Origin of the sequence: Belliella kenyensis (genome assembly GCF_022549675.1) — a bacterium.
Classification (GTDB): domain Bacteria; phylum Bacteroidota; class Bacteroidia; order Cytophagales; family Cyclobacteriaceae; genus Belliella; species Belliella kenyensis.
In genome coordinates, this window is the sequence record NZ_JAKZGR010000018.1 from 1 (window position 1) to 57671 (window position 57671).

Annotated in this window: 54 protein-coding genes (1 of these 54 running past the window's edge); 23 read left to right on the plus strand and 31 right to left on the minus strand. The window is 38.0% G+C overall.

The features are described 5' to 3' along the window. Positions 1-209: 209 nt before the first annotated feature. Both amaB and MM214_RS16315 read right to left on the minus strand, forming a co-directional pair. On the minus strand, positions 210-1754 hold the full coding sequence (gene amaB, locus MM214_RS16310) for an L-piperidine-6-carboxylate dehydrogenase (protein ID WP_241297072.1): 1545 nt from the start codon (positions 1752-1754) through the stop codon (positions 210-212). Positions 1755-1843: 89 nt separating this feature from the next. Next, positions 1844-2863, minus strand: coding sequence for a DUF4421 domain-containing protein (locus MM214_RS16315; protein ID WP_241297074.1), 1020 nt, complete (start codon positions 2861-2863; stop codon positions 1844-1846). Positions 2864-3867: 1004 nt separating this feature from the next. On the opposite strand from MM214_RS16315, the gene MM214_RS16320 reads away from it, so the two are divergent. From MM214_RS16320 to MM214_RS16340, 5 genes are read left to right on the plus strand one after another with little or no spacing between them, the layout of a single operon-like run. Beyond that, positions 3868-4476 (plus strand): DUF4254 domain-containing protein, encoded by a 609-nt coding sequence (locus MM214_RS16320; RefSeq protein WP_241297076.1) that lies wholly within the window; start codon positions 3868-3870, stop codon positions 4474-4476. A 2-nt stretch (positions 4477-4478) separates the two neighbouring features. Beyond that, on the plus strand, positions 4479-5504 hold the full coding sequence (locus MM214_RS16325) for a glycosyltransferase family 9 protein (protein ID WP_241297080.1): 1026 nt from the start codon (positions 4479-4481) through the stop codon (positions 5502-5504). Positions 5505-5538: 34 nt separating this feature from the next. Beyond that, positions 5539-6780: a glycosyltransferase family 4 protein gene (locus tag MM214_RS16330; protein WP_241297082.1), complete on the plus strand. Its 1242-nt coding sequence runs from the start codon at positions 5539-5541 to the stop codon at positions 6778-6780. 6 nt (positions 6781-6786) lie between these two features. After that, on the plus strand, positions 6787-7599 hold the full coding sequence (locus tag MM214_RS16335; protein WP_241297084.1) for a glycosyltransferase family 2 protein: 813 nt from the start codon (positions 6787-6789) through the stop codon (positions 7597-7599). 1 nt (position 7600) lies between these two features. Further along, positions 7601-8407, plus strand: a complete 807-nt coding sequence (locus MM214_RS16340; protein WP_241297085.1) for a glycosyltransferase family 2 protein — start codon at positions 7601-7603, stop codon at positions 8405-8407. Between the two features lie 50 nt (positions 8408-8457). On the opposite strand, the gene MM214_RS16345 is transcribed toward MM214_RS16340, so the two are convergent. Beyond that, positions 8458-9660 carry a pyridoxal phosphate-dependent aminotransferase gene (locus MM214_RS16345; RefSeq protein ID WP_241297086.1) on the minus strand — a complete coding sequence of 401 codons (1203 nt, stop codon included), beginning with the start codon at positions 9658-9660 and terminating at the stop codon, positions 8458-8460. A 132-nt stretch (positions 9661-9792) separates the two neighbouring features. On the opposite strand from MM214_RS16345, the gene MM214_RS16350 reads away from it, so the two are divergent. The 4 genes from MM214_RS16350 to MM214_RS16365 all read left to right on the plus strand — a co-directional run bounded on the left by MM214_RS16350 (position 9793) and on the right by MM214_RS16365 (position 12613). Next, complete coding sequence (locus MM214_RS16350; protein WP_241297087.1) at positions 9793-10668, plus strand: toxin-antitoxin system YwqK family antitoxin; 876 nt, start codon at positions 9793-9795, stop codon at positions 10666-10668. Positions 10669-10744: 76 nt separating this feature from the next. Next, positions 10745-11197: a MarR family winged helix-turn-helix transcriptional regulator gene (locus MM214_RS16355; RefSeq protein WP_241297088.1), complete on the plus strand. Its 453-nt coding sequence runs from the start codon at positions 10745-10747 to the stop codon at positions 11195-11197. A gap of 75 nt (positions 11198-11272) precedes the next feature. After that, positions 11273-12277, plus strand: a complete 1005-nt coding sequence (locus tag MM214_RS16360) for an NAD(P)/FAD-dependent oxidoreductase (RefSeq protein WP_241297089.1) — start codon at positions 11273-11275, stop codon at positions 12275-12277. Positions 12278-12292: 15 nt separating this feature from the next. Then, the gene (locus tag MM214_RS16365; protein ID WP_241297090.1) at positions 12293-12613 is read left to right on the plus strand and encodes a 2Fe-2S iron-sulfur cluster-binding protein; all 321 of its coding nucleotides are present in this window, start codon (positions 12293-12295) and stop codon (positions 12611-12613) included. A 57-nt stretch (positions 12614-12670) separates the two neighbouring features. Here the strand turns inward: MM214_RS16365 and MM214_RS16370 are convergent, their stop codons facing one another. After that, positions 12671-14833, minus strand: a complete 2163-nt coding sequence (locus MM214_RS16370) for a cation:proton antiporter (RefSeq protein ID WP_241297091.1) — start codon at positions 14831-14833, stop codon at positions 12671-12673. A gap of 159 nt (positions 14834-14992) precedes the next feature. Here MM214_RS16370 and MM214_RS16375 point away from each other — a divergent pair, with 159 nt between their 5' ends. Beyond that, positions 14993-15385 carry a hypothetical protein gene (locus MM214_RS16375; protein ID WP_241297092.1) on the plus strand — a complete coding sequence of 131 codons (393 nt, stop codon included), beginning with the start codon at positions 14993-14995 and terminating at the stop codon, positions 15383-15385. An 84-nt stretch (positions 15386-15469) separates the two neighbouring features. Here the strand turns inward: MM214_RS16375 and MM214_RS16380 are convergent, their stop codons facing one another. From MM214_RS16380 to MM214_RS16390, 3 genes are read right to left on the minus strand one after another with little or no spacing between them, the layout of a single operon-like run. Continuing rightward, positions 15470-17362 carry a TIGR00341 family protein gene (locus tag MM214_RS16380; protein ID WP_241297094.1) on the minus strand — a complete coding sequence of 631 codons (1893 nt, stop codon included), beginning with the start codon at positions 17360-17362 and terminating at the stop codon, positions 15470-15472. A gap of 31 nt (positions 17363-17393) precedes the next feature. Then, a complete protein-coding gene (gene scpA / locus MM214_RS16385; RefSeq protein WP_241297095.1) occupies positions 17394-19520 on the minus strand; it encodes a methylmalonyl-CoA mutase in 2127 nt (708 codons plus the stop codon). Beyond that, positions 19517-20941 (minus strand): methylmalonyl-CoA mutase family protein, encoded by a 1425-nt coding sequence (locus tag MM214_RS16390; protein ID WP_241297097.1) that lies wholly within the window; start codon positions 20939-20941, stop codon positions 19517-19519. Before MM214_RS16390 ends, scpA begins: the two co-directional genes overlap by 4 nt. A gap of 263 nt (positions 20942-21204) precedes the next feature. Between MM214_RS16390 and MM214_RS16395 the strand changes: the two genes are divergently transcribed. From MM214_RS16395 to dnaA, 3 genes are all read left to right on the plus strand, one after another. Further along, positions 21205-21954 (plus strand): 5'-nucleotidase C-terminal domain-containing protein, encoded by a 750-nt coding sequence (locus MM214_RS16395; protein WP_241297099.1) that lies wholly within the window; start codon positions 21205-21207, stop codon positions 21952-21954. A 1-nt stretch (position 21955) separates the two neighbouring features. Next, positions 21956-22852 (plus strand): bifunctional metallophosphatase/5'-nucleotidase, encoded by an 897-nt coding sequence (locus MM214_RS16400; RefSeq protein WP_241297101.1) that lies wholly within the window; start codon positions 21956-21958, stop codon positions 22850-22852. A 118-nt stretch (positions 22853-22970) separates the two neighbouring features. Next, positions 22971-24398 carry a chromosomal replication initiator protein DnaA gene (dnaA, locus tag MM214_RS16405; RefSeq protein WP_241297103.1) on the plus strand — a complete coding sequence of 476 codons (1428 nt, stop codon included), beginning with the start codon at positions 22971-22973 and terminating at the stop codon, positions 24396-24398. 9 nt (positions 24399-24407) lie between these two features. Here the strand turns inward: dnaA and MM214_RS16410 are convergent, their stop codons facing one another. The 3 genes from MM214_RS16410 to MM214_RS16420 are packed head-to-tail and all read right to left on the minus strand — an operon-like array spanning position 24408 to position 26588. Beyond that, a complete protein-coding gene (locus MM214_RS16410) occupies positions 24408-25166 on the minus strand; it encodes an RsiV family protein (RefSeq protein WP_241297104.1) in 759 nt (252 codons plus the stop codon). Continuing rightward, positions 25156-26166: a methylmalonyl Co-A mutase-associated GTPase MeaB gene (meaB, locus tag MM214_RS16415; protein WP_241297107.1), complete on the minus strand. Its 1011-nt coding sequence runs from the start codon at positions 26164-26166 to the stop codon at positions 25156-25158. The genes MM214_RS16410 and meaB overlap by 11 nt, the downstream gene beginning before the upstream one ends. After that, positions 26163-26588, minus strand: coding sequence for a hypothetical protein (locus MM214_RS16420; RefSeq protein WP_241297109.1), 426 nt, complete (start codon positions 26586-26588; stop codon positions 26163-26165). Before MM214_RS16420 ends, meaB begins: the two co-directional genes overlap by 4 nt. A gap of 54 nt (positions 26589-26642) precedes the next feature. Between MM214_RS16420 and MM214_RS16425 the strand changes: the two genes are divergently transcribed. From MM214_RS16425 to MM214_RS16435, 3 genes are read left to right on the plus strand one after another with little or no spacing between them, the layout of a single operon-like run. Next, the gene (locus MM214_RS16425) at positions 26643-27185 is read left to right on the plus strand and encodes a CopD family protein (protein WP_241297110.1); all 543 of its coding nucleotides are present in this window, start codon (positions 26643-26645) and stop codon (positions 27183-27185) included. Next, the gene (locus MM214_RS16430) at positions 27175-27837 is read left to right on the plus strand and encodes an SCO family protein (protein WP_241297112.1); all 663 of its coding nucleotides are present in this window, start codon (positions 27175-27177) and stop codon (positions 27835-27837) included. Before MM214_RS16425 ends, MM214_RS16430 begins: the two co-directional genes overlap by 11 nt. After that, positions 27834-28274, plus strand: coding sequence for a c-type cytochrome (locus MM214_RS16435; RefSeq protein ID WP_241297113.1), 441 nt, complete (start codon positions 27834-27836; stop codon positions 28272-28274). Before MM214_RS16430 ends, MM214_RS16435 begins: the two co-directional genes overlap by 4 nt. Here the strand turns inward: MM214_RS16435 and MM214_RS16440 are convergent. Both MM214_RS16440 and MM214_RS16445 read right to left on the minus strand, forming a co-directional pair. After that, the gene (locus MM214_RS16440) at positions 28271-28699 is read right to left on the minus strand and encodes a hypothetical protein (RefSeq protein WP_241297115.1); all 429 of its coding nucleotides are present in this window, start codon (positions 28697-28699) and stop codon (positions 28271-28273) included. The two genes, MM214_RS16435 and MM214_RS16440, sit on opposite strands and share 4 nt — an antisense overlap. Before the next feature lie 54 nt (positions 28700-28753). Beyond that, complete coding sequence (locus MM214_RS16445) at positions 28754-29176, minus strand: MerC domain-containing protein (RefSeq protein ID WP_241297117.1); 423 nt, start codon at positions 29174-29176, stop codon at positions 28754-28756. A gap of 326 nt (positions 29177-29502) precedes the next feature. Between MM214_RS16445 and MM214_RS16450 the strand changes: the two genes are divergently transcribed. Continuing rightward, positions 29503-30327, plus strand: coding sequence for an aminotransferase class IV (locus MM214_RS16450; RefSeq protein ID WP_241297119.1), 825 nt, complete (start codon positions 29503-29505; stop codon positions 30325-30327). A gap of 168 nt (positions 30328-30495) precedes the next feature. Here MM214_RS16450 and MM214_RS16455 read toward each other — a convergent pair whose 3' ends face one another. The 5 genes from MM214_RS16455 to MM214_RS16475 form a co-directional block, all read right to left on the minus strand. After that, the gene (locus MM214_RS16455) at positions 30496-30933 is read right to left on the minus strand and encodes a hypothetical protein (RefSeq protein WP_241297121.1); all 438 of its coding nucleotides are present in this window, start codon (positions 30931-30933) and stop codon (positions 30496-30498) included. Between the two features lie 133 nt (positions 30934-31066). Next, positions 31067-32290: an ABC transporter permease gene (locus tag MM214_RS16460; protein WP_241297123.1), complete on the minus strand. Its 1224-nt coding sequence runs from the start codon at positions 32288-32290 to the stop codon at positions 31067-31069. Beyond that, positions 32287-32919: an ABC transporter ATP-binding protein gene (locus tag MM214_RS16465; protein WP_241297199.1), complete on the minus strand. Its 633-nt coding sequence runs from the start codon at positions 32917-32919 to the stop codon at positions 32287-32289. The genes MM214_RS16460 and MM214_RS16465 overlap by 4 nt, the downstream gene beginning before the upstream one ends. After that, entirely contained in the window at positions 32919-34100 is a 1182-nt protein-coding gene (locus MM214_RS16470) for a hybrid sensor histidine kinase/response regulator (protein ID WP_241297125.1), read from the minus strand. Before MM214_RS16470 ends, MM214_RS16465 begins: the two co-directional genes overlap by 1 nt. Before the next feature lie 52 nt (positions 34101-34152). Beyond that, complete coding sequence (locus MM214_RS16475) at positions 34153-37587, minus strand: ATP-binding protein (protein WP_241297126.1); 3435 nt, start codon at positions 37585-37587, stop codon at positions 34153-34155. 131 nt (positions 37588-37718) lie between these two features. Between MM214_RS16475 and sucD the strand changes: the two genes are divergently transcribed. Together sucD and nhaA are read left to right on the plus strand one after the other, a co-directional pair. Further along, positions 37719-38600, plus strand: a complete 882-nt coding sequence (gene sucD / locus MM214_RS16480; protein WP_241297128.1) for a succinate--CoA ligase subunit alpha — start codon at positions 37719-37721, stop codon at positions 38598-38600. A 487-nt stretch (positions 38601-39087) separates the two neighbouring features. Next, entirely contained in the window at positions 39088-40413 is a 1326-nt protein-coding gene (nhaA, locus tag MM214_RS16485) for a Na+/H+ antiporter NhaA (protein WP_241297130.1), read from the plus strand. Positions 40414-40763: 350 nt separating this feature from the next. Here nhaA and MM214_RS16490 read toward each other — a convergent pair whose 3' ends face one another. Next, positions 40764-41033 carry a hypothetical protein gene (locus tag MM214_RS16490; RefSeq protein ID WP_241297132.1) on the minus strand — a complete coding sequence of 90 codons (270 nt, stop codon included), beginning with the start codon at positions 41031-41033 and terminating at the stop codon, positions 40764-40766. Positions 41034-41338: 305 nt separating this feature from the next. Between MM214_RS16490 and MM214_RS16495 the strand changes: the two genes are divergently transcribed. The 3 genes from MM214_RS16495 (at position 41339) to MM214_RS16505 (ending at position 44563) form a co-directional block, all read left to right on the plus strand. Continuing rightward, on the plus strand, positions 41339-42406 hold the full coding sequence (locus MM214_RS16495) for a DUF4221 family protein (RefSeq protein WP_290295106.1): 1068 nt from the start codon (positions 41339-41341) through the stop codon (positions 42404-42406). 59 nt (positions 42407-42465) lie between these two features. Further along, the gene (locus MM214_RS16500) at positions 42466-42798 is read left to right on the plus strand and encodes a hypothetical protein (protein ID WP_241297136.1); all 333 of its coding nucleotides are present in this window, start codon (positions 42466-42468) and stop codon (positions 42796-42798) included. A gap of 130 nt (positions 42799-42928) precedes the next feature. Beyond that, the gene (locus tag MM214_RS16505) at positions 42929-44563 is read left to right on the plus strand and encodes an ABC-F family ATP-binding cassette domain-containing protein (protein WP_241297138.1); all 1635 of its coding nucleotides are present in this window, start codon (positions 42929-42931) and stop codon (positions 44561-44563) included. Positions 44564-45119: 556 nt separating this feature from the next. Here the strand turns inward: MM214_RS16505 and MM214_RS16510 are convergent. The 12 genes from MM214_RS16510 to rpsT all read right to left on the minus strand — a co-directional run bounded on the left by MM214_RS16510 (position 45120) and on the right by rpsT (position 55043). Next, positions 45120-45899 (minus strand): zinc-dependent peptidase, encoded by a 780-nt coding sequence (locus tag MM214_RS16510; RefSeq protein WP_241297140.1) that lies wholly within the window; start codon positions 45897-45899, stop codon positions 45120-45122. 344 nt (positions 45900-46243) lie between these two features. Next, on the minus strand, positions 46244-46573 hold the full coding sequence (locus MM214_RS16515; protein ID WP_241297142.1) for a hypothetical protein: 330 nt from the start codon (positions 46571-46573) through the stop codon (positions 46244-46246). A 16-nt stretch (positions 46574-46589) separates the two neighbouring features. Beyond that, positions 46590-46949: a hypothetical protein gene (locus tag MM214_RS16520; RefSeq protein ID WP_241297143.1), complete on the minus strand. Its 360-nt coding sequence runs from the start codon at positions 46947-46949 to the stop codon at positions 46590-46592. Between the two features lie 398 nt (positions 46950-47347). After that, positions 47348-47698: a helix-turn-helix domain-containing protein gene (locus MM214_RS16525; RefSeq protein ID WP_241297144.1), complete on the minus strand. Its 351-nt coding sequence runs from the start codon at positions 47696-47698 to the stop codon at positions 47348-47350. Between the two features lie 29 nt (positions 47699-47727). Next, positions 47728-48000, minus strand: a complete 273-nt coding sequence (locus MM214_RS16530; protein WP_241297145.1) for a type II toxin-antitoxin system HigB family toxin — start codon at positions 47998-48000, stop codon at positions 47728-47730. A gap of 606 nt (positions 48001-48606) precedes the next feature. Next, on the minus strand, positions 48607-50172 hold the full coding sequence (gene rny / locus MM214_RS16535; RefSeq protein ID WP_241297147.1) for a ribonuclease Y: 1566 nt from the start codon (positions 50170-50172) through the stop codon (positions 48607-48609). 63 nt (positions 50173-50235) lie between these two features. Further along, a complete protein-coding gene (locus MM214_RS16540) occupies positions 50236-50520 on the minus strand; it encodes a cell division protein ZapA (protein ID WP_241297149.1) in 285 nt (94 codons plus the stop codon). Between the two features lies 1 nt (position 50521). Further along, positions 50522-50806, minus strand: coding sequence for a hypothetical protein (locus MM214_RS16545; RefSeq protein ID WP_241297150.1), 285 nt, complete (start codon positions 50804-50806; stop codon positions 50522-50524). A 2-nt stretch (positions 50807-50808) separates the two neighbouring features. Beyond that, the gene (pheT, locus tag MM214_RS16550) at positions 50809-53220 is read right to left on the minus strand and encodes a phenylalanine--tRNA ligase subunit beta (RefSeq protein WP_241297152.1); all 2412 of its coding nucleotides are present in this window, start codon (positions 53218-53220) and stop codon (positions 50809-50811) included. 140 nt (positions 53221-53360) lie between these two features. Next, a complete protein-coding gene (locus MM214_RS16555; protein WP_241297154.1) occupies positions 53361-53978 on the minus strand; it encodes a DUF1684 domain-containing protein in 618 nt (205 codons plus the stop codon). A 3-nt stretch (positions 53979-53981) separates the two neighbouring features. After that, positions 53982-54677 (minus strand): RadC family protein, encoded by a 696-nt coding sequence (radC, locus tag MM214_RS16560; RefSeq protein ID WP_241297156.1) that lies wholly within the window; start codon positions 54675-54677, stop codon positions 53982-53984. Positions 54678-54788: 111 nt separating this feature from the next. Then, on the minus strand, positions 54789-55043 hold the full coding sequence (gene rpsT, locus MM214_RS16565) for a 30S ribosomal protein S20 (protein ID WP_241297158.1): 255 nt from the start codon (positions 55041-55043) through the stop codon (positions 54789-54791). A gap of 415 nt (positions 55044-55458) precedes the next feature. Here rpsT and MM214_RS16570 point away from each other — a divergent pair, with 415 nt between their 5' ends. Next, entirely contained in the window at positions 55459-56478 is a 1020-nt protein-coding gene (locus MM214_RS16570) for a zinc dependent phospholipase C family protein (RefSeq protein WP_241297160.1), read from the plus strand. A 30-nt stretch (positions 56479-56508) separates the two neighbouring features. Here the strand turns inward: MM214_RS16570 and MM214_RS16575 are convergent, their stop codons facing one another. Further along, positions 56509-57671, minus strand: partial view of a pyridoxal phosphate-dependent aminotransferase gene (locus MM214_RS16575; protein WP_241297162.1) — the 3' portion only. 142 nt of this gene lie beyond the right edge of the window; 1163 of the gene's 1305 nt are visible here — the last part of the coding sequence; the start codon falls outside the window, past its right edge; its stop codon occupies positions 56509-56511.

The window sequence follows — 57671 nt, forward strand, 5'->3', positions numbered from 1 at the left end:
CTTAAAATACAAAAAAGAAAACCCCGAAAAAAGCTGGGAACAGCCAAATTCGGGGTTTTTGTGTTATGTTTTTGTTAATTATTTTACTGATTATCAGTTAGTTAATAATTAAGCAAGAAGCCCTAAAAAATGAGTTAATTTACTGACTATTTGAATCTGTAAACAGTCTAGCAAATTAACTCACCTAATTTTTCAATAAATCTTATCGCTTATATATCAAATTTTATACCCTGAGCCAAAGGTAGCGCGCTTCCATAATTTATCGTATTGGTCTGTCTTCTCATATATGCTTTCCAAGAATCCGAGCCAGACTCTCTTCCACCCCCTGTTTCCTTTTCTCCTCCAAAAGCTCCTCCAATCTCTGCACCCGAAGTACCTATATTCACATTGGCAATACCACAATCTGATCCAGCTGCTGATAGAAAAAGCTCAGACTCTCTTATATTCAAGGTCATGATCGCAGACGACAAACCTTGAGGCACATCGTTTTGAATACCAATAGCCTCTTCCAAATCTTGGTAACGAATCAAATAAAGAATCGGTGCAAACGTCTCATGCTGAACCATCTCATAATGGTTTTCAGCTTCGATAATACAAGGCTTGACATAGCAACCAGACTCAAACCCTTCTCCCTTCAATACCCCTCCAGAAACCAATTCTTTCCCCCCTTCAGCTTTAACATTGTCGATCGCTGTCAAATACATGCTCACCGCGTCTTTATCAATCAAGGGACCAACGTGATTAGCTTCATCCAGAGGGTTACCCACTACTAATTTTTGATAAGCAGCCTTGAGCCTTTCTTTTACTTCATCATACACTGCATCATGGACTATCAGTCTTCGGGTAGTAGTGCAACGCTGTCCTGCTGTACCCACAGCTCCAAAGAGAGATGCTCTAATCGCAATGTCCAAATCAGCATGCTGTGATACAATCATTGCATTGTTACCCCCTAATTCTAGAAGTGATCTTCCCAATCGCCCTCCTACTTCCTGAGCTACTATCTTACCCATACGAGTAGATCCAGTCGCGGAAACAAGCGGAATCCTCTTATCTCTGGAAATATACTCGCCAACCTTAAAGTCTCCTATAACCAATGAAGAAATGCCTTCTGGCATATCATTGGCACTTAATACACTTGAAATGATATGTTGACATGCAATTGCGGAAAGCGGAGCCTTTTCTGAGGGTTTCCATATGCAAACATTTCCACATACCATAGCTATCATTGCGTTCCATGACCATACTGCTACTGGAAAATTAAATGCAGAGATCACACCCACTACACCGAGAGGATGCCACTGCTCGTACATCCTATGAGAGGGTCTCTCCGAATGCATTGTCAGACCGTATAATTGCCTAGATAGCCCCACTGCAAAATCACAGATATCGATCATTTCTTGAACCTCTCCCAAACCCTCCTGATAGGATTTGCCCATCTCATAAGAAACCAACTTACCTAAATCTTCTTTTGATTCCCTCAGCGCATTCCCTACTTGTCTCACTATCTCTCCCCTCTGTGGCGCAGGAATGAGTCTCCAATGTTTAAAAGCTTTATCCGCTTGATTCATGACTTGGTCATAACCTGCTTTACTCGTGACCTTAACTTTACCGATCAGCGCACCATCAGCTGGAGAATATGAAGATATTTCACCTTCACTAGCCTCTATCCACTGCACACCCGTACTGGTACCTAAATTCTCCCCAGATATGCTCAGCCTTTTTAGGACTTCTTTTATTCCAAAATCTCGTGTCATTTTTTTGGGTTTAACATGCTAACAATATTGGTAAATCTAACAAAAAAAATAGATCATAAAAAAGACAGCCAAAATCAATAAACAAATAACTATAGAAGTCTTTTCAAATCTACTGCATCTAAATATCGTCTGATACCCTTTCCAGGAACAAACCTGTACACAAAATTTATCCGATAATTCCCTGTCATTAGCGTATTATCAAAAGAAGAATTCCTAACCATCTCCACCCTATTATGCACATAGTTGAAATTGACTGACCACTTCTCAGAGTTATAACCTACAAATCCTCTCAAAAATAAATTAGAGCTAATAGCCCATCTATTTTCAAACCCACTTGCAAACTCTAAATTTTGATGACCCAGACTTAGGTTCGTTGAAGCGTAACCGGTGATAAAAAAATGCTTTAGGATCACAAAAGTATGAGCATACCCAGCATTGGGTCCGAATTGAAAAAAGTTAGACCTTTGAAAATTCCTAGATTCATCTGACAAAAAACCAAGAGGCAAAATAGGCTGCTCATCAAGCACATTACCTCCATAAATTTCAAAACCCAGCAAAGGAGACCCCGCAGATTTCTTTTGCCACTCGTTTTGGAGAAAAGCTGCTCTCAAAGAAATCTTATCTCCATTAAACAAATATTGCACGTTTGCTCCAAACTTATGAACCCTCATGGTCGGACTGACATAGAAAGGCTCATTGCTAAAAGAATGTGAAGACAAGTCCACATAGTAACCTCTGTAGAATTGACCAAAAAGATCAATTACGAGATTTTTGGGATAGGCATGAGCCTGTAGATCTAGATATTTTGACTCCCCAGTGCCACGGTCTGGGTTGAGAAAACCAAACCCATAAGCCAAGTTCAATGTCAGGTTATTGTAAGTTGCTCCGATACCCATATTTAAAGTCGAGTTTGGTTCAAATCTCATTTTATCACCAGATACCCTATCTTTCAATTCAAAAGCTGTATACTTCCTTGAGGTATAGACCCGAGTAGTCAATTTATCTGGGTACACTACATAATAAGTCGTATCCTCTTGAACAGCATATAGATAATCAATACCCAGCATATAAAACAACCCAATGAGTACCACAAAACTTAAGGTGCGCATAATTAAATATTTAAAGATCAAGTTTGACACTCACATCAATTTCAAAGCTATTACAAAAACTCAAAAACTAGTCAATTAAATTTATTGATTTCGATTTTGAGACTGACCCCATGGATGAAAATTCAAAAATCTACTTTTCAAATCTATAGGTCAAACCAAACTAAATAAACTTCATGTAGAGCTCAACCATATTTCATGTCAAAGTCTAAGCCAAAAAAGCTAAAGTGAATCTAAATTTGAAACAAGATTATGTCAGAAAGGCTAAAATAAAAAAGTCCTGCCAAAAGCAGGACCTTAAAATAATGTGAAGGCCAGAAAAAACAATTCTCATAATGACCTTCACATTCGTAATAAAACAAAAATTCTAAGCAGAAAAAGTTGCTTAATCACCCGAGACAAAGGTAGATAAATTTCTGCTTAATTTCCAAATAATAATTCACGGTTTTTTTAGATAAAATATAAAAATAATAACACCAACATGATAAAAACAAGGGTCAAAAAAAATGAAAACGATTGCATCTCAATCAAAGGGCAATCATCTCTCGGAAACAATTTAAAAAGACAAATGCAGAATTAAATTTCATTTAAAAGGCAACAAAAGGCAATTTTTAGTATATTTATAAACTTAAAGTTCAAAATACTTATCTAATGTCATTACATCAATTATCAAAAAAAGTGTAAAATAAATAGAAATTATATGTAGGTACATCAATTAACGGTAGTTCAATTATTTCTTGTATTATTCATATTTAAACTACTCAATACTTTAGAATCTACCAATTTGAATTTAGGAGCGACATTTTTTCGTTTTGGAGAGCAAAGGATGTCATTGCAGACGAGTCTTTGACAGAAAGTCTAGATTTAGGAGATGATAATTTTTCCATGAATTTTCTTAAAAATAATTTTTCTAAATAAAAAAACAGCTAATTATTTCATCAAATACTAATATAAGGGACAGAGAAAGCTAGCTTGTATAATAATATAACAATCTCTATTTTTGCATCATGATCAGTGAGACAGCCAACGAAATTTTCCAAAAAGCAATACAAGATTATCATATTTTCGATCAAATAGACCGAACTATAGAGAATCCTTATCACAAGGACACACTTGAGCACTTGTTATATATGAAGTGCTGGATAGACACTGCTCAGTGGCACATGGAAGATGTGGTTCGGGATCCTAAAATCGCTCCAGAAGAAGGATTGTATTGGAAAAGAAGGATTGATCAGCAGAACCAAGTCCGTACCGATACTGTCGAGTTTATAGATAGTTATTATTTGGATTTGTTCAAAAATGTAGTTCCAAATACTGATGCAAAAGTAAATAGCGAAAGTCCAGCATGGGCCATCGATAGGCTGTCGATTCTTGCTTTGAAAATATACCATATGGAGCAAGAGACCCTCCGTACAGACATATCAAAAGCACATTTTGCAAAATGTAAGGAAAAACTTGATATTCTCTTAGAACAAAGGAAGGATTTATCACAAAGTATTGATGACTTACTTACTGATATAAAATCCGGAAAAAAATACATGAAAGTCTATAAGCAGATGAAAATGTATAATGACCCGACTATGAATCCAGTATTATACGGGAATTCTAAAAGCTAAACATGAATCGCATCATAGTGACCCGGTTTTCTGCGATGGGTGATGTTGCCATGACGGCATCTGTAATCAGAGAGTTTGTCGAACAAAACAAAAATATAGAAATCATCATGGTTTCAAGGGGTCATTTTGCTGATTTTTTTAAAAACATACCTAGAGTCCAATTCCTTGAAATCAGACCAAAAACCACTCATAAGGGTCTTTTCGGACTATATCGCCTCTCTAGGGAACTTCTTAGGTACAAACCTTCCGCTCTCGTGGATTTACACAACAACCTGAGAAGTAGATTTATCAGCCTTTTTTTCAAACTTTCCAATCACCCTGTCAGCACTCTGAACAAAAGGAGAAAGGAGAAGAAGTCCTTCATAAACGGAAAGACTTCAAAGCTCCTTAAGTTACCTTTGGTAACGGAAGCTTATGCTGATGCTTTTCGAAATTTGGGCTACACCTTGGTACTATCACACCAGCTGTATAAAAAATCTAATCCAATACCTGAAAATCTTAAAGACTTATTTTCTAAAGGAAGAACTTTTATAGGAATTGCGCCATTTGCTCAGCATGTCTATAAGGTATTTCCCGAAAATAAAATGGAGGAAGTCATCGCTCAACTCCACAAAAAAGGTCACACTATCCTTTTATTTGGTGGAGGAAAAGAGGAAAAACAAAAGACTGAAGCTTGGTCAGAAAAGTATTCAAATACGATAAGCACTATAGGCAAATATTCCTTGAGCGAAGAGTTGGACATTATTGCAAATTTAGACGTCATGATTAGCATGGACAGTTCAGGTATGCATATGGCTTCGCTTGTTGGCACAAAATGTGTTTCAATTTGGGGAGCTACCCATCCAAATTTAGGTTTTTTGGGATATGGTCAATCATTGGAAAACTGTGTGCAAGTGGAGCATACATCAAGACCAAGCTCTATCTACGGGAACAAACCTTGCGACTGTGATGGTGTGGAGGCAATAGATTTAGTAAGTCCAGAGATGGTGGTAGAGAAGGTGGCAGAGGTTCTACTGAAAAACAAGTAATACGCCATCAATACAAGTAAATTTAAAGTTTACCATGAAGAAAATAGCATTTATAGTATGCCAATACGGTAAAGAAGTAAATGGAGGGGCTGAAATTCACTGTAAAATGCTAGCAGAGAGGCTTACCCCTTTCTATGATGTGGAGGTTCTAACATCGACAACCATAGATATTAACACATTTGAACCTTTCTATGAAGAAGGTCTTGAAATAATGAACGAGGTAAAAGTCAGAAGATTTCAAACACAACCATTTGAAAAATCGAAATATGAAAAGATTTACAAAGCCAGCAAGCTAGGCAGAAAAATAAGACGTAATTTATTCCGCATCAAAGCTTTGAAATGGATATCTAATTTGTTTCCTGTTTGGTCAATAGGGACTGGAAAAGAAGAGGAAATGTTAAAGGCTCATGGTCTATTTTCCCCATCTTTAATTGAATATGTAAATCAAAATGTAAATAGTTATCAAGCAATAATACTGATTTCTTATCCTTACCCTTCAACTTATTTCATAGGAAAAAAATATCCCAATAATTGTATATTGATTCCAACTGCACATGAAGAAGGTGACCTATACAGATCCATCCAATCAAAAATTTTTACAGAAATATTTCATATTGCATTCAATACTGAAGCTGAGAGGGATTTATGCAAAAAGGTATTTGGCAACAAACTTTCTAAGTCAAGTATACTAGCAGTTGGGATAGACATTACTGAACCAACCTCAGAGGATCATATAGTTGAAAAATTCGATTTACCTGATTCATATATCTTATATTTTGGACGGATTACCCCTGTTAAAATCGGAAAACTAACCGACTGGTTTTTAGAATATAAAAAGATCAATAAATCAAATGTTAAGCTTGTTTTAACGGGCAGACTTTTCATGAAGATGGTAAATAATGAAGATATTATTTATACAGGGTTTGTATCAGAAGCTGAAAAAACCGCACTGATCTCCAAAGCTAGAATGGTCGTAAACCCTTCAGATAAAGAGAGTTTGTCCTTATTATTATTAGAGTCAATGGCACTTGGCAAGCCCGTTATCGTAAATGGTAATTGTGAAGTAATGAAACAACATTGTATAAAAAGTGATTTTGCTTGCGATTACTTCATTACCAAAAATGACTTTTTCAATAAATTGGAATTATCCCTAGAGAATTCAAAATACAGAGATAATATGGTAAAAAAGGCTAAGGAATATGTTTTAACACACTATAATTGGAAGAAAATAATTTCAGATCTTAAAATATTGATTGAAGAAGTCCCTGTAAAATAACGAATAATGAGTAACAGAACCAAAGTTTCACTATTAATTACAACCTATAATTGGCCAGAGGCTTTAAACCTTTGTTTTCAAAGTATTTTAAATCAGCACACTCTGCCAGATGAGGTAGTTTTTGCCGATGATGGGTCAAAAGATCCCACAAGAAACTTAATAGAAAGCTTTCATAAAAAGACTGACACCCCTATTCAACATATTTGGCAAGAAGATGATGGATTTCAACTAGCTAAAATCCGAAACAAAGCTATTGCAGCATGTAAACACCCCTATATCATACAAATTGACGGTGATTTAATTTTAAATCCATACTTTATTCAAGATCATATTAACCATATAAAAACCAACTCATTCACAACTGGAAGTAGAGTAAATTTACATGAATCATACTCAAAAAAAATCATAAACTCTGGAATACTTTCGCCTATAAATGAAATTAAAAAAAACAGCAATAATTTTTTTAATGGTCTTAGGATGCCCTATTTAACAAAATTTCTTTCAAATAAATATAAGACTAAAAATAAGTACAGAGACTTCACAAGAGGTTGTAATATGGCATATTGGAGAGATGACGCAATTCAAATTAATGGATATAATGAAAATATGATTGGGTGGGGTAGTGAAGATAAAGAGTTTGTAACAAGAATGATAAATAACGGAAAAGAAAAGAGATTTTTGAAATTTTCAGCTATAGTTTATCACATTTGGCATCAATTTTCGAATAGATCTAGTCAAAATATTAATGACGAGATTTATCAAAATGCTGTCAATCAAAGAATTATTAAAACACAAAACGGTATTGACAAATATCTATAAAATGAATGCATCAGTCATCATCAGCACATACAACTCTCCAGAATGGCTTGAAAAAGTACTTTTAGGTTTTCTATGTCAATCTCACAAGGAATTTGAGATCATCATCGCTGATGATGGATCAACACAAGAGACTGCCAGATTAATAGATAATTACAAAATCCAATTTGAGTCTCTTGTGCATGTATGGCATCCAGATGAGGGGTTTAGAAAATGTCAAATTTTAAACAAAGCAATTGAAGCCTCCACTACCCCTTACTTGATTTTCACTGATGGAGATTGCATCCCAAGAAAAGATTTTTTAAAAAATCACCTAAAGTATAGAGAGGAAGGTAAATTTCTTTCTGGTGGATACTTTAAACTACCACTTTCCATTTCGAAAGCCATTACACCCGAAATTATCGAAAATCAGCTTTGTTTTGACACAGAATGGCTAGCTGAAAATGGTCTTGAAAACACATTCAAAAACACTAAGCTATCTAACAGCAAGACACTTACAAGCATACTGAATGCTATCACAACCACCAAGCCTTCTTGGAATGGTCACAATGCCTCAGGATGGAAAGAAGATATTTTGGCTGTAAACGGGTTTGACGAAAGGATGAAATATGGAGGTGAAGATCGTGAGCTTGGCGAGAGGTTAGAAAATTATGGAATCTCAGGGACACAAATAAGATACAAAGCAATATGTGTACACTTGGATCATGAAAGATCATACATCAAAGAAGAAGATCTTATCCAAAACAAGGCCATCAGAAAAGCTACAAAAAAAAACAAAACCGTGTTTACCCCCTATGGGATAAAAAAATAAAAGAAGAGTATGGGAAATGGGACTCCCAATACTCTTCCTATTTTGGGCAATTATCCTAATTTACCCAATGATTCTTTCATTCTTTTCAATGCCTCTTTCAATTCTTCATCAGAAGCAGCATAAGACAACCTAACGCAATCAGGCGCACCAAAAGCTGCCCCAGTAACTAAAGACACGTTGGCATCTTCAAGCAAATAGATGCATAAATCATCAGCATTGTTGATTTTATGAGATCCGCTAGACTTGCCAAAGAAGGCCGTCACATCTGGGAAGAAGTAAAATGCTCCCTCTGGAATGTGTGTTTTGATCCCCGGGATGTCTTGCAACAAAGCAAGCACAAGTTCTCTCCTGCTCAAATATGCTTTCTCCATTTCTTTGGAAGGTGTTTGATCTCCTGCTATTGCTGCTAGTGCCGCACGCTGCGCAATCCCTGTGCCTCCAGATGTAAATTGACCTTGCATTTTTTCACATGCTTTGGCTATAAACAATGGGGCACATATATACCCTACTCTCCAGCCAGTCATTGCATAACCTTTTGAGAATCCATTGACAGTAATCGTGCGGTCAAACATACCCGGGATAGATGCAATGCTAAAATGCTTGCCTGTAAAATTGATCAATTCATAAATTTCATCTGCGATCACATACACATCATCTCTTTTCTTTACTACATCAGCGATAGCTTCTAACTCATCCTTGCTGAAAACAGAACCAGTAGGGTTACAAGGTGAAGAATAGATCACAGCTTTGGTTTTTGAAGTCATGGCATCTTCAAGCTGTTGAGCTGTAGCTTTGAAGTTGTTTTCTAATGTTCCTTCGATAAGCACTGGCACTCCGCCTGCCATTTTGATGATCTCAGCATAGGACACCCAGTATGGAGAGAAGATCACCACTTCATCACCCTCATTGATCATACACATAAAAATATTGGCAATAGAATGCTTAGCTCCAGTCGACACAACTATATTCTCTGCCTTCGCATCCGCTATATGATTATCTTCTCTTAGCTTTTTGGCAATAGCTTCTCTCAAGTCTTGATATCCTGCCACAGGGGGATAAGCAAAGTATTTACCCTCATCTATAGCTGATTTTGCTGCATCTTGAATATGCTTTGGGGTCTTGAAATCAGGCTCACCTAAGCTCAAGCTAATAATATCTACACCTTGACTCTTCAGTTCGCGGGCTTTTTTTGCCATAGCCAGCGTGGCTGACTCCTCCATTTGGTTAATTCGGTCTGATAGGATTGAATTCATTTTACTTGGTTGTTTTTAAAATTTGTCCAAAATTAAAGATTAGAATATAAAATTCTAAACATAACGGAGATTTGATCATCAATTAGTAATTTTAAAATTCAATATTTGGTTTTCGAACACGTTTAAGTAAATATGAAAGCAATTTGGATCGGGATTTCCCTATTTTTCTTGGTTCCAGCAACCCTCTTCGCACAGAAGAAAAACAAAAAAGAAATTGAGACTCCTCTTATTGACCCAGATTCCTCTGGAATTGTGAGTAATAAATTATTGCCTACTACTTCCCCTCTTCTATTGTTTGATGAGCAATCGAAGAAAGAAAAAAAGAAAAAACAAAAGAAAAAAGAGAAAAAGAACATCTACTTTGGAGAAAAAACACACAGAGCAAGAACCAGGCAGGTTATGAGGGATCAGGTGCAATATACACTTTTCAACTATACCACACAGTCACATAAACCCGACCCATACATACGCGACATATATTGGTATGATACCAAAGAGAAAATCATACGAACAAAAGACTTTGACGCTGGAAAAGGAGTACTCCTACATGGGCCATACGAAAGGATTGTGGGGGATGTCACTGTGGAAAAAGGCATGTTTTATTATGGTACAAAACATGGTACTTGGATGACTTTCGATAGCCGTAATGTCTTACTTGACAAAGGCCACTATAATGGAGGATGGAGAAAAGATTCACGAACTACCTATTATGATGCCGACAATAAAACCATTGAGAAAATGACTCCAATTGAATATGACCTGATGGAGGGAAACTATTTTCAGTTTTATGAAAATGGACAAGTCGCCGTGGTAGGTGAATACCAATATGGAGAAAAAGTAGGTCTATGGACAGAATACTGGGATACTAAAAACACTCAAGCAGTCCGCAAGCGTGAGATTCAATATCAAGAAAAGGCATTTACTAAAAATGTACGCCCATACATCCGTGCCGAATGGGATAAAAACGGTAATCTAATTTACAGAAACAACTTGATTTCTAATCAATAATCAATTTCCCTACTTTTTTTGTAGGGAATTGATTTTGTATCATATTGTTGCTATATTTGTCACACTAATTATTGGTATGACACAAGAACAATTCAGTAAATACTCCTTCCTTCTCGACAGAACAGCTCGTAAGGTAAAGCAATATGCGCAGCAAAAATTCAATCAAGGGGATTTTGATGTAACTGTGGATCAATGGTTGGTATTGAAAAATCTTTCAGAGAATGTGCTAGTGAGTCAAACAGAACTGGCGCAATTAGTCTTCAAAGATCACCCGACGCTCACCAGAATCATTGACATCCTTTGTAAAAAAGGCTATGTGGAGCGAGTGCCCCATCCTCAAGATAGAAGAAGCTTTCAACTTCACCTGACCAATGAGGGGGTAGAAAAAGTCAAAGCTCTCAAACCGCAGATCACTAAGATTAGGGAAAAAGCTTGGGAAAACTTGAATGAAAGGGACTTTGAGGAGTTTAGAAGAATACTGAATACGATCTATGACAACCTCGAAGAGCATAGTGATCATGAAGCATAAATAAAGTTGTTATACTAATTATATTTACACGAACAATCTCAAACAAAAATGGGTTTACCCATAAAAACTACCGATATGATTAATACTGATATTTGCATCATTGGAGCTGGACCTGTAGGTTTATTTGCGGTTTTTGAAGCAGGCCTACTTAAAATGCGCTGTCACTTAATAGACGCACTACCCCAAGTAGGAGGTCAGCTATCTGAAATTTACCCGCAGAAACCAATCTATGATATCCCAGGATATCCAGAAGTCAAAGCACAAGAATTGGTAGATAATTTGATGGATCAAATCAAACCTTTCAATCCCACATTTACACTTGGGGAAAGAGTTGATCATTTGGCAAAGCAAGATGATGGTTCATTTATAATCACGACAAGTGACAAGACCAAAGTCCATGCACAGGTAGTCGTAATCGCAGGAGGTCTTGGATGTTTTGAGCCGAGAAAGCCCGTTCTTGAAAACCTTGAGCAGTTTGAAGGAAAAGGAGTAAACTACATGGTAAAAAATCCAGAAACCTTCAGAGATAAAAAAGTAGTAATCGCTGGAGGAGGAGATTCCGCTCTAGACTGGACGATATACTTGGCCAATTTGGCTGAAAGAGTAACTCTAGTACACAGAAATGAGACCTTTAGAGGTGCTCCAGATTCTGCTGCCAAAGTGTTTGATTTGGCTAACAATGGTAAAATTGATTTGATACTTTCGGCAAACTTGAAAGAAATCAATGGTGGAGAGCACCTCGAGTCCCTCAAACTTGAAACCAAGACTAAAGAAGAAATCACAATTGACGTAGATTACCTTATACCTCTTTTTGGCCTGAGTCCTAAGCTTGGACCTATTGCTGATTGGGGATTGAGCATTGACAAAAATGCCATAGAAGTAGACACCAAAGATTACTCCACTGGAGTAGAAAGGATTTATGCCATTGGAGATATCAATACTTATGAAGGAAAACTAAAATTGATCTTGTGTGGATTCCATGAGGCTGCTATCATGATGCATTCAGCATTCAAATACGTTTATCCAGACCAAAAACTTAGCTTTAAATACACGACTGTTAATGGTGTAAATGCATTTTAAACTTACCTTTGCGACATGGTAACATTCACTGTAGAAGATCACGCTGGCAATCGCCAAGAAATAGAAGCCCCAGATGACATGGGCTTGAGCCTTATGGAAATCCTGAAAGCCTCAGAATACCCTGTATTAGCTACTTGCGGTGGCATGGCACTCTGTGCTACATGCCACATCGAAGTACTTGAGGGCAAAGATGAGCTTGGTGAAGCCACAGATGTGGAGCTTGATCAGCTTGAGAATCTTCCTGAGTATTTCCCAACTAGTAGATTGGCTTGTCAAATCAGAATAGGAGATATTTTGGAAGGAGCTGTAGTCAAACTCAGAGGCGAAGACAACTAAAATCTCAAATCTATTAACAATATAAAAAAAGAGGCTCCTTTGAGCCTCTTTCCTTTTTTACTTCCATTTGAAAAGCTGTCCCACAACTTTTGGGAAACTCTCCAAAGTGCTGACGCCCTCGAGGAGTGGTTTAAGCAAAGGAGTGCCTCCATAGGATGTATACCCACGCTGATCAAAATCAAACTGCATTGGGTATATCAATACATAATTGTTTCCTTTGAAATATTTGTTGAGATACTTTGGTATTTTTTCCATGTATGGGCTATATGACACTCCTCCTCTCCTACTCATTACAACGATCAAGGCATCATTGTCTTTGAGGTCTTTGGAAATGATCAAGAAATCATCCCAATCGGAAAAATCTTCAAACTCAGCCTCAACACTAAACTTTTTCTGCACCTGTTGGATATAACTCAATGTTTCTTCAGAAGCATAGAATACCAACTTGGCTCCCGTATTCCTACCTATATTCCACACCCTCAACAGCCAAAATGCAAAGCCCATTTCATGCTCAGCACCAGGTGGTACCACTACAATGTATCGCTTGATAGTATTCAATGGCTGCACACTATTATAAATCAATGCCGTCAAATTGATCTTTCCAAGAATACCTTCTGTCAACTTCCCGAGTAGGGAACCCGAAATACCTTGACTTTTGTGAAGACCAAGGATGATATCAGTCACTTTGTTTTCCTTTACTACATTGGTAATTCCATTGACAACATTGGAATCAAACCTCGTCAATTCTGTCAGGTGATTATCCGTAGAGGCTGCAAACACACTTGCTTTTTCCAAGAGTTTCTTTGCTTGCTTTTCCATAGACGCATCTTGAGAATCAGAAGGAATGATATTCAAAGCCACCAAAGCATCTTTTTGAGATTTAGTCTTGATCGTAACACCTAGATGTATAAGTTCCTCTACATTCTCAGGATAGTTTACAGGTATAAGGATCTTCTCTTCTGCCTCGGATTCCTCTTCATCCCCATTTCCACTTTCTTCTTCTATTGCCAACTTGGTCGCTCCTTTTTGTGCCACAAAACTAGCAATGGTACAAGTCACCAAAATCATCAAAATAGTACCATTGAGGATACTTTCCCCCAACAGTCTGATAGGCTCACCGTTGGCATCTTCTCCTAGTATCACATTGTACCCTACCAATACCGCAGCTAGGGTTGCCGCTGCCTGAGCATTGCTCAATCCAAAAATAACATCCCTCTGGGCTCTTGAAAACTTAAAAGTCTTCTGTGTAACCCATGCTGCAATAAATTTTGAAGAGGTTGCTATTACAGACATCACTACAGCGACGATGATTGTTTCTACATTATTGAAAAAGACACGAAAGTCTATCAGCATACCAACCCCTATCAGGAAAAATGGGATAAATAAAGCATTACCGACAAACTCAATCCTGTTCATCAAAGGAGATGTATGAGGAATCAACTTGTTTAAAGCCAGTCCTGCCAAGAAAGCGCCAATTATCGCTTCCACTCCTGCCGCTTCGGCTAGAAATGCCGCAAAGAACACCATTCCCAAAACAAAAATATATTGAGAGACATTATCATCAAATTTCTTAAAAAACCACCTCCCAATGATTGGGAATACGAATGCTACAATTGCTGAAAATATCAAAAGTGATACTATCAACCTTATCCAAAATTCATTGGTAAGTTCACCCGCTGAAACACCAACCACCACAGCCAAAACCAAAAGTGCTAATGTATCTGTGATCACTGTCCCTCCTACAGTGATATTGACTGCCCTATTTTTGACTATGCCCATTTTACTGATGATCGGATAGGCCAATAAAGTATGTGAAGCAAACATGGAGGCCAAAAGTATCGAAGTAGGAAATGAAAAGTTGAGAATATATAAACCACCCAAGGTTCCTAAAACCATAGGAATCAAAAATGTATAAAGGCCGAAAATGACGGATTTCCCACTGTTCTTTTTGAAATCAGCCATATCAATTTCCAACCCAGCCAAAAACATGATATAAAGCAAGCCAACAGTTCCAAAAAGAACCACACTACTGTCCCTTTCCAGCAAGTTGATACCATTGGGCCCTATGATAGCTCCTGCCACAATGAGTCCTATCAACTGCGGGATTTTAATTCTATTCAAAAGAAGAGGAGCAAATAAAATGATGAAAAGTATGCTTGAAAATATCAGCACAGGGTTTGACCATGGTAAACTGAAGTTCAATTCTGCGAGAAACAGCATAAGGTGTACTTTTTTTTAGTTTAAGTTTATTCTTAAATAATAATTTAGAAATTTCACTTTAGGATTTGGGCTTTGATCGAAAACTAGATAAAAATACTTTTAACTTTAATTTTGAAGCAAAGGTTTCATTTAAGACTGATGATTTATTTTTTTTGAAAAATGAAAAAGGCGATAACATTCATTTTACTCCTAGTGAGCTTTCCTACATTCTCTCAAAATTTGAGAACAGAGTCGGCTTTGTATGACGGTATTGGAATCATTGGATATGTTGATCAAGGGGCATTTATCAATTTTACTGGGCCTAACATCAATTCGACTTACAAAAACTCGAAATTCATCTTAGGAATGCTCCCTTCTCTTCGGTTCAAGAAAGACAGAAACATTCCTCGAAACACCTTTGTCACTCCTAACTTAGGCGTAGGGTTTACTTACAGCTATAAGATGGCAGCTATTCAAGTCCCATTATATTATAATCCAAAAACTGCAACCCATAACGGCGAGTGGAACATAGGTATTGGTTTGGGGTTAAGAATAGAAAAATGGAGTAAATAGTATTTTGCTTTTTAGTAGAAGGAAAGACTTGGTGACACTAGTCTCTTTGAATTGCTAAATATTGCATCCTAACTTCTACTCCCATCACAACTCAATGGCTACAGAAAGTTCTAATTCAATCTCTTGTGATAGAACTTCTTCAATATCTTCTTTGACTTTTCCAAGCTCATTGACATCCAGGGGGGACTCGGAAACTATTGTGGCAGACAATTTCAGAGGTGCTACTTTGATCACTTTTACATCTCTAAGTGTACCGATTGACAATTCTTTTCCGCTCAGCTCTTGGATGATTTTATTTTCTTTCACCATCTTCGAAAAACCAAAAGCCAAAGGCGCAGAAATCACTCCTACAAAAACCAAGGAAATGATAAGACCCTTCTTTGCCAATTTGAATGGGCTAAAGCCTAGAAAGAGAAAAGTCATAGCTGCAGCCAATACCATCCCTGCCAAGTTGGTACCTAGCAATAGAAGCGCACCCCAAAAGACCGACCAATCTCCCCAGCCCAGACCCACACCAGAAACGGCTAATGGCGGAACTAGAGCCACAGCAATAGCTACTCCTGCTAGTGTCTTAGCTATTTCCTTTTTGGCATGAGCATAAGCTCCAGCCACACCAGAGGCAGCAGCAACTCCCAAATCAAGCAAATTAGGCCTAATCCTAGCCGTAATTTCACTATTCATTACATTCAAAGGCGTAAACCACGTGATCAGAACAGCAAATAAATATCCAATTGCCAACCCAAATCCAATGGTTTTGAAGCTTTCTTTGATCAACTTTTCATCTTGTCTCAATACTCCCATTGCCAAGGAAATAATTGGTGACATCAAGGGAGCTAAAATCATGGCCCCAATGATCACAGGAGACGAATCACCAAACAGACCAAATGTTGCAATAATTGTTGACAAAGCCATAAGCACCATATAGCTGGAGCTAAGCTTTGAATTCTCTCTTAATATAGAAAAAAGCCACTTAAACTCTTCTGTCGTAGCGTGATTGGTAATTGGCAAAAAGCGCTCAAGTAACTCGTTTTTTAATTCTCCTTGTGGAAGATTTTGAACTTTAAATGCTTTACTTTTTTCTACTTTTTTCTCTGTTTTTAGAGATTTGCCAGGGACTATCGCCAATGATCTTGGAAGGACTTCGAGTTCGATGGATTTTGAAGTCAATAAAACATCATCTACAGTATAATTGATTGCTTCTCTGCTTACTACTTTCACCTTATCCGTCTTGATATGAGCTACATATTCAGGCAATCCATTTTTCTTTGAACTATTAAAAAGACTAAAAAACCCAAACTTTAAAATTTCCCATATGCTACTAGGGGCAAGAATAAGGCAATGCATGAGGCCATCATTTGCATAAGAACCTTCTATAATTCTTCGTGACAAAATTGAACTCTGACCATGCTGAACGACTACCATCCCTAAGGCAGCTGTATCGATTGGTTTTTCTCTAAACTCTCCAGATTCAGTACTCCAATTGATAGCATATGGCTGGAGTCTCACCCTTCTAAAGGAGCCTAGCAACCTTTTGAATCTTGTAGCAAATTGAATAAACCAGTTCTTTTCTTTTTCTACAGCATACAAAAGACTGAAAGAATCCCCAATCATTAACTTGTTCAATACAGGCTGTCCATTGGCCGTCAAAACATCGATATCAAAGACCTCTTCAGTTGTCAAAATATTCTCTACCGCAACCTCGAGATTGGACGACACCCCAAAACCTTGTCTTGCCTCCAGCATTTTTGGATGAGGCAAAAAACCTATTTTCCAATGATCTTCTATGATCACATCTAGCAAGGACCTAATTTGCTCATCTGAAAGGTAGGTTACAATAAAATCACTTTCCGAAAAATCATGCTTTCTGTATTCTTTATAAGGCAACTTCATTTTGACATTGTTTGAAAACAAAGGCAAAACTGAATTTTCAAAAAATTCTAGCTGACTTTCATCATATATTAAAATTATCGATTTCATAAACTCTGTTTAAAAAAAGAAAGGTTGAATATCAACCTTCCATCAATTTATTCAATATTTCAACTGCTGCTTTGGGCAACACTGTACCTGGACCAAATACTGCTGAGACTCCAGATTGATAAAGGTACTCATAATCCTTAGGTGGTATTACACCTCCCGCGATTACCATAATATCTGCTCTACCCAAGCGCTTCAACTCATTGATCAATGCTGGAACCAAGGTCTTATGCCCAGCTGCCAAGGAAGATGCACCTACTATATGAACATCATTTTCAGCAGCTTGTTTTGCAACTTCTTCTGGAGTTTGGAAAAGTGGCCCAATGTCCACATCAAAACCAAGATCGGCAAAACCAGTAGCAATTACCTTTGCCCCCCTATCATGTCCATCTTGCCCCATTTTGGCCACCATGATTCTAGGTCTTCTTCCCTCAAGTGCAGCAAATTCATCTGCTAGTTTTTTAGCTTCTAGAAAACTAGCATTATCTCTTGCTTCACCGCTATACACTCCTGATATTGACTTCACTGTGGCTTTGTGTCTTCCAAAAGCATCTTCCATAGCATCCGAAATTTCTCCCAAGGTAGCTCTTTTACGCGCTGCATCCACTGCTAGTTCCAAAAGATTCCCTTCGCCTGACTTGGAAGCTTGTCTAATTCTTTCTAGACTCTCACCTACTTCAACACTATCTCTCTCTTCCTTGAGCTTATGGAGACGAGCAATCTGAGAATCCCTTACAGCATCATTGTCCACTTCAAGTATATCAAACTCTTCCTCTTCATCAGATATATACCTATTTACACCTACAATGATATCTTTTCCACTATCTATCCTTGCTTGCTTCCTTGCTGCTGCTTCCTCGATCCTCATTTTAGGTATACCGGCTTCTATTGCTTTAGCCATTCCACCCAAGTCTTCTACTTCTTGGATTAATTTCCAAGCTTGTGAAACAAGCTGATCAGTGAGGAACTCCACATAGAAAGAGCCACCCCATGGATCTACCACTTTTGTGATTCTAGTTTCTTCCTGCAGATAAAGTTGAGTATTCCGTGCTATTCTGGCAGAATGATCCGTGGGAAGTGCAATAGCTTCATCAAATGAGTTGGTATGTAAAGATTGGGTGTGCCCAAGTGCCGCGGCAAGTGCTTCTACTGTCGTGCGAGCGACATTATTCATGGGGTCTTGAGCAGTGAGCGACCAGCCACTAGTCTGACAATGCGTTCGCAAAGCCAAGGATTTTGGGTCTTTTGGAGCAAACTGGTTAACAATCTTGGCCCATAGCAACCTCCCTGCTCTCATCTTGGCCACTTCCATAAAGTGATTCATCCCTATCGCCCAAAAAAAAGATAGCCTAGGAGCAAAATCATCAATATCCAAACCTGCTGCCACTCCAGTTCTCAAATATTCTAAGCCATCCGCCAAAGTATAGGCTAACTCTAATTCAGCTGAAGCACCCGCTTCCTGCATATGATATCCAGAAATGGAAATCGAATTGAATTTGGGCATGTACTTCGCTGTGTATTTAAATATATCAGCAATGATACGCATGGATTCTTGCGGAGGATAGATATAAGTGTTCCGCACCATGAATTCCTTCAGAATATCATTTTGTATGGTCCCACTAAGCTGATGAGGGGCAACCCCCTGCTCTTCGGCAGCTACAATGTAAAATGCCATGATAGGTAAAACAGCACCATTCATGGTCATAGAAACCGACATTTGATCCAAAGGAATCTGGTCAAATAATACCTTCATATCCAAAACAGAGTCTATAGCAACTCCTGCTTTCCCAACATCACCTACTACCCGAGGATGATCAGAATCATAACCTCTATGGGTGGCCAAATCAAAAGCTACAGAAAGTCCTTTTTGACCAGCAGCTAGATTTCTTCTGTAAAATGCATTTGACTCTTCCGCTGTAGAGAAGCCCGCGTATTGCCGAATGGTCCATGGTCTCATGACATACATGGTACTATAAGGTCCACGAAGGTACGGAGGAATTCCCGCTGCAAAATTCAAATGCTCCATTCCTTCAATCAAATCACTTGAAGTGACAGGTGGAACAATGATTTTCTCTGCAGTTTCCCAACTTTCGCTTTCTCTATCAACTTCAAACTCCTCTCTTCGTGTGTAAAAGCCCAATTTTAGAAGATCAATTTTCATGAGTTATTTGAGTTTAAAAGTTCATATTTCAACGCATGTCTGCTCCAGTTCAATTGGTAATCAAACGCTTCCGACTCATCATCAATGGAGGCATTCGCTTTTTCTTGTTTGTATTTATTCACTCCTACTTTCACACTTTGCCCACTGATCAATTCATCTTGTCTCTGTGATCTCGTTTCTTTGATTTCAGCTTGAATATCATAAAGACTAGACAGTCTCCACCACCCGCCTTCTGCGTCTACTGTCAAAATTCCATTGATAACCCGATTAAAAAGCTCTTCTGCAAGCTTTTCAATGTAATAAGACCCCGCAGCTGGATCCAGTACTTTATCCAAATAAGCCTCCTCCTTCAATATACTGGATACATTTCTAGCCATCCTTGAGGCAAAATCACTAGAAGAACCCAAAGAGAGATCATGTGGAAGCACTTCTAGTGCTGTACATCCTCCGATTATTGCAGACATGGCCTCAGTGGTATTCCGAAGCATATTGGTATCCATATCAAACTTACTTTTTGACCAATAACTCGTTTGTACATAAAAAGGTATAGATTTTGGGTCTAGCTCATGTTTAAAAAGGTTGGCAATTTGAAAAATCAGCATCCTTGCTACTTTCAATTTGACAATCTCTAAGAAAAAGTCAGATCCTACAGCCGATTTTAAAAGTACATTTTTAAAAATAAACGCTAAAGACACACCTTCTTCTGTCAATCTATCAACATGCTCTAGAAAAGCTCCAAATCCGTAGGATAACTCCTGGAAACTAAGCCCCCCAGCATGATGATAGTGAGCAAAATCTATGGTAAACGTCCTGAAATTAGGATACTTTTCGAATTGAATAAGTAGCTTCTTAATCACTTCCAACCCTTCAGATCGATAGAATTCCTGTGTCAGGCTAACCGTCGCAGGATCCCATAAAAACCCACCATTAATATCATTCAAACTCACATTTTTGCTATCCAACCATGCTTCAAATGCCTCTGCTACATTCAGCACATGATCTTTTGGTTCAATGAAAATTTGAATGTATGAAGGCTCAACATCTTTGAGAAGCACTGCCAAATCTTCCTTACCAGTCAGGGATAAGACGAGCCCATCAGCTCCAGTTTGTAAGGAATTTATCAACTTCTTATTCTCCGAAACTTCATCTTGGTCGCCTACCGCTACCCTAACCGTATTGCTCCACTGCCTAGGAGAAAGTCCTGGCAGACTAGGTATTGGATTGACTTGATTATGGATGGTAGACAACGGAAACTCTGCCCCTAAATCCTCTCTTGTATAAAATGGCTTTATATGAAACCCACCTTCGGTCTGACTTACCAGGGTGTCTTCAAAGGATTTACCTTTCAAATCCTTAATCACCTGTTCCATCCAGTCTGACTTACTTGTGGCACGAAAATCTTCAAACAATTTATCTCTCATAAATCTGGCAACTATTTGGGCTATTTCAACTGATCATCAACTTCCACAAGCTATGGAAAATCCTTGATCATATCATCAAAGTTAATTTTTATAGTCTACTTGTCCAAGAAAATATAATTCAGGACTTGATCACCTAGTTTACAATATTCTCAATAAAATAACATTGGGTTGACATGCTTCAAACCCTTGACTTGTAATTTTACGCGGATTAAAAATAAAAAAAAACCTATCTTAGCCGCGCAAATCAGGAACACAAAACTGACATGAAAAACCTATCCAAGCATTGCTATTCTTTTTTAATCTTTTCGGTTATACTTTGGACGAGCTGTGCTCCGCAGCTTTCATTACAATCAAGAGGAAACTTTGTTCCAGTCTCGGAACAAGTCCAAGAATCAGAAGAGTTTGTTCAAATGATCACACCATACAAAGTGAAATTGGAGCAAGAAATGAACGAGGTGATAGGCGTTTCTAGTCAAGCACTTACTAGAAGCAAAGGCGAATCACTTTTAGGGAATTTTGTAGCGGATGTTCAAAAAGCTTATGCCGAAAAAGTGTTGAACCTCCCTATCGACATATCAATCATCAATAATGGAGGCATGCGAAATGACCTTCCAGAAGGCAACATTACTTTAGGAAATATCTATGAGCTATCTCCTTTTGACAACTATCTTACCATATTAGAATTGCGTGCTGCTGATGTCAACACCCTCGCAGCTTTTATGGCAAAATATAAAAACATGTCCGTAAGCGGTATGCAAATATCGGGAGAGGAAGACCAGCTAGGTGAGTTCCTTATCAATGGAAAGCCTTTGGAGGAAAATAGAACATACCTGCTCGCCATCAATGATTACTTGGCAAATGGTGGTGACAATATGGGCTTTTTGTCAGAGCTCCCTGCAAAAGAAAAAACAGACATCCTGCTGAGAGACATGCTGATCGAAGTAATCAGAGAGATGAACTCAAATGGAGAGCAGCTTAATGCTGAAATCGAAGGAAGACAAAAATACAATTGACATGCAGAGAAGAGAATTCCTAAAAAGAGGTACTTTAGCTGGTATAGGGTTGGGACTTTCTAATTCCCTCTGGGCTACAGAAAGCGAATTTGCTCAAGCAAAGAAACTGACTATCCTCCACACCAATGATATGCACTCCCGAATTGAGCCATTTCCCAATGATGGAAGCAGAAATGCAAACCAAGGCGGAATGACCAAATTAGCCACATTGATCAATGAAGTAAGAAATGAAGAAGAAAATATTCTTCTGTTAGATTCAGGGGACTTTTTTCAGGGTACTCCGTATTTCAATGTGTATGGTGGTGAGCTTGAGCTCAAACTCATGAGCCAAATGGGATATGATGCGAGTACTCTTGGAAACCATGAATTTGACAATGGACTCGAGGGCATAGCGAAACAGCTAGAACATGCCCAATTCGACATCTTATGTTCCAACTATGACTTTTCAGACACCATTCTAAAAAATGCTTTCCCGGCTTACAAAATTTTCTCCAAGAAAGGCCTCAAAATTGGTGTGTTTGGTCTAGGCATCAAACTAGAGGGATTGGTTTCAGCAAAAAATTATGGGAATACAAAGTTCCTGGATCCCGTCTCAGTATCTAACGAAATGGTAAAGGAATTAAAGTCAAAAAAATGTGATCTCGTCATATGTCTTTCGCATCTTGGGTATCAATCTGACCTTAAACTCTCAGATGAAGTGACTGGAATTGACTTAATTCTTGGGGGACATTCACACACATTTTTGGATCAGCCTGTCATCAAAATAGATGCTCACAACCATAAGACGATTATCAATCAAGTCGGCACTGGAGCACTTAGGCTGGGTAAGTTAGATTTTGAATTTTCAAAAAATCCCCAAACTTCCTTTGCGTCAGCACGAAATCTTCATGTTTATTAAAAAGTCAAGCGGAATTTGATTTTTTATTTAAATATATTTTCCCCAATTTTGTTCCCCTTCAATTTGACCATAGAGGGAAGTTAAACCTTTTCAATAATTGTATTTATATCAAAGGTAAATGAGTTCAGAGGCTAATGCAGTATGGAAAGAATGCTTACGTGTGATCGAGCAGCATGTAAATGAACAAAGCTTTTCCACCTGGTTCCAACCTATCAATCCTGTTAGGCTGGAAGGTGGTAGCTTGACCATACAGGTTCCAAGCCAATTTTTTTATGAATGGCTAGAAGACAATTATGTAGAAGTATTGAAGCTGGCTATAAAAACCACCTTAGGTCCCAATGGACGTCTAGAATATGCGGTAGTAGTAGATAGAGGCAATTCTCAAAACCAACCATACATGGTGAGTTTTCCGCAGGGAAATGCCTCCCATGCCAACAAGAAGCAAAATACAGCAAATCTCACTGAAAGTAAGAGCCCTTTCGAGATGCAAAGCCTCAACAGTGAGATGCTTTTGCAATCAAACCTCAATCCTAACTATTCTTTCAATACCTACATCGAAGGCGATTGTAATAGATTGGCAAGATCAGCTGGTTTTGCAGTTGCGACCAAGCCTGGCATCACTTCATTCAATCCACTGATGGTGTATGGAGGAGTTGGTTTAGGAAAGACACACTTGGTGCAAGCCATTGGGAATGAAATCAAAAATGGCCCAGAGGAAAAGTTTGTTTTGTATGTTTCTTCAGAAAAGTTTGTGAATCAATTCATGGACTCTATCAAAGATGGGAATGTGAAAAGTTTTACAAATTTCTACATGCAAGTAGACGTGCTGATCATTGATGATATTCAATTCTTGGCGGGGAAAGATAGGACACAGGAGATGTTTTTCCACATCTTCAATCACCTCCACCAAAACAAGAAACAAATCATCATGACATCCGATTGTCCTCCTCGGGATTTGAAAGGCCTCGAAGAAAGACTTCTATCGAGGTTCAAATGGGGATTGACTGCCGATTTGCAAATGCCAGACTTCGAGACAAGAGTGGCTATCATCAAGAGAAAAATGCAATCGGAAGGAATTTACATACCAGATGATGTGATTGAATATTTGGCTTATACCGTGGACACCAATGTACGTGAGCTAGAGGGAGTGATGATCTCACTGATAGCTCATGCTTCACTCAACAGGGTAGAGATAGACCTTACTCTTGCAAAAACGATAATGAAAAATATCGTCAAAGATATAGAAACAGAAGTGGGCATAGACTTCATCCAAAAATCTGTATCGGATTATTTTGAAATCAAACTTGAAGATCTCAAAGCCAAAACAAGAAAAAAAGAAATCGTAACCGCTCGACAAGTTGCTATGTATTTCTCAAAAGAATACACCAACCATTCATTGAAATCTATAGGCTATCATTTTGGTGGAAGAGACCATAGCACAGTGATACATGCTATACAGACTGTAAATGACTTGATGGAAACAGATACATCGTTTAGAAATGCAGTCAACGAACTTAAGAAAAAATTCAAAATGCGATCTTACTAAAAGATCGCATTATTTTTCAAATACTGTCCTAACCAGCCCATCTAGTTCATCCCAGGTCAATACCAAAGAAGTCTCTCCTAACACATAAGGCCCAATCTCATAGCTGCTGTAAACCAGACAGAACCCATCTTCACAAAAACCCATATTGGCTGGTAAAAAGAAGAATTTATCGTCTTTCAGAAAAAAACGTCCATCTTCATTCAATGAGACTTCTTTGGCTACATCGTGGTAGTCTCTAAACTTTTCCTCTACCTTAGCTAAAAGTGCTTCTTGGTTCAAAACCAAATCATCATTGGAGATCAAATCACCAGTCTGTCTATTGAAATTCAAAATTCTAGGAAATGAATTAGGATGTGCCCCTCCCAAAAAAGAAGTTCCTCTAACTGTAACAGTCAAAACTTGATCACTTTGATAATCTTCATGAGCCATAATTTCATGAAACCAGCCAACACCATGTTCAAAGTCTTGGATATAACTATTGAATTCTTGAAAAAAGTGATCTACCGCCAATGCCAAAGATTCGGCGGGCTCTTCAAATGACACAAAGTTTGTCATGATCTGATCAATCCTAAAATTGACCATAGAGTCAACCTCGCTATCCCCCGTATAATACACATAGCTCAAATCTAACTTGGCACATGTATCTTTGTGACATTCCTCCACAGCATATTCTCTTTGCTCAGACGCTAATGGTGATAAGTTTTCAGAGCTTTGGCAGGCTGATAGGATCAAGCCAAGTATCAGAAATAAATTCAGCTTATTTTTCATCTTTAATTTCTTGATTTATAAATAGGTTAACTAATTTTCGAGCAAGTTTTATGGCAGACATTTTCCCAGATTTGACATCTTGAAAAGATGCTTCTAATAGTGACTGAACTTGATCATTCTTGTAAAAGACTGTTTCCAAAAGATACTTCACATGCTCATTCATCCAATTCAATCTTTGTTTGGCTCTATTTCTCTCAAAGTACCCGTTAGATTCTACCAATTCTTTGTACTGTGAAACTGATTCCCAGATTTTTTCAAGACCATCCCCACTCAACCCTGAGCATGTGAGTACCTTAGGAGACCAGCCACTTTCTTTCTGTGGGAATAGATGCAAGGCATTGGAGTACACTCTCTTTGCCTTCTTTGCCTCATCGACATTTTCACCATCAGCTTTGTTTACAACCAAAGCATCACACATTTCGATTATTCCCTTCTTGATGCCTTGAAGCTCATCCCCTGCACCTGCTAGCATCAAAAGTAAAAAGAAATCCACCATACCACTGACAGCTATTTCAGACTGCCCCACTCCTACAGTTTCTATCAAAATCACATCAAAACCAGCAGCTTCACAGAGTAACATGCCCTCTCTAGTTTTTGCACTCACACCTCCAAGCGTATTGCCTGCTGGACTTGGTCTAATATATGCTCTAGGATCCATTGAGAGTAACTCCATTCGCGTCTTGTCCCCCAATATACTTCCGCGACTGGATTGGCTACTCGGATCAATCGCTAGAACTGCCACCTTATATCCTTTATCTATCAATAAAAGCCCAAACTGTTCTATAAAAGTGCTTTTCCCTACTCCTGGCACTCCAGTAATGCCTATTCTCATTGAATTACCCGTATGGGAAAGGACAGCGTCCATCACTTCATCTCCAAGCAGTTGATCTGATTCCAAAGAACTCTCCATCAGGGTAATTGCTTGACTTAAAATGACCCTATCACCCTTTAGAACACCCTCCACGTAGGCTCCTACCGATAATCTTTGCCTCCTTTTCATTGATCTATCTCATTTTTCTCAGCAAATGGTCTATTCAAGAACCTTACATCACCCATTGCAGATTTCTCATATTTAGCCACGCAGTAAGCTTGATACGCAATGGGAATAAAAGGCTTACTGTGAAGCACATCTTTGGGAGCATTGGTGCTATCAGTGAAGAAATACACTTGAGTATTTCCATATTTTGTATGTGGCATATAGTCACCATATGCCTCTAGCAATTCCCTAGAATCATCTTCTACGTAGACCACATACACCCGCTGAATAGGTCCTGTATTATTTTCGTTTCTGAAAAAAACTAGTTCTTTATAGACTAAGTCCAAATCCCTAACACTTGGCTGTGTAAATGAATCCTTTACTATCCAAACCATCAGACCTATTACTAAAGCGAACAAAAGATAAACGAGACGATTGAACTTCATGATAAGGAATGTTTTTTTGCATTTAAAGCCTTAATTTAGCAGAAAAAAAGGACAATGGCATTCGAATATATAAAAGCGCTGCATATCATCTTTATAGTCACCTGGTTTGCAGGCCTATTCTATATTGTGAGGCTATTCATCTATCAGGCTGAAGCTTGGGAAAGACCAGAGCAAGAAAGAAAAATTCTCATTCCCCAGCTCAACCTTATGGCTTCTCGACTTTGGTATATTATCACTTGGCCTTCGGCAGTTTTGACCCTCGTATTTGGGTTTTGGACATTGTCTTATAGATGGGGATATATGCAATTAGGCTTTATGCATGCCAAGTTGGCTTTTGTATTTGGCTTGTACATCTATCATTTTTATTGCCACAAATTGTTCAAAGATTTGCAATCAGGCACTTCCAAATGGACTTCTACACAGCTAAGAATTTGGAACGAAATCGCTACTGTATTGTTATTTGCTATAGTCTTTATCATTGTCCTAAAAAACCTATTAAGTGCTGTCTGGGGCGTAATTGGACTTATTGCATTAAGTATATTGATGATGATTGGAATTAAGTTTTACAAAAAAATCAGAGAAAAAAATGAATCCTAAACTGAACCAAGCTTTCTACTTCATATTAATAACAGCATTGATTCTCAGCTGTCAAAATCAGCAAGAAGAATCAACAGGAACTCTACCTATATTAGGGAACTGGCACATCAATGAGTTTGAAATGGAAGGAAAAACGATTCAAGACACCGTCTTTCACAAAATAGCAAACTTCAACTTTGTCAACCAAGAAGGGAAATCAATCAGCAACAGTACAACAACTGGAAAAGTATATGTGGCAGATTTTTTCTTCACCACCTGCCCGACAATATGTCCTATCATGAAAACTCAGATGCTAAGAGTCTATGAAAAATTCAAGGATGAAGATCAGTTTATGATTTTGAGTCATACCCTTGACCCGGAGCATGACACACCTGAGTTATTGAAGGAATTTGCTTACAAAATTGGCGTGGAAAACGACAAAACTTGGCATTTCCTCAGTGGAGATCAGGAGAAGATTTTTGAAATAGGTCAGACTAGCTACCTGACCACAGCCATGGAAGATAGTAGCGAGCCAGGAGGGATTCTTCATTCAGGTGCATTTGTACTAGTCGATCAAAAAGGCCGTATCAGAGGGGTATATGATGGCACAAAAGAAGATCAAGTAAATAAACTTATGAGAGATATCCCCAAACTCCTCACTCCCAAAGAATGAAAAGATTAATCATTTGCATACTATGTCTAGGCTCACTCTTTGGATGTAAGGCAGAGAAACAAGACGATGAAAAGGGACTCTCTGAGATTAGAGACCCCAAAGTATTGCAATATGCCATTGAAGGCAAAATACTTTTCGAAAATCATTGTGCAAATTGTCATCAGCGTGACGGTAAAGGACTCGGTAAACTCATCCCCCCTCTAAATGGCTCCGACTATATGCTAGAAGATATAGGCAGGACTGTTCGTATAATCAAAAATGGATTGAAAGGCGAAATACAAGTAAATGGACAAAAATACAATCAACCCATGCCTGCCAACCCGACCTTGACAAACATGGAAATCGCCCAAATCACCACCTACATTTACAATATTTGGGGGAGTAGTGAAGGGATAATTGACAGTAAAAAAGTAAATGAGTATCTTAAAGAAAACTAATTCTTCAATGCAATCTTTGCATCAGACATAGCTTTTTTGATATCCTCGTTAACTTTCTGCACCATTTCCCTTTGCTCCAGAAGATACGACTCCAATTCTTCATCTGTCATTTCATCTTCCTTTTGATTGAATTGGCGCATCCAAACAAACATACCGTCAAAAGCCTCATCAAGCTGCCTAGCAAGCAATTTCAAAGATGCTACTTCTTCAGTACTACTTTGATCTAGATTAGCTTCCAAATCATGAGCTTTTGCGATCACTTCTTTCCTCAAAGATTTCAATTCTCCCATAAATGGCATCACTTCGTCGTGAATCTGAATCACTTCATCTCTAAGTTTTTGATTCTCTAGAGCTTTGTCCTCTTTACATGAAAAGAACATTGAGATCAAAATCAAAACGTAAAAATTTCTTAAATAAGCATTCATTATTTTTTCTCTACTAATTACACAAAGAAAAAATAATTTAACTAAAAAAAGAAATTATTTAACATTTACATTGCATTTCCTGTGAAACTTCCAATTTATAATATGAACAATAACTAAACTTAACGAGGCTATTAGGGAGACATAGATCATCCATGATATACTTTCATGTAACAAAACAGCTACAGAAAAAATTGTCACGGCAATATAAAGTGCTATTTTTATCCCCTTAGAATGTGTCGTTTTAGAGGCGTTTAAAACTGCCCATATGGCCAATGCAACAAAAATAAAATCCATCCAATGTCCATGAAAATGAATATGATGATCATGATCATGGTGAGAATGATCATCATGCCCAAAAATGAAACCTAATGAAATCATCACTGGAATGGCTAGGCAATGAATCATACACAGTAGCGAAGCTGAAATCCCCATCAAGTCCGCCGATTTTGAAGATAATCTTTTAAGTTTTTGCAACATAATTGCAAATATACATTTAAATTTTCTGATTATACGCTTTTTGCCAGCAACTTCAATTCATTGGCTCAACAGGTTGTTAATGCTCAATATCCAAAAGTATCCAATATCAATTTATATCGGAAGTTAGATAAAACGGAATTTTGTAATGTTTTTGGCAAAGTCCCGCATATCCATATTAAATTTATGGAAGTACTCAAATATTAAATAAAATTCTGAAATTTGGTAAAATTATTCATCATAGTTCAATGAAATTAAGGATAATCACAAAAACCAAATTCATACTTAACAGCAACAAATTCCTCAGTAAGGATCAAAATTAAAAACCTATGAAACCATATTGCTTTTCAAAAACGGATATAATTCAATCTCAAGATGCACAGATTCACCCTATGGACATTGGTTTGATTAGGGGGTATGGGATTTTTGATTTTTTCAGAACATCGAATTACGTACCACTTTTCCTATCAGACTATTTAGATAGATTCATCAGATCCGCTGAAAAAACACATTTGGATTTGAGGTATACTAAGAAAGAACTTGAAGAAATCATCCTGAAACTGATCGAGCAAAATGACTTAGAAAATGGTGGTATCCGAATGCTTCTGACTGGAGGACTATCAGAAAACCATTTTAGTCCAGCAAAAAGCGACCTTTTCATCTTCTGTGAAGAGCTATTGTTTCCCTCTCCATCAAAGTATGAGCAAGGTGTGAAGCTTGTGACTGCCGATTACGTAAGAGCTATTGCCGACATCAAAACAACAAACTATGCCTATCCTGTATGGCTAAGTGCGCAATGGAAATCACTAAATGCCGAAGATGTCATCTATCATCATCAGGGCATCATTTCTGAGAGTTCAAGGAGCAATATCTTTGTCATCAAAAACGAAGAAATTAGTACTCCAAGTGAGCACATTCTTCATGGCATTACTAGAAAGCGAGTTTTAGAATTAGCTCCCAGAACCAGCATTAGAGCTATCACTTTGGAAGAGCTGATGAAAGCTGATGAAGTATTCATGACCAGTACAACGAAACGCATTCTGCCGATTACCACTATCGATGAGTCTAAAGTAGGAAATGGTAAAGTAGGCCCATTCACTCAACAGCTGATGGAGGAATTCAAAAAAATGGAAGCAAAACACACCCTACATTAATTGACTTTTGAGGTATAACCTTGAATCTTCTTTTTCCTATTGCGTGACATGCTGATGACTCGCAGGACCTGAGGATGTCGAACAATCATCTAAAAGTTTCAAAAAAAACTGCCTCTGAATACACCTTCAGAGGCAGCCAATCTCATGCTGCTAGTTTGATAAATTGGATCAATTCACTAATTCCGCATCTACCACAATATACATTAGCTTTTCTGGATCATTGTCGTTCAAGGTAAGTTTGCCCCTTACTTTCACTCGCTTTGAAGTATACTTGATTGGTGATTTCATCATCACTTCCATCACTGTCTCTGGACCACCTGATCCACAGAAAAAGCATTCTGCTAGGGGCAAAGAAGATAAGATAATATGCTCTGGCTTGAACATCCCTTCAAAAGGTATGATATATCCGTCTGCTTCCACAACTTTACCTGCTAGCTTTTTGATATTATCACTGAATACAGGAATGTATAATTCCCCAAAATCATCCTCGCCAATTTTATACGTCACCTCAGACAAGGCTCTCCAAACATTACCATTGGTCTGTGCATAGGTAAATGTACCTAGACCCATCATTACCAAAAGCAATAGTATTCTCTTCAATCTCATTTATTCAATTATATTAGGTTGACAATTTAATTCTCTCTTCACAAAACTACATTAATGCTTTGATTTTCCAGCTTCACAAGCTTAGATTTATAAATCATGGTTCTTTTCACAACAACCAAATCCTTAGCAGAGATCATGCTCTTGTCAGCTGCTTTGCTATATCTGTTCTATAAGCTGAATATGCTGGAATCAAGGAAGCAATCACCCCAACAGCAACAGCATAAACCACTATCCACAATTCTTCTTGCAAAAACACTGCCGCAGAGAGGCCACTTATCGCACCTTGTTCATTTTGAGCTACTAGCAAGGCAAGGAATACATGTCCGATGGCAATACCTACCAACGCACCGAGCAAAGTCAAAATAATTCCCTCCAAAACGATATGTATGAACAATTGAAAGCTTGAAGCTCCCAGTGTACGCATTACTGCAAGGTCATATTTCCGTTCTTTTAGGGAATTGAACAAAGCTATGAAGATACCTAAGCCTGCGATAAAGATAATTGCATAAGCGAGACCTTGGATCAGCTTCACTCCTACCCCCAAAAGCTCAAACAACCTTGATATTTCGAATGAGGGAGATGCCGCTTGCATGGAACTTCTGCTATTGATGTACCTAGGGAGCTGTACCGCCGCCATAGGATTCCGATACTGTACTAGCAATGAAGTAACTTCACGATCTTCATCTGTTGGTGGAAAACCAGTCGTACTGACATCTGCGGTAAATTTGTCATGATCATGACCTTCATCATGAGAGTACCACACAGACTCTATACTGGTAAGCACCAATTTATCCAAAACGTTGTTCATTTTGGCAAGAATACCTGTGACAAGGTAAGGATGCTCATCATGCTCATGACTGCTACTGCCAATACCATGTGATCCCACAAAATTGTCCCCTACTTTTAGTTCCAGCTTTCTAGCAACTTCTTCTCCAAGGACTACTTCGAATGGTTTTTTCCAAACTTCCCCTTCCGAAATTACTGCTTGATAAAGCTCAAGATAGTCATGATTCGTACCTATTATCCTGTATCCTTGATAATTATCTCCCATTCCTAGAGGAATGATTTTTTTCACAAGTCTATTTCGTGTGAGAGATTGAGCCTCTTCCATATCTATATTACCTGTAGGAAAATCAATATGGTATACACTGGAAAGTATTAACTGTAGCGGACTACCCTTAGCACCTACGACAAGATCAATACCCTCTGCATCTTTGGCCATCTTATTTTCAAACTGATCTTGAATCAAGATCAAAACGGTAATGATTGCGAGACCTAGAGCCAATAGAAGTATATTTAGGCCAGTATTCAAAGGCTTAGCAATCAAATATTTCCAACTTAGTTTCAGCATATTCATGACAAAGCTCCTATCGTTATTTGATTTACTATATGGTCTTTTACCCTTTGGTCATGTGTCACTATAATAAGTGCCGCATTATACTTCTTAGCCTGATCCTGAAGTAATTTAATCACAATTTCTGCATTATGATCATCCAAACTAGCCGTAGGCTCATCTGCCAAAATCAAATCAGGCTGATTGGCCAATGCCCTAGCTATAGAAACCCTTTGGGCTTCTCCTTCACTCAAGGTATTTACTTTTGCTCTGCGCTTATCTGCTATTCCTAACTCCTTGAGCAATTCTTGATTTCTCTTTCCATCTGCCCCTGAAAAAAAATTAGCCAAACTGAGATTCTCCTCAACGGTCAATGGAGAAAGAATATGAGGCTTCTGAAAAACTATTCCAATGTGCTTTCCTCTAAACTTATCCAATTTTGCGCCACTTAGCTGATTGATTAGGGTATCTCCTAACCTTACATCCCCAGAAAGAGGTTTAAGCAATCCTCCCAGAATATTTAGGATAGTTGTCTTGCCACTGCCTGATTTCCCTAAAATCAAAAGCTGCTCACCTGAACTCAATTGAAAGTCAGGAATATCAAATGGCCTCCCTTTTTCGTATTGAAACTTTATACCTTTTACTTCTAACATCATTCTCTATTTATTGGCACTTTTACATGGAAGGTAGTACCCTTACCTGCATCACTTACAAAACTAATATCTCCTTTGAGCACTTCTACACATTTTTTCACAATAGACAGGCCTAATCCAGATCCCTCTATGATTCCCACATTCTTTGCCCTAAAGAAACGATCAAATAACTGATCTTGTTCCGCTTTTGGTATTCCAATACCGCTATCTTTTATCTTTGCTTGAATGTACCCCCCTTCGGACCATACGTTGAAATCCACGACCTGACCATCTTTGGAGTACTTCACTGCATTAGAAAGTAAGTTTTCAAAGACCTGATACATCAGATCGACATCTGTCACCATGGATCTAGGGATTTTCTCAGTTTTGAGAACAATTTTGACATCATTTTCCGCACCTGCTTTGACTACATCTACTATCTCTTGAAAGAAAGAACTGAGATACATTTTCTTTGGATTATAATCTATCTTATTGGCATCTGCTTTACCAAAAAATAAAACTGAAGTTAATAACCCATTCAGACTGCGTACCGAGCTTTCAATTTTATTAGCATGCTTTGCTATCTTAGCCTTGAAGGGGTGATCTTTGTCTGCATAGACTTGGAGCAATTGGGCCGAACTCAAAATTGACGTTAGTGGGGTCTTGAATCCATGCGATACGTTCAAGACTATTCTAGATTTAAGCTCTCCTATTTCTCTCTCTTTTTCCAATGCCCTAGTCAACTCCTTGTTAGCTTCATGAAGATCCTTGGTTCTTTGTCTTACTTTTTCCTCTAGTTCATTGTTGAGTTTCTGTAGTTCTTTTTCCTTCCGATCTTTAAATATGGCCAATTCAATAACCATATTGAGTTCACGAATATTGAATGGCTTGATGACATAAGCACTCGGATTGGTGCCTACGACCTTGGTCAAAGTCTCAGAATCGGAACTTGCACTCAGGTACACCACAGGAATATCATATTTTTCATTGATGATTTCTGTAGTTTTGATACCATCCAACTCCCCTGACAGATTAATATCCATCATCACAAGGTCTGCTTGATTCTTTTCCAATATCTCCAAGGCCTTTTCACCTGAATCTGAAATCCCTATGATTTGATGGTTGTTTCTCTCTAAGGCCTTCTTGAGCAAAAGTGCAGAGACATGATCGTCTTCGGTAATTAAAATCCTTAATGGGTACATAGGTGATTTTTAAATTCAACTGCAAATTACTAGAATAAATGTTTTCCTAAAATCAATTTTGAAACAATGGTAACTCGACAGTTGCAAGAGTGCCCTTTCCTTTTTCGCTTTTGAGGCTGATCTTTCCTTTTAAAATCTCGATTAAACTCTTGGTGATTGTCAACCCAAGTCCTGTTCCCTCATACATCCTGTTGTACCCTTCGCTTTCTTGCTCAAATGGATTAAACAGCTTATCCATAAAATCCTGGCCAATACCTACACCCTCATCTTGGATTTCTAGTTTCAGATTTCCATCATGTAAGCCTACTTTGACACAAATCAATCCTTTTTCTGAATACTTTATAGCATTACCTACCAGGTTATTGATAATCATTTCTAGGTACCTCCGATCAATTTTTGCCATGAATGGTTTGGTTTCAAATTTTGCAGAAAGCAATAATCCTTTCTTCATTGCCAGTGTCTTCAGAGGCAACAAAACTTTGCGCACATAGTCATTTACTTCAGTATTTTCTAACAATACATCCATTTTATTGGCCTCTATTTTTGATAGATCCAAAATCCCATTGATGGTATGCAGTAGTCTTTCTCCAGATTCTTTAATGACTTCTAATTGCTCCTGTAACTTTTGGTCTTGCTTCCATGTTTCAGCTATATGAGCGGCTGTACCTAGTATTCCATTGAGAGGGGTGCGAATCTCGTGACTCATATTTGACAAAAAACTAGATTTAAGCCGATTTGATTCTTCTGCCTTTTCTTTGGCTTTCATGAGACTTTCTTCATACTGCCTCTTGTCTGTCACATCCCGAAACACTGTAAGCAATACCCTAGAGCCGTGATATTCGGCCTCAAGCCAAGTAATGAACATTGAAATAATTCTCTTCCCAGACTTAAACGGCATCTCCGCTTCATGCTCAATACTTTTGTTTTGGATCCCTGCACCTGTATTAGAAAGGATAATATCTCTTTGCTTGTAGTAGAAATCAGGATCGGTATATAAATCCTTAATGTGCATTGATTCTAGTTCAGACCTGGAGAAACCGACCATTTTTTCCAAACTAGGATTACCTGTTAGTATGCGACCTCCTTCCAATGAAAGAATTAAACCATCCACAGAGCTGTTCCATACATTCCTGAATTGGTTCTCTAAAGTAAATGCTTCTTTGGTCTTTTCATCAATGGTTTTTTTAAGCATCAGTTGACTTTTTCCTTGATTGACCAAGGTGTTCAGCAAAAACCCAATACCAACAAAAATCCCCAACACGATCAAGACAAACCATGCTTGAGCATAGAATGGTCTTCTGATTGTGAAAGGTTCACTCAATATTTCATCTGAGAAAATCACTCCTCCCAAACTTGAAAACATCCTTAAGCGATATGTCCCAGAAGGCAAATTATTAAATACCAAAGAGTTACTTGTTGGATTAAATATTTGCTGCCAGTCTTCGTGATATCCATCTAGCTTATAATTCACCACCAAATCAGTAAACTGCAAGAAACTTATCGCCCTGTAGTTAATTTCTACAGAATTGTTTTGGTATGACACTTTAGTCAGATCAGGATCTTTGATTTCTTTGTTGAGCAAAGAAATTCCCAAAATATCGGTAGAAGGTGGTGCTAGTCTCAAGTCATCTTCCGATGGGAAGTAAATAGAAAGTCCCCTTTGTGTACCAATCATAATCCTCCCTCTATCAGTCTCTATCATGGCCCCTCGATTGACCTCATTACCTATAAGGCCACTTTTTTGATCAAATTTCCTGATCGAGACATCATCTATCATATAAACACCTTGATCTGTACCTGCCCAAATCTTGCCTCTTGAATCTTTCAACAAAACAAAAATAGGTCGTCGTATCCGCTGACCTCTAAGCTCAAAATCAGTAATCTCACCATCTTCCCATACTTTCAGTCCCGATTCTGTCCCAATGAGCATTTTTCCATTCTCTTCCAAAAAATCATAACCTATGACATTAATATACTCATCCGTCTGAGAGATGGTGCCTTGAATGAGTTCATTTCCTCCTTGCAGAAAAATCAAACGACCATCTTTGAGCTTATCAACTTTCCTTAAAAACACCTGCTCTTTTGGTATGTTTTTCAAAAGTTCTAAAGTAATATCATTTTCAAAAAAACCTGACTTTCTGTTGATATCGGAGAGGTAGACCCTATCACGAGTCACTACAAACAAAGAATCCCCTATTGCCTTCACAGAAGTCACAAACTTACCCTCCTTACTTTCCTCATAGGTCAACTCCCCCGTCTGAGGAACATACCTCCCTACACCAGCTAGATTAGATGAAAACCAAAAAATCCCATTCTTATCTTTTGAGAAATTCGTAACTCTATTCCTTGGCTGACCTGCCAAAGCTATTTCATGTCGCAAATTTTTATAAACTCCATTTTCAAATAATTGCACACCATTATTGAAACCAAATAAAAATCTACCATCACCTAACTTGGCAACAGCAGTGACCTCGTCTTCTAAAAATCGTCTCGAATCGAAATTTAGAAATAGCAATGAATTGATATTAACCAGCCCCCTATTGGTCCCTATCCAAATAATTCCTTCACGATCTACAAATGCTGAATAAATATTATAAGCCTTTAAGGCTTCAAGAACACTTATTTCTTGAACTTGATTATTCTCGGGATTATACTTGTAAAGTTGCGAATTGAAAAAGTAATACACCCTCCCATCCTTGAATTGCAATCCACTGTAATCCACCACACTGTAGATGTTTTTAACAAAACCTACATGCGCAAGTTTATCAATTTGCAAAAAATCTGATCCTTGAGCTAAAAAATCTCTTCCCAGGTAATAAAAAACACTATCCTCTTCACTGTAAGCTACATATAAAATAGATCCAGGGATATCTACACCTTGAAAACTTAATCTCTCAAGCCCTTTGAATCCTAGATGAAATGAAGCTTTTTCAAAAAATAAATAGGACTCCCCATGATAGAAAAAGCCTGAAATAAAAGGCCCATATTCCAAAGACGAAAATTCCTCTTTATGCCATTTGCCATCTAACACTCTCCAAGACCATATAGCATCCAAAGTGATGACATGAACCATTTTCTCTTGCCCCTTGCCTAAAACAGTGACATTAAGAAACTTCAAGCTATTCAAGTCTTCTAATTCCTGAGGTAGCTTAAGCTCTTCCCAACCAAATTTGGAGTTTTTATAAACTTTCACCTCTTTGATGACATTAAAAACCCATATCAAGCCATCATCATCCTTTTGGAAACTTACCTTGTTGGTCAGGTCATTGGAAATACTATCAGGTATCCCGTAAGTAGCCATCCCGTCCGAATAATATATCCCATCATTTGTATTGAACCAAATCAATCCCTCTCTGTCTTGAGTCAACTGTTTGACATTAGAAGTCGGAAGGGCTACACCTTTGATTTCACTGTTAAATTGAAAAGATTGACCCAAAAGATCAAAATTCAGAAGTATAAATAAAAGAATAAGAAAATGGCTCTTCATATAATGGGCTTAAGTGGTTCTAAAATAGGAAAAGTTAATGAGAGTGTAAATAAAATGGATATTGTTTGAGAATTCTTTTTGTCTAAGGGCTTATTCTTTTATTTTTGTGTCAAACTTATAAAAATCGCAACATGAGTGTTTTAGTTAATAAGAATTCAAAAGTGATTGTGCAGGGTTTCACTGGATCTGAAGGTTCATTCCACGCACAGCAAATGATAGAGTACGGAACCAATGTAGTCGGTGGTGTAACCCCAGGCAAAGGTGGCTCTACTCATCTTGAAAAGCCAGTGTTCAATTCAGTAGAAGAAGCTGTAGAAAAAACAGGTGCTGACACCTCTATTATTTTTGTACCGCCAGCTTTTGCAGCTGATGCTATCATGGAAGCAGCTGATGCTGGTATCAAGGTAATCATCGCTATCACAGAAGGAATTCCTGTAGCTGACATGTTGAAGGCTAAGCCATATATCAAGCAAAGAGGAGCTACTTTGATAGGCCCTAACTGTCCAGGAGTAATCACTCCAGGAGAAGCAAAAGTAGGTATCATGCCTGGTTTTGTATTCAAAAAAGGTAGAATTGGTATCGTATCAAAATCAGGCACTTTGACTTATGAAGCAGCTGATCAAGTAGCAAAAGCTGGACTAGGTGTATCTACAGCAATCGGTATCGGTGGAGACCCTATTATCGGAACCTCTACCAAAGAAGCTGTACAACTTCTCATGGAGGATAGCGAAACTGATGCCATCGTAATGATCGGTGAAATCGGTGGAAACTATGAAGCTGAAGCTGCAAAATGGATCAGAGAAACAGGAAACAAAAAACCTGTAGTAGGTTTCATCGCAGGACAAACAGCACCTCCAGGACGTCGTATGGGTCACGCAGGAGCTATCGTAGGTGGAGCAGATGATACAGCAGAAGCCAAGATGAGAATCATGAGAGAAAATGGTATCCATGTAGCAGAATCACCAGCTGAAATTGGTGCTGTAATGGCCAAAGCTCTTGGTGTGGAAGCTTAATTATGATTTCTATAAAAAAATTTAATAGATTATTTTAATAATATAATCTGTATACGCTCCGAATAACTTCGGAGCGTTTTTTTTGTGATATAAAACATCTTATTTTCTTCATTTTTCACCATTAGAAGCCATAATTATGGTAAGTACAGACTTTTTTATTTAGAAGTTTAATTAGCAACCTGTAGATTTAGTAACATCAAATCCATTGATCCTCAATCATCTCTAGCTTAACCTTTAGGATATAGAGCACCGTATAGGTTTTTTCAGCTGGTATTCTCATAGTTTGATTTCAAAAAAAATTATATGTGCATATCCTCACAGGCACCAGCTACCAAGTCATATTTAGGGTTTTCAAGATCCAGATATTAATTGATACTGGATTCGCCTTGGCGGACAAGTTATTAGTGATACCAGTCTTGAAGTAATCTATTATTTGCTTGAAATACTTCTTCATGTATCAAAAAGGACATACATAAATTAAAATACGATGACTACAGAAAACATAAAACTGGATAAACTTAGCCCTTTTGTACAGTTTATTAGAAAAAGTACATTTGGCTCATTTTTGCTATTTTTCTCAGCTGGACTTGCATTGATACTAGCCAACTCTCCTGCCAATGTTCATATCCAATGGTTCTTGAATCAAAAAATAGGATTTACTATAAGTGGTTTTACTTTAGAAAAGTCTTTGTTGCTTTGGATCAATGATGGACTTATGTCTATATTCTTCTTTGTTGTAGGTTTGGAATTGAAAAGAGAAATCCTAGCTGGCGAACTCTCCGTACCAAAAAATGTTCTTATGCCAATAATAGGAGCTTTAGGAGGAATGATTCTACCTGCTTTGATTTATGTCACTTTCAATATAAGTGGTTCGGATGAGGCTTTGAAAGGCTGGGGAATCCCAATGGCTACAGATATCGCTTTTGCACTTGGAGTGCTTTACTTGCTAGGACCAAAAGTCCCGATTCAACTAAAAGTATTCCTGACTGCATTAGCTATTATAGATGACTTGGGTGCAGTATTGGTTGTTGCTATATTTTACACCTCAGAAATCTCAACTCAAAATCTATTAATCGCTGGACTAATTTTGGGCTTCATGTTTCTTTTGAGCAAACTGGGTGTGAGGAGAGTTTTAATTTTCTCTATTCTAGGAATAGGAGGAGTCTGGCTAGCCACCTTATTATCTGGAGTACATGCTACTATAGCGGCTGTTGTTGTTGCCTTTGTAATACCCGCAGACAGAAGAATCAACAAAGCTAGGTATATAGAATCTATCAATGCCTTGACTGAAAAATTCAAAAAAGCAAAAAAATCAAAAAAGGATGAATATTTGCTTTCGAGTGAGGAAGAAAACATAATCGGAGAAATAAAAAGAATCTCAAAAGCCTCTATTTCCCCTATGCAAAGACTAGAAAGAAGCATGCATGGACTAGTAGCTTACTTAGTTATGCCAATATTTGCTCTAGCAAATGCTGGAGTAATAATCGACAATAACTGGCTGGAAATGATAAGTAGTCCTGTCGCACTAGGTGTAGGAATAGGATTGGTTTTGGGGAAAATTTTAGGCATATATGGCTTATCAACTTTAGGATTGAAGCTTGGATGGTTTAGTATGCCAGATGGGCTCAATAATTCTATGCTCTTAGGGATATCGTTCTTAGCTGCAATAGGATTCACTATGTCTTTATTTATCAATTCACTAGCTTTTACTTCCAATACTTATCTTGAGCAAGCAAAAATGGGTGTGCTATTGGCTTCATTTCTTTCAGGGACATTGGGATATTTAATATTGAAAAAATCATTAAAGTCCTAAATCATGTGGGTATTTGCGGAGATACCAGAAAACAAATCCTACCAGAGTCTTCAAGAGTCAGAAACCAATGGAGACTCGATGAAGGCAGGTTGGATTTGCTCAGACTAAAACGCAGAGGATATTGATCTATAGGTAATCTATTAAATTACCTAAAACCATCCCTCTAATGCAAATTCAACTAAAAAACATATAAGCGCATTCAGTGTTTTCAGATTCCCTTTCAAATAACAAATGTGCTGCACAATAGTACTTTCCAATTTGCGAACAAAACCTGAAAGGTCTTCTTAACCAAACGACATTGATATCAAAACTAAAAAAGGCTGTTTCGAAAATTCGAAACAGCCTTTTTATTACTCTTCAATCTTGTCTAGACCATGCTCTTGCTCAAACTGATTCCTCTTGATTTCAAATCGTTCGATTTCTGCATTTACCATGTCGAGGGATTCATTGTATCTTGCAAACAAATCCGACATGTTTTTCTCCATTTCTGAAAAATTGAACTCCATAGCGTCCAACTGAAGTTTGGAGGATTTTTCGATCATGGCAACCTGACTGTGCTTAAGGTCCTCAAGCATTCTCAATGCCCTATCCATTTTCTCTAATTTCTCTCTGTTATTCATATCTAAAATATAATTTTTGATAAGATAAGTGCAAAGACTGTTCCAGAAATAACAAACTTTGATTCAACCCTGATTTTAAAATTATTCAAACTAAAATTGCTTTAATGTTGCTTTTTATTAAATTACAATCAGTCTAATGTAGCTTTCGAGCAATCGGAAGCTACAAACTTTTCAAACCGATACACCATGAAGAATATCAATATAAGGCATATTTTGCTAAAGCTTGTTTTAGTCTGCATCTACTCCTGCGCTGGAAATCAAAGCTCGGAACCTGAACTCAGCTTTAAGGAATTCATACTTATGAAATTCATCTAGACCGATTCACCTCCCCTGTTGAGGAGTACTTTCAATATTTGAGTGATTGGAAAGGAAAAGAAGCTTATGCTTTTCATGTTGAGGCAAAAGGACAAATCAAGCTATACAGTCTAGAGACAGGAGAGCTAATAGAAAGTATAGCATATTCAGAAAATCAACCTAACCTTCAAACTGGAATTCATGAATTTTTCATTATAAATGAAGATAGCATCTTTCTAAATCGCCGGAGAGCATACAAAATGTACCTCATCAACAAGGAGTTTGACATTGTTCAAACCTTAGATTTTTTTCTGGAAAATGATGAAATAGATAAAAACACAGGTTGGCCAAAATCCAAAGAAGCATTTATGCCTGTATTCAGCAGGAATAGACTTTTCAGAAAGATTGAAGATAAGATCTATGTCTCAGGCGCACCAAATATCAATGCAGTCTATGCCGAAGCAACAAGTGTAAAAACCCTTCTCAATTCCAAGAGTCTGGTCACTGGAGAGACGCAATCACTTTTAGGTTTTCCAGAAAAGTTGCAAGGTAGAGGATTAGGGGAGTATTATGAGATGTTATATATGGATTACAACCCTAATGAGGACTTCTTCTTGTTAAGTTATGCTGCGGACGAAAAAGCTTACTTGGCAAACAGGGAGTTGAATATTATAGAAGAGTTTGACGCATTTCCGAAAAACTACAAAAAAGCCCCACCTCTATCCTCTAAAGAAATCGAAAACAATGATGCGTACAGATCTCATTATCAAAACCACCACATCTTTGGATCTATTCATTGGGATCCATTTCGAAAACTCATCTATAGAATAGTTGAGGAGCCAAATAAAAATTATAAACCAGGATTGCTACGTGACCCAATTCACCGAGCTCGGAATATGACGATTATGGCTTTTGACCCAAAGCAAAACTATCGTAAAATCGCTCAACTCCTAGTTGAAAAATCAGAAAATGGGACTTATCTGGACCGATGTTTTGTTAATGAAAAAGGGTTCAACATCACTTATGTCAGCAATGAAAATGAGGATAAACTGTACTTCAAAACCTACTTAGTAGAATGAGGTATATTTATTTCATATTTGTGTTTCAGCTTCTTTCATACTGTAGCTCAAAAAGCTCCATGGAAAATATGATATTGAGCTATGTTGAAGAAATCACTAATTCCAAACCTCAAGAAGATCACCAATACATACTGGTTTCAGACTTCAGCTGTGCACCATGCAAAGAAAAAATCTTTAACGAAATAGAAACTACAAATAGCCATACAATTTACATAATTGTCCAGCCCAGAAACAGATCAGTTCTTGAAGAACGGTTCGATCGTGCGATTGAAAATAAAATGGTTTTCATTGATTTTGAAGGAATTAACAGAAAACAGGGTGTGATTTTTGACAATGCTCTTGAGCTAAAAATGCGAGACAAGAAATGGCAAGTACCGCTAAAACTAGATTAGATTTCTATAATTCTACTTAAAAGTATTATCAATATTATAAACCCAAACACCATATTTTGAATTCGATCTCGGGCCTAGCCATAAATTTCAGCCTTCAATTCCCTACATTTGCAGGGGAATAGCGAAAATCATGATATCAGTAGACAATATTTCAGTTTTGCATGGAGGACATGCATTGTTCAGTGACGTTTCATTTTCAATCAACGAGAATGATAAAATCGCCCTTATGGGTAAAAATGGTGCAGGAAAATCCACCATGCTTAAGATCATTGCAGGCGCAACCAAAGCCACAAAAGGTGGAGTTTCTGCACCAAAAGATGCAGTGATTGCATACCTGCCGCAGCATTTGCTCACATCTGACGATTGCTCAGTAAGAGATGAAGCAGCCAAAGCATTTGCCTCCTACCTGAGCATGAAAACTGAAATCGAAAGGCTCAATGAAGAGCTCACTGTCAGAACAGACTATGATTCTGAAGATTATTATAAAATCATCGAACAAGTATCCGAACTCAGCGAAAAATTCTATGCTATAGAAGAAGTCAATTATGAAGCTGAAGTCGAAAAGGTGCTATTGGGATTAGGATTTGAAAGAGCTGACTTGGACAGGTCAACCTCTGAGTTTTCAGGTGGCTGGAGAATGCGCATAGAGCTTGCCAAAATCCTCCTTCAAAAGCCCGACCTTATCCTTCTCGATGAGCCAACGAACCATTTGGATATTGAATCCATACAGTGGCTTGAGGAGTTTTTGACTGAAAAAGCCAAAGCGGTGGTAGTAATCTCTCACGATAGGGCTTTTGTAGACAACATCACCAACCGTACCATCGAGGTCACCATGGGAAGAATCTACGATTACAAAGCCAAATACTCCCATTACCTCGAGCTGAGAAAAGAGCGCAGAGAGCAGCAACAAAAGCAATACGACGAGCAACAAAAGTTCATTGCAGAGACTACTCAGTTTATAGAAAGATTCAAAGGAACTTATTCCAAAACGCTACAAGTACAATCTCGTGTGAAGATGCTAGAGAAACTTGATATCGTGGAAGTAGATGAAGTGGATACTTCGGCTTTGAAGCTGAGGTTCCCTCCTTCGCCAAGGTCAGGCAAATACCCAGTGATCGTACAAGACCTCTCCAAGGCCTATGGAGACCATGTGGTATTCAAAGATGCGAGCATGATCATCGAGCAAGGGCAGAAAGTATCATTCGTGGGAAAAAATGGGGAGGGTAAATCCACCATGATCAAAGCCATCATGGGAGAAATTGACTATGAAGGCAAGTGCGAACTTGGACACAATGCAATGATTGGCTATTTTGCTCAGAATCAAGCGTCTTTACTTGACGAGAGTTTGACCATATTCGAGACCATAGACCAGATAGCCGTAGGTGAGATTCGTTCCAAGATCAAAGACTTGCTTGGTGCTTTTATGTTCAAAGGAGATGATATCAATAAAAAAGTAAAAGTACTTTCTGGAGGAGAAAAAACCAGGCTTGCCATGATCAAGCTTTTGCTAGAGCCTGTTAATCTCCTGATTCTCGATGAGCCAACCAACCACTTGGACATGAAGACCAAGGACATCATCAAAGATGCACTAAAAGCCTTTGACGGCACCTTGATCATCGTATCGCATGATAGAGATTTCTTGGATGGATTGGTCACCAAAGTATTCGAATTTGGCAATAAGCGTGTCAAAGAACACTTTGAGGACATCAATGGATTCTTGAGAAATAAGAAATTGGAGAATTTGAGAGAGGTGGAAAGAAAGTAAAGTTGATGCATACCCTTGGGCTGGTGTCTTCACAAATCATAAATAAGTGTTCTATGAGGACACAGAGCATGGGGGAAATAAGGTGGATATATGCTTCGCCAAATAAATTGAAATAAACCGCAATCTTCCCTACATTATCAGGGAAATCTCCCTTAGGAAAAACCTTCGAGGTCAAAAAAAGACCTCAAAGGTTAGTGCACACCGTGACCCTTGAGGTTTCAAAAAACCTCGAGGGTCTTTGCACAAGGGGAATTGTTTTTAGAAAAAGGTGCTCTTGCTAAAACAAATCTCAATCTTCCCTACCCCATCAGGGAAATCTCCCTTAGGAAAAACCTTCGAGGTCAAAAAAAGACCTCAAAGGTTAGTGCACACCGTGACCCTTGAGGTTTCAAAAAACCTCGAGGGTCTTTGCACAAGGGGAATTGTTTTTAGCAAAAGGTGCTCTTGCTAATGAATCTTCGAGGGTTCCCTCCCCATGGTTTGTGTCCCCACAAACCATTCCCCTATCCACACTCCATGGCTGGTGTCCTCATCAGCCATTCAAAACTGAAAAAAATCACCCCCTACTCGCAATTACTAGCGGATCCTGTCGAAGTAAATAAACCAAGGATTGATAGAGCTCTTTGTTGTAAGCCTTGAAAGTGGAAGATTTCTCAAAAAAGGTTTCTAAGGCAACAGCAAAAAACTCATGAGCATTTATGCCTGCACTTTCTCTGAAAAGTGATTTCTGATTGTTTCGGATTTTCCCCATTTCCAATTTGGCCTGTTCCGCATACCTTTCCCAAAGATCAGGATTAAAAAAACGACTCTCTCTGTTGTAATGAATCTGATTCTCCAGTTTCATGGCATGAGCTATTTCGTGAATTCCTAAGTTCACCCCATTTTCTTGGTCGATAAAACCCTTTACAAAATTCTCCCAAGACAACACTATGATACCCAGTCTAGGATTCACTTCACCTTGATGATATTGCTTGTTTATGGTCGAGTAATAGGAATCTGGATAGATAAGAATCTTACTGAAATGCTTCAGCCTGACCCGAGGATACCCGAATGTGACCATCACCGCAGTAGCGGCGATCAAAAGTTTCATCTCTTGCGTGACGACTTTCAAGTCTCCTCGTGGCAGAAACTCCTTTTCGGCTATAAACCACTCCACTTTTTCAGCAAACTCTTCCTTATGCACACTGGAAAGCCCCGCAAAATATGAAAACAGGTTTGTTAATACTTTCTTATCTTGGGGTGAAAGTTTTTGCTTGATCCATCTCAATTTGAGATTTCTGTAAGAAGCATACACATGCTCTCCAAGAGAAAAGAATAAACGTGTCAAGAAAAACATCCAAACAGTTGGTTTAAAATTGAAAGACTCCTGCAAAATAACAAAAGCTTCTGAAATCACTCTTTTACTTTACCAGCTACTTTGCTAATGTGCTCTTTTTCATGCCCCCACCCCAAGGCTGGTATCCTCACCAGCAATTTATACTCTCCCATGTCTGGTGTCTTCCCCAGCCATATTTGCTCATTTCTTCGGCCGTGGCTTGTGAGGACACTAAGTAGAGTTTAGGAATCTAAATTTTCAAAAAGGGTTAAACTATTATATTAATATTTAAAAAGCCCCCAATAAGCATTAAACTTTATGGGGGCCTATGTTTGAATCAAGGATATTGGAACTTAATTACCAATTTATTTCATCTGATGTGCAATTTTCACATACCCATTCCCTTCTTTTCTTGCTCTCAATTTCCCATTTACATATATCTCCGTTGTGATCAATACTGCGGGATCATCGCAGATAGCAACTACTTCTGCATATGATCTTGATTTGTAATTTGCAGAAGATTCCCAGAAGTCCTTAATTACTAAACCTATATCACTTAAAGTAATTTGTGCACCTTCGGTATTACTATAAACAACTTTTCGCACAGAATACTCTTTATCATCATCTGACTCGCAAGAACTCAATATGGTACATGAAAAGATTATAAATAAAATTAAAATACTTTTGAATTTCATAATTTATCGTTTTAAATCAATATCCTTCTCCTTTTATCCGGTGGGTTAAATTCAAATAGCTGTTTCTTTCCATTTTAGCTCTTAATTTCCCATCAACATAAATCTCCGCAGTTATCAATACTGTTGGATCCTCACACCGGGCAACTATCTGTGCATAATAACTTTTTGTCACAAACTCCCTCGACCAATTATCTTTAATTGTCAGGTCATAATATGACAGTAATATTAATGCCCCTTCTGTATTACTATAAACCCTGTATTCTACCAAATGCTCTTTGTCTCTTATATCTTCTTCATCAATACATGAAACGAGAAATAAACCCATTAACAGGCCAAAGGCTATACAAACCTTTAAAGATAGTAATCTTACTTTCATAGTTAATAAATTGATAGTTAAAATAAATTGATAGTTAAAATAAATTGATAGTTAAAACAAATTTATAGTTAAAACAAATTGATAGTTAAAACAAATTGATAATCAAAATAGAATTTTTGTCTTATTTCTTATTGAAAAAAGAATCTTTTTATTTTTGAAGATGCAAATTTAGAGATTATTCAAACATATTCTAACCATTATTCAAAAAATATCCGATTTATAATTTAAACTAATGATTCTCAGAAAGATAAAATTTTGAGTCATACAAACCCCAAGATGTATAAAAAAGGTAGCAAAAAGTACCTTTAAAACAAAATCTTGTAAAATTTAAATCCAGTTTCAGCCAGCTTCAGGAAAGCAACAACCTTGTTTAGACATATAACACGATTCAATCCTTTTCAGGACAATAAAATTTCTGCGGGTATTTTTAGGTCTTTGTAAAGGGATTTTATCATACCTAAAGTCAGCTTACGTTTTCTATTAAGAATTTCACTTACCCTACTTTGGCTACCTAGGTATTTCACCATATCGGCACTAGACATACCCATTTGCTCCATGCGGAATTTAATGGCATCCACTGGATCTGGTGGTGCAATAGGATAATGTTTTAACTCATATGATTCCACCAAGGTCACCAACAAATCTAATTCATCGCCTTCTGGAGTATCTTTTTTTACTCCCCACAATGCTTCAATCCTACTTAAAGAAGCTTGATAATCCTCTTCTGTTTTTATTGGTCTAATGTTCATAATTAAATTGTTCTAGCGTCAATCTTATCTTACTGTTTATGTGTCCCTATAAACCTTACGAAAATCACTTGGAATTCATAATCAATCGCAACAACTAGTCTGTAATCGTTACCTTTTATGTTAAAAACAACCCTGCCGTCACCAACAATGCTTGCATTTTTATATTGCTTTTTTAACTCATTTGAGTTTTTCCATTCAGCTAATTTTGCATCATGATACCAAGAACTTAATGAAACTTCAGAATCAGAATATTCTGGTCTCTCAAAGAAGTTTCTAAGTGTTCTAAATGCAATAATTCTCACGGTATAAAAATACAAAAAATATACCACATATCCCAAATTGGGATATTCACGCCAAAGAAATAGCTTTTAAGAACCCTTCGAGGGTTAATCTTTTTCTAAGTCAATAGATCTGATCTGATTAATTGATATTAATTCATTCTTAAACCCTCGAAGGGTTTTCCTAAGGCAGTTTTTCCTGATATTCACGCATGGCTTCTCCAAAAAACAACCTCTAAAGTCAATAACATTTTCTTCATTGATTTGTGTCATCAAAAGCTGTAATTGAACAAGTCAAGTGAGGACACAGTACATGGGGGAAGAAAAAACAAGAACAAAGTGAAGGTAAATTAATACCTGGTAGAGATACAATACCCGAATAATTGAGCATAAAAAAAGGCCAGTGATAACACAAGCCTTTTTATTCTTTATTTTAATTATACTCTTCTTCACCAATGGTATCAATTCATTGCATAGACTAAATCGGTTGCTATTGGTTAATATCGATGAATATCTAATATCAATTATTATCGAAGGTATGGTAAATCGATATTTTCTATACTTACTGGTGTATTTGTGAATATAAATACAATTTACATGTTACAACTGAATCCTGCCTATTGCTATCAATTACTTTGCGTAACTCACTGATCTCATTTCTCTGATCACAGTGATCTTGATCTGACCAGGGTATTGCATTTCCTTTTCGATCTTTTGAGAAATATCAAATGAAAGCTGACTGGCTGTTTGATCATTGACATTGTCGGCATCTACCAACACCCTCAACTCACGACCTGCCTGCATTGCAAAGCACTTGTTGACACCATCAAAACTCAAAGCCAAGTCTTCAAGATCTTTCAATCTCTTGATATAGCTGTCCATGATCTCCCTTCTTGCTCCAGGCCTTGAACCAGAAATGGCATCAGAAGCTTGAACAATCGGTGATATCATCGAAGTCATCTCAATCTCATCATGGTGAGCTCCGATTGCATTACATACTTCAGGATGCTCTTTGTACTTTTTGGCAAGCTCCATACCCAAGATAGCGTGAGGCAGTTCTGCCTCCTCTGGATACACCTTCCCGATATCATGTAGTAATCCTGCCCTCTTGGCAAGCTTGGCATTCAAGCCCATCTCAGCCGCCATGGTCGCACAAAGCTTGGCTACTTCTCTTGAGTGCTGAAGAAGATTCTGACCATAAGAAGACCTGAACCTCATTCTTCCTACCATTCTGATCAACTCAGGGTGTAAGCCATGGATTCCTAGATCAATACAAGTCCTCTCACCGATCTCAACAATTTCTTCTTCTATATTTTTCTCCGTCTTGGCTACAACTTCCTCGATTCTGGCAGGGTGAATTCTACCATCCTGTACCAATCTATGTAGTGACAGTCTTGCGACTTCTCTTCTTACAGGGTCAAACCCTGAGATAATGATCGCCTCTGGTGTATCATCTACCACGATCTCTACGCCCGTAGCCGCTTCCAACGCACGGATATTCCTACCTTCTCTACCGATGATCTTACCTTTGATATCATCACTCTCGATATTGAATACTGACACACAATTTTCAATAGCATGCTCAGTAGCCGTTCTTTGAATAGTATCAAGAACGATTTTTTTAGCTTGCTTCGTTGCTGATAATTTAGCCTGATCGAGGATGTCCTTGATATGAGAAGAAGCTTTTGTACTTGCTTCATCTTTAAGCATTTCTACAAGTTGTTCTTTGGCTTCTTCCTTAGTTAAGTTAGCAATTTTCTCTAAATCTGAAATTCGCTGACTAGTTACTTTATCAAGCTCATCTTTCTTTACTTGAACTGCATGTAGTTGTGCATTCAAGTTTTCTTTCTTACTATCAAGTTCCGCTTCTTTTCTCTTGATCTGCTCTAATTCCTTGTTGAGAGATTGTTCCTTTTGCTTGAGTTTGTTTTCATTGGTGATGATGATGTTTTTCTTCTTATTCACCTCTTCTTCAAACTCCGACTTGAGCTTCAAGTATTTTTCTTTGGCTTCAAGTATCCTATCCTTTTTCAAGGCTTCAGCGTTCATCTCTGCCTCTCGAGTGATGATTTTAGCTTTTTCTCTAGCTTCTTCTTCAATTTTTTTGTTGTTGCCTTTCATAAATAGGCCAACTAACAAGGCGCCGATACCAAGACCAACTAGGCCTGCGACGATCATGTATATTGATTCTCCCATAGGTTTATTATACTTTAATACCTCATAGGAAAACAAAAAGTACCGATTGGTTCAAGAATCTAATTATAATAGATTAGTGAGTCTTTGATTGATTTTATGCAAATTTTCCTTGATCAATTCACTATCGTCGGAATTGACCTTGTCTTGTTCCATGGATTCTACCATGCAATCAAATGCCGCCATTGCGAGCAAATCTTGCTTGTCATCCAAACCAAATTCTTCTCTATATCTTTTTATTTTATCATTAATCAATTTTCCTGCATGTCTGATTTTCGCCTCATCCTCCACTTTTACTTTCATGGGATATTCCCTATCCCCTATCTTAATTTTTATCGAAAGTGTATCCATATCATTCAGACAAATAGGCAATTATATTATCGATCTCTTGTATATAATTATTGATCCTCTCTCTCAACTCGGCAGACTCAATGTTCTCCACTGGTATGCTGTTTACAAGTTTAGTGATTTTAATTTGATTTTTAAAATCCTCCAAGGCCGCATCTTTCTCTTTGACACTAGATCTCAAGAAATCTACCTCATGCTTTAGCATCAGGTTTTGCTCTTCCAACTGTTCAACTTTTTTGCTTACTTGGTTGCTGAGCTTTTCTAGTCTTTGGAGTTCTTCATGAATCATATTTATTTCCTAATCATTGCACCGACCTCATTCTCAAATGTCTGAATCAGTCGATTCATTGTTTTATCGATTACTTTATCTGTAAGTGTTTGCTCTGTGTCTTGAAGGTAAAAACTAAGCGCATAAGCCTTTTTGCTAGATTCGATTTTATCTCCTTGATACACATCAAATACCCCAATCCGTTGCAACAATTTGCCACCGGCTTTCAATGCCACAGTTTTCACCTGATCGAAAGTAATCGTTTTGTCAATCACCAAAGACAAATCTCTCCTGACTTCAGGAAACTTAGAAATCTCTTGATACTTCTTCAAACCCTTTGATTTCTTACAAATCAAATCCCAATTTAGCTCTGCAAATAACACTTCTTGCTTAACCTCCGCAAGCTTAGCAGATGAAGCACTAAGCATCCCTACACTACCCAGTTCCTTGGTCCCGATCATCAACTGCAAAGCATAGTCATATGGAGATTCATGCACAATAGACACATTCACATTGTCTATCCCCATTTTTTCCAAAATCAAATCTACAACGGTGTAAAGATCTGGAAATTGTACAGGTTTTGAAGGCGCTAGCCAACTCTCCGCCACCTTGTCTCCTGTCAAAAACAAAGACAACCTTTTCTCTTCCCTATACCCTTGAGCCTCTTTGAAGTAGACAGATCCAAATTCGAAAAGCTTCAAATCTTTTTGCCTACGATTGATGTTATGAGCCAAAACCTCAAGTCCTGTGAATAACAGGCTTTGACGCATCACACCCAAATCTTCACTCAATTTGTTTAAAATCACTACATTATCAGACTCTTGCAAATGTGTCGACTTCTCAACATATGCTGGCTTGGTCAATGAATTGGTAATGATCTCAAAATAGCCAAGTCCAGTAAGCAGCTCGCTTAATCTATATTGAAGCTTGTTCAGGTCTTTGGACGGATGCTCAGCAAGATAATCTGCATCAAGGTTTTCAGACAATGATACCCGGTCAAAACCATAGATCCTCAAGATCTCTTCTATCACATCAGCTTCTCTCGTCACATCCACTCTGTAAGGCTTTACCATAGCTGTAAATCCCTCAGCTGACTCATTGCTCAACTGAATATCCAAGCCTTCCAAAATTGATTTAACTTCCTCTGGAGCTATATGCTTACCTATCAGCCTGTCTATGTGCTTGTAGCTCACTTCGATTTGGAAATCCTCGACAGGGTTTGGATAGATATCTATTACTTCCGAAGCGAATTCTCCTCCAGCAATCTCTTTTATCAAATTTGCCGCACGCTGTAGTGCATAGATGGGCATATTGGGATCTGTACCTCTTTCAAATCTAAAAGAAGCATCAGTCTTCAAGCCATGAAACTGACTTCCCTTTCTAATCACATCAGGTGAAAAGTATGCCGATTCCAAGAATATGGAAGTGGTCTCTTCTGACACCCCAGAACCTTTTCCACCAAACACACCAGCTATACACAACCCTCCATTCTGATCACAAATCATCAACTCTTCACCAGAAAGCGTCCTTTCTTTCTCATCAAGGGTAGTGAATTTTGTCCCTTTTGGAAGCTTTTTCACTGTAATCTTACCACCTTCAATTTTTGCTGCATCAAATGCATGCAATGGCTGTCCGAGGTCATGAAGGATAAAGTTGGTAATGTCTACCACATTGTTAATTGGCTCCAAATCTAAAGCCTTGAGGTAATTTTGCAGCCATTCTGGTGAAGGGGCTACTTGAACGCCCTCTATGGTGATCCCTGCATATCTTGGACAGTCATTTGTATTTTCTACCTCTACTGCGATACCAGTCTTCCCCTTTGGTGCATCAAAATGTTCAATCGAAGGCAATTGAATATCTTTTCCCAAAAGTGCCTTTAAGTCTCGTGCTACTCCCAAGTGTGAAGCTGCATCGGCCCGATTGGGTGTAAGCCCAATTTCCAACACTTCGGTAGATTCAATATTGAAGTAAGATGCTGCAGGTGCACCGTTAGCTAAATCAGTGTCCAAAACCATGATCCCAGCGTGACTTTCTCCAATGCCAATTTCATCTTCCGCACAAATCATTCCTTGAGAAACCTCTCCCCTGATTTTTGCTTTTTTGATTTGAAAAGGCTCACCTGATAAAGGATATAACATCGCTCCTTCAGTAGCTACAATTACTTTTTGACCAGCTGCTACATTTGGTGCTCCACATACGATAGGAACTACCGCTGTACCAATATCTACGGTAGTGATGCTTAACTTATCTGCATTGGGATGTCTTTCGCATGTCAATACTTCGCCAATTACTACACCTTCCAATCCACCTTTTATCGACTCGAAGGTCTCGATACCTTCTACTTCCAAGCCTGACCCAGTCAATAGCGCTGCGATCTCTTCAGCAGTCTGATCTAGTTCAATAAAATGCTTGAGTCTATTTATAGAAATCTTCATGAATTTGCTATTATTTCAGAATAAAGGACAAATTTAAGAGAAATGCATTAGGCATAAGGCTAAATCAACCTATTTTTTTGGTCATTTTAGTCCAAGGAGAAGCTGTCTCAAAAATTATTGATATCCAATTTCACTATTTCCTATTTCACGTAGTCTTTCTCCCCAACTTTAATAGCTAAATCCATGATGTTCTCTTTCGGTGGTAAAGGACAAGCAAAATCTGGATTATAAGCACAATAAGGATTGTATGCCAGGTTGAAATCTATCAAAATACTGTTCTTCCCATCTTGCCTAAGGTTCAAGTAACGACCTCCACCATAAGTCTCTACGCCGCTTGTTTCATCAGCAAAAGCAAGAAAAAAATTCCGCATATCGGACTCATTTTTGGATTGTAGTAACAACAACTTCACTGACTTCCCTTGCAAATCAAATACGGCATAGCTGTGTTTGATATACTTTTCTATCGAACCATCTGTCATAGGGATTTCAATCATTTTTCTGTCCTCCACAGGTTCTAACTTGGCTCTAACTCTATAAGCTGCATCTATTGGATAGAATGTCAATGTATTCAACACCTTTTTCTGCTCTTCATCAAGGGGAGATTCTGGACTGTACCTCAGAAATTTAAACTGCTTGTCCCTTTCTCTTTCTATACTTTCAAAATACACCTCTTGATCATCAGCACTGGTCAACATGTAAGCTATAGAAGCAATCACCCCAATAGCAATAAATAGCAAAACAATATTTCTTTTATTCATCTTTTAAATCTTTCCTTCATCTGCGAAGCTAAAATAACCACTATCTGTGAAAATCAAATGATCTAAAACACTTACCTCCAAATTTTGACCTATCAGCTTTAGCCTATCGGTCAAAGCTATGTCCTGACGCGAAGGGCTTAAGCTACCCGAAGGGTGATTGTGCACCAAGATCATGGAGCTCGCCATCAGCTCCAAGGCATACTTGAAGATCATCTTTGGGTCAGCAATTGTGGCATTTGATCCTCCTTTGGATATCAACTGCTTTTTGATCACATAGTTGTTTCTATTGAGATAAATCACCCAAAAATTTTCAACTATCTCATCTTGTAAATAAGGGGTCATGATTTGATAAGCATCAACGGAAGAGGTGATACGATCCTTTTTTGTAGGCTCTTGCAGCTTTCTTCGTCGGCCTAGCTCAAGTGCACTCACTATCGCAATTGCCTTCGCTTCACCAATCCCCTTGAACTGCTGCAGATCTTTCACAGAAAGTCTAGCCAACTCTCCGAGATTATTATTAACCTTACTCAGAATGAAACGGGATAAATCTACAGCACTTATTGATTTGGTCCCAGAACCGATCAAAATGGCGATCAACTCAGCATCCGACAGTGCAGATTTTCCTTTCAACAATAACTTCTCCCTAGGCCTATCTTCCTCGGAGAGCATCGAAATCTTGATAGATTGATATGTATCCATAAAAATTTTATTAAGGTTAAAAATTACATCTAACAAGTTAGAAAAAAAATGGACACAAAAAAAAGTCCTAACCTTACAGATTAGGACTCAATCATATTTTCCAGGTTATAATTAACCTAAAGAATTAACCAATTTGGTCAATTTTGATTTCTTATTTGAAGCGTTGTTCTTGTGAATGATATTCTTCTTAGCCAATTTATCAATCATAGAAGTAACTTTCTTCAACAATTCTTGAGCTTCAACTTTGTCAGTAGTAAGTCTCAATCTTTTGATAAAAGTCCTTGTAGTCTTGGCCTGATATCTGTTTCTCAAACGTTTGGCTTCGTTTGCACGAATTCTTTTAAGTGCCGATTTGTGATTTGCCATATCTTTATTTGCTTAATTTCTTTTACAATCCCATTATTCCTAAACGGAGTGCAAAGTTAATAGATTAATTTTTAAACACAAAAGGATTTCTCGACTAAACCTAGTAAAGTTGATAAATCAGCATGAGTTTTTTTTACTTTTCCGCCTTAGTGCTGCAAAGGTAACATATAATTTCAGTATCCAAATCGATTTGCTATAAATACTAGCGTGGGAGTCAGTAGTTTTATGCTAAATTATTTTTGAAAGGCACAGAAATCAATTCTGAGGAAAGTCTCAAACATCAAAAAGATTTTGTTTGTCTTCGTGATTGGATCTCCTTTGGATATCCAAGTTATTTTGATAGGGTTAAAAATCTTCCTACTTGATTTTTCCACACCTATTTTTTAAATTGATTGTGTATTAACTCTCTTTGATCATGAGACACTTTTTGTTGATTTTGTTTTTCCTACTGGTTGGCAACATGGCTGTGGCAGCTTGGGGATTTTTTGCTCACAAAAAAATCAACAGGCATGCTGTATTTTCACTTCCACCAGAAATGATAGGCTTTTTTAAGTCAAATATCCAATTCATCACTGAAAACGCTGTCAATCCAGACAGACGACGCTACGCCGTATTTGGTGAAGCCGAAAAACATTATTTGGATGCTGATATCTATGGGGATAGTGCTGTATACACTCTCCCTAGGTATTGGCAACAAGCTGTAGAAAAATTCGGCGAGGAAGAACTTCGTAAGCATGGTATAGGCCCTTGGAATGCATACAATACCAAAAACCAACTTACGGAAGCATTTAAAAGGAAAGACAAAAAGGCGATTCTAAGACTTGCAGCTGATCTAGGCCATTATATAGGTGACATCAATGTGCCATTGCACACCACCAAAAACTATAATGGCCAATTGACAAATCAATATGGAATTCATGCATTTTGGGAAAGTAGAATTCCAGAACTTTTGTCAGAAGATTACGACTTGCTAGTCGGGCAAGCTGAATACATCTCGAACACACAGCTTGCTGCTTGGGATGCGATCATCTTTGCACATTTGGCACTTGATTCCGTGCTTCACTTTGAAAAAATCTTAAGTGACAAATTTCCAGAAGATAGAAAATACAGTTTTGAGGAAAGAGCAGGAATCAACACGAGAGTCTATTCTAAGGAGTTCACCAAGGCATACCATGACATGCTATCGGGGCAAGTGGAACGTCAGATGAAGCGCTCGATCAAAATGATAGCGGATTTTTGGTATAGTGCATGGATAGATGCCGGCCAGCCCGTCCTCAATGATCTTTTGGACAAACCATTGGAAGATCTTGAAGAAATATATCCCATTCCGAGCTCTCCACTCAATGTGCGAGATCATGAAACTATAGCAAACAAAGAATCCCCAGAAGAACTACGCAGATCATTTTTTAGGTCTATGTGGAGGACTGGGGATTAAAACTTAAAACATCAAGAGATTCACCTGTGTCTATACCCCCAAATACTGCTTAATTGCCTCTGCCAACTTTGTAAAAGTCCTTCGAAAAGTGGCTTCATCATCTTCCAGTAATGTCACTCTAAAACCTCGTAGTTCTGAACAAAAAGAAGAAATAGGTACCACACAGATTCCGGTAGATGCCAATAAGCAATAGACAAAACGTTTGTCAAGTGGCATACCCTGCTCTTCTAGCCATGAATCCAAGAGGTTTTTTATACTGACATTTTCTACAGGCAGTAACTGATCGGGCTTTAGGTAGGTCTCTTCAAAAACAATGGTATTGTAAAACGCCCCTTGTGTAGGATTAAATTTGATACCTGGGATCCCATCAAGCAAGTCGCTTAAGAGTTGACTTCTTTTTCCAATTTTACTATTTTCCTCAAGCCTGTAAGTTTTGTAAGCAGGATGCGACATGATCTTCGGAATCGAAAGTTGAGGCAAAATGGTCGAACACACCTCTATCATCTTGGCATTTTCTAAGGTCTGTACTAACTTCCCAAATTCTTTGGAAGCGTCTCTATTATAAAACTCCATCCAACCACATCTGGATCCTGGCCACGGGAACTCCTTAGAAATGCCCTTCAGGGAAATCGCTGGCAAATCTCCAACAACCTCCGAAAGTGCCACTGCTTTTATCCCATTGTAGGTGATATTCTGATAAATCTCATCTGCTATCAAAAGCAACTTGAATTCCCTTGCTATTTCCACAAAGCTTTCAAGCACTTCCTTTGGATATACCATCCCTGTTGGATTATCAGGGTTGATGATCAATATACCCACAATACTAGGATTATACTTTACCTTATTATACAAATCCTCCATATCAGGAAGCCACTGATTGTCTGGGTCTAGCTTGTAAGTTATCGGTGAAGTATTGGCATGTGCCGCCTCAGCAGAGCTATGTGTACTGTAGGCTGGCGAGGGACCAATGATCCTTGCTGTAGGAATCAAAAACTGATAAAGTTTAGCTATAGCATCACCTAAACCATTGAAAAATAAAATATCGCTTGCTGTAATCTGAACTCCCTTTTTCTCATTGTTCAAACTAGCTAAAAACTCCCGAGTCTCCAAAACACCCTTAGAATCTGCATAACCATAGGAATAATCTTGTTTCACTAATTCAGCGACTATCTCCTTCATCCATACAGGCACAT

Excerpts from the sequence above, each read along its gene's own strand:
- amaB (WP_241297072.1), bottom strand. The coding sequence starts at position 1,754 with ATGACACGAGATTTTGGAATAAAAGAAGTCCTAAAAAGGCTGAGCATA.
- MM214_RS16315 (WP_241297074.1), bottom strand. The coding sequence starts at position 2,863 with ATGCGCACCTTAAGTTTTGTGGTACTCATTGGGTTGTTTTATATGCTG.
- MM214_RS16320 (WP_241297076.1), top strand. The coding sequence starts at position 3,868 with ATGATCAGTGAGACAGCCAACGAAATTTTCCAAAAAGCAATACAAGAT.
- MM214_RS16325 (WP_241297080.1), top strand. The coding sequence starts at position 4,479 with ATGAATCGCATCATAGTGACCCGGTTTTCTGCGATGGGTGATGTTGCC.
- MM214_RS16330 (WP_241297082.1), top strand. The coding sequence starts at position 5,539 with ATGAAGAAAATAGCATTTATAGTATGCCAATACGGTAAAGAAGTAAAT.
- MM214_RS16335 (WP_241297084.1), top strand. The coding sequence starts at position 6,787 with ATGAGTAACAGAACCAAAGTTTCACTATTAATTACAACCTATAATTGG.
- MM214_RS16340 (WP_241297085.1), top strand. The coding sequence starts at position 7,601 with ATGAATGCATCAGTCATCATCAGCACATACAACTCTCCAGAATGGCTT.
- MM214_RS16345 (WP_241297086.1), bottom strand. The coding sequence starts at position 9,660 with ATGAATTCAATCCTATCAGACCGAATTAACCAAATGGAGGAGTCAGCC.
- MM214_RS16350 (WP_241297087.1), top strand. The coding sequence starts at position 9,793 with ATGAAAGCAATTTGGATCGGGATTTCCCTATTTTTCTTGGTTCCAGCA.
- MM214_RS16355 (WP_241297088.1), top strand. The coding sequence starts at position 10,745 with ATGACACAAGAACAATTCAGTAAATACTCCTTCCTTCTCGACAGAACA.
- MM214_RS16360 (WP_241297089.1), top strand. The coding sequence starts at position 11,273 with ATGATTAATACTGATATTTGCATCATTGGAGCTGGACCTGTAGGTTTA.
- MM214_RS16365 (WP_241297090.1), top strand. The coding sequence starts at position 12,293 with ATGGTAACATTCACTGTAGAAGATCACGCTGGCAATCGCCAAGAAATA.
- MM214_RS16370 (WP_241297091.1), bottom strand. The coding sequence starts at position 14,833 with ATGCTGTTTCTCGCAGAATTGAACTTCAGTTTACCATGGTCAAACCCT.
- MM214_RS16375 (WP_241297092.1), top strand. The coding sequence starts at position 14,993 with ATGAAAAAGGCGATAACATTCATTTTACTCCTAGTGAGCTTTCCTACA.
- MM214_RS16380 (WP_241297094.1), bottom strand. The coding sequence starts at position 17,362 with ATGAAATCGATAATTTTAATATATGATGAAAGTCAGCTAGAATTTTTT.
- scpA (WP_241297095.1), bottom strand. The coding sequence starts at position 19,520 with ATGAAAATTGATCTTCTAAAATTGGGCTTTTACACACGAAGAGAGGAG.
- MM214_RS16390 (WP_241297097.1), bottom strand. The coding sequence starts at position 20,941 with ATGAGAGATAAATTGTTTGAAGATTTTCGTGCCACAAGTAAGTCAGAC.
- MM214_RS16395 (WP_241297099.1), top strand. The coding sequence starts at position 21,205 with ATGAAAAACCTATCCAAGCATTGCTATTCTTTTTTAATCTTTTCGGTT.
- MM214_RS16400 (WP_241297101.1), top strand. The coding sequence starts at position 21,956 with ATGCAGAGAAGAGAATTCCTAAAAAGAGGTACTTTAGCTGGTATAGGG.
- dnaA (WP_241297103.1), top strand. The coding sequence starts at position 22,971 with ATGAGTTCAGAGGCTAATGCAGTATGGAAAGAATGCTTACGTGTGATC.
- MM214_RS16410 (WP_241297104.1), bottom strand. The coding sequence starts at position 25,166 with ATGAAAAATAAGCTGAATTTATTTCTGATACTTGGCTTGATCCTATCA.
- meaB (WP_241297107.1), bottom strand. The coding sequence starts at position 26,166 with ATGAAAAGGAGGCAAAGATTATCGGTAGGAGCCTACGTGGAGGGTGTT.
- MM214_RS16420 (WP_241297109.1), bottom strand. The coding sequence starts at position 26,588 with ATGAAGTTCAATCGTCTCGTTTATCTTTTGTTCGCTTTAGTAATAGGT.
- MM214_RS16425 (WP_241297110.1), top strand. The coding sequence starts at position 26,643 with ATGGCATTCGAATATATAAAAGCGCTGCATATCATCTTTATAGTCACC.
- MM214_RS16430 (WP_241297112.1), top strand. The coding sequence starts at position 27,175 with ATGAATCCTAAACTGAACCAAGCTTTCTACTTCATATTAATAACAGCA.
- MM214_RS16435 (WP_241297113.1), top strand. The coding sequence starts at position 27,834 with ATGAAAAGATTAATCATTTGCATACTATGTCTAGGCTCACTCTTTGGA.
- MM214_RS16440 (WP_241297115.1), bottom strand. The coding sequence starts at position 28,699 with ATGAATGCTTATTTAAGAAATTTTTACGTTTTGATTTTGATCTCAATG.
- MM214_RS16445 (WP_241297117.1), bottom strand. The coding sequence starts at position 29,176 with ATGTTGCAAAAACTTAAAAGATTATCTTCAAAATCGGCGGACTTGATG.
- MM214_RS16450 (WP_241297119.1), top strand. The coding sequence starts at position 29,503 with ATGAAACCATATTGCTTTTCAAAAACGGATATAATTCAATCTCAAGAT.
- MM214_RS16455 (WP_241297121.1), bottom strand. The coding sequence starts at position 30,933 with ATGAGATTGAAGAGAATACTATTGCTTTTGGTAATGATGGGTCTAGGT.
- MM214_RS16460 (WP_241297123.1), bottom strand. The coding sequence starts at position 32,290 with ATGAATATGCTGAAACTAAGTTGGAAATATTTGATTGCTAAGCCTTTG.
- MM214_RS16465 (WP_241297199.1), bottom strand. The coding sequence starts at position 32,919 with ATGTTAGAAGTAAAAGGTATAAAGTTTCAATACGAAAAAGGGAGGCCA.
- MM214_RS16470 (WP_241297125.1), bottom strand. The coding sequence starts at position 34,100 with ATGTACCCATTAAGGATTTTAATTACCGAAGACGATCATGTCTCTGCA.
- MM214_RS16475 (WP_241297126.1), bottom strand. The coding sequence starts at position 37,587 with ATGAAGAGCCATTTTCTTATTCTTTTATTTATACTTCTGAATTTTGAT.
- sucD (WP_241297128.1), top strand. The coding sequence starts at position 37,719 with ATGAGTGTTTTAGTTAATAAGAATTCAAAAGTGATTGTGCAGGGTTTC.
- nhaA (WP_241297130.1), top strand. The coding sequence starts at position 39,088 with ATGACTACAGAAAACATAAAACTGGATAAACTTAGCCCTTTTGTACAG.
- MM214_RS16490 (WP_241297132.1), bottom strand. The coding sequence starts at position 41,033 with ATGAATAACAGAGAGAAATTAGAGAAAATGGATAGGGCATTGAGAATG.
- MM214_RS16500 (WP_241297136.1), top strand. The coding sequence starts at position 42,466 with ATGGAAAATATGATATTGAGCTATGTTGAAGAAATCACTAATTCCAAA.
- MM214_RS16505 (WP_241297138.1), top strand. The coding sequence starts at position 42,929 with ATGATATCAGTAGACAATATTTCAGTTTTGCATGGAGGACATGCATTG.
- MM214_RS16510 (WP_241297140.1), bottom strand. The coding sequence starts at position 45,899 with ATGTTTTTCTTGACACGTTTATTCTTTTCTCTTGGAGAGCATGTGTAT.
- MM214_RS16515 (WP_241297142.1), bottom strand. The coding sequence starts at position 46,573 with ATGAAATTCAAAAGTATTTTAATTTTATTTATAATCTTTTCATGTACC.
- MM214_RS16520 (WP_241297143.1), bottom strand. The coding sequence starts at position 46,949 with ATGAAAGTAAGATTACTATCTTTAAAGGTTTGTATAGCCTTTGGCCTG.
- MM214_RS16525 (WP_241297144.1), bottom strand. The coding sequence starts at position 47,698 with ATGAACATTAGACCAATAAAAACAGAAGAGGATTATCAAGCTTCTTTA.
- rny (WP_241297147.1), bottom strand. The coding sequence starts at position 50,172 with ATGGGAGAATCAATATACATGATCGTCGCAGGCCTAGTTGGTCTTGGT.
- MM214_RS16540 (WP_241297149.1), bottom strand. The coding sequence starts at position 50,520 with ATGGATACACTTTCGATAAAAATTAAGATAGGGGATAGGGAATATCCC.
- MM214_RS16545 (WP_241297150.1), bottom strand. The coding sequence starts at position 50,806 with ATGATTCATGAAGAACTCCAAAGACTAGAAAAGCTCAGCAACCAAGTA.
- pheT (WP_241297152.1), bottom strand. The coding sequence starts at position 53,220 with ATGAAGATTTCTATAAATAGACTCAAGCATTTTATTGAACTAGATCAG.
- MM214_RS16555 (WP_241297154.1), bottom strand. The coding sequence starts at position 53,978 with ATGAATAAAAGAAATATTGTTTTGCTATTTATTGCTATTGGGGTGATT.
- radC (WP_241297156.1), bottom strand. The coding sequence starts at position 54,677 with ATGGATACATATCAATCTATCAAGATTTCGATGCTCTCCGAGGAAGAT.
- rpsT (WP_241297158.1), bottom strand. The coding sequence starts at position 55,043 with ATGGCAAATCACAAATCGGCACTTAAAAGAATTCGTGCAAACGAAGCC.
- MM214_RS16570 (WP_241297160.1), top strand. The coding sequence starts at position 55,459 with ATGAGACACTTTTTGTTGATTTTGTTTTTCCTACTGGTTGGCAACATG.